We start from the raw sequence: 55,952 nt of genomic DNA on the forward strand, positions 1-55,952 counted from the left end.
GGGCGGCGGTTGCCCCGCGGGGCGGGGGTGGCGTCGGTCGGGGGGGCGCCCGACCGGACAGGGGCGCACCGCGGACCTTCGTGTGCCGGGACCCGGCGCGCGACGCCCCAGTGGTGTACGCCACTGACGCCCCGCAGGCCCGGAGCGCACCCACCGCGAAACCCGCCCCTCCCCTCGGCTGACGTCGGATTTCTCCTGTCCACGGGCACGATTGACGGATCGTCGGACCGCCGGTACCACTGACCCAGTCCGGCCCCGCACACCCCGCCGTGCCCGACCGCCCCAGGAGGCCGCTTTGCGAGGTTCCGTCACCGACGCCGGCTCCACCCCCGATCCCGGACGTCCGCGCCGCGCGGTCCGCGCCATGGCCGTGGCGGCGCTGCTCCTGCCGCCGCTGCTCGGCGCGGCCCCCTCCGACGCCCGGCCCGCGCCCGGCGACCGTCTCCAGCGGGCGTTCGCCGCGGCGGCGGCCGAGTACCACGTGCCGCAGAGCGTGCTGCTGGGCGTGGCCTACCTCCAGTCCCGCTGGGACGCGCACGGCGGCGCCCCGAGCGTGACCGGCGGCTACGGCCCGATGCACCTCACCGACGCCCGCGCCGCCCTTGCAGAAACGTCACATCACGACCAGGGCACCGAGGACCCCCGCGGCGACGACGCCCGCGCCCCGCTGCGTCCGCGGCCCGCACCCCCGGACGCCGGCGCCCTGCCGGCCCGGCTGAGGACGCTGCCGAGGGCGGCGGAGCTGACCGGACTGAGTCCCGAGGCCCTGCGGACCGACCCGGCGGCCAACGTGGCGGGCGGTGCCGCGCTGCTGGCCGCCGCCCAGCGGGAACTGGGCGAGCCGCCGAGCCGGGACCCCGCGGACTGGTACGGGGCGGTGGCCCGGTTCTCCGGCGCCGACGACACCGCGACGGCCGCGGCGTACGCCGACGACGTGTACGAGGTGATCCGCACGGGTGAGCGGCGTACGACGGACGCCGGCCAGCGGGTCGCCCTGCCGGCGCGGCCGGACGTCGAGCCCGACACCGCGCAGCTCGCGGGCGCGGGCCTGCGCGCCCCCTCCGCCGCCGGCACGGAGTGCCCGAAGACGGTGTCCTGCGAGTGGATCCCGGCGCCGTACGAGGAGTTCGGGGACGGCGACTACGGCAACCACGACCTGGCGGACCGGCCCGCCTCCCCGGCCATCCGCTCCATCGTCGTCCACGACACGGAGGGCGCCTGGGACGGGGTGCTGAACATGGTGCAGGACCCCACCTACGTCTCCTGGCACTACACGCTCCGCTCCACCGACGGGCACATCGCCCAGCACGTGAAGACGAAGGACGTGGCGTGGCACGCGGGCAACTGGTACGTCAACGCGGGGTCGATCGGCCTGGAGCACGAGGGGTTCCTGGCGGAGCCGGACGCCTGGTACACGGAGGCGATGTACCGCTCCTCGGCGCGGCTGGTGAAGTACCTGGCCAAGAAGTACGGCATCCCGCTGGACCGGCAGCACGTCCTCGGCCATGACAACGTGCCGGGCCCGACCGCCGGGTCGATCCGGGGCATGCACACCGACCCGGGCCCGTACTGGGACTGGCGGCACTACTTCCGGCTGCTGGGCCGGCCCTTCGAGCCCACCGCCGGCCGGAACGCGGACCTGGTGACGATCCGCCCCGACTACGCCCGCAACCGGCCCGGGTACACCGGCTGCGCGGTGCGGGGCGAGCCGTGTGCGGCGCACGGTTCCAGCGCGGTGCGGCTGTACGCCGACCACGATGAGAAGGCCCCTCTGATCAAGGACATCGGCCTGGGCACGGCCCCGACGACCGGGGTGAACGACCTGTCCTCGCGGGTCTCCACCGGCCAGCAGTACGCGGTCGCCGACCGGTGGGGCGACTGGACGGCGATCTGGTACCTGGGCCAGAAGGCCTGGTTCCGCAACCCGGCGAAGAACCCGGTGGCGGTGCCCGCGGCGGGCCGGACGGTGACCCCGAGGGAGGGAGTGGAGAGCGTCCCGGTCTACGGGCGCGCCTACCCGGAGAAGGCGGCCTACCCGGCGGACGTGCCCGCCCAGGCGGTGTCACCGCTGCCGTACACGCTGCCGAAGGGCCAGCGGTACGTCGTCGGGGACGAGGTGCCGGGCACGTACTACTACGCGGTCGCCTTCGACCCCGGCACGCACCGGACGGTGACCGGCGAGGACCGGTACTACCAGATCCAGTTCGGCCACCGGATCGCGTTCGTGCGCGCCGCCGACGTGCGGGTCGTGCCCTCGCAGGGGTAAGCGCTCCGGCGGGCCGGTCAGCCCTGCTGGAAAAGCTCCGCCGGGAGCGGCTTCAGCAGGGCGTACAGGTCGTCGGTGATGGGACGGTCCCAGGCGGCGATGGTCACCAGCACGTTGTCGCTGCGGTCGAACTGCACGCAGGAGATCCGGCTCTCGGAGAGCTTGAGGCGGCGCACGATCAGCAGGTTGTCGCCCTGCATCACCGGCACGTCCTCGGTGCCGACGACGGTCACCTCCTCGTCGTTCTCCAGGGCCAGCAGCAGCTGGCCCACCTCGAAGGGGACCTGGCCCTCGGGGAGGTCGCGGGCCGGGGAGCCCTCGGGCAGATTGCCGATGATCATGGCGGGGCCGCGGCCGCCGAACAGGTCGTACCGCAGGAAGACGCCCTGGCAGGTGCCGTCGGGGGCGGGCAGCAGCCCGGCGCCCAGGTTGCCGGGCCAGTCGCCCGGGTCCATGGCCAGTACGTCGAAGTCGGGCCCGGCGGGGGTGGCACTGCGGCGGCGGAGGAACGACATGCCGCCATGGTACGTGCCCGGACCCGCCCGGTGGTGTGCGGGCGGCGCCCCGTTCGGGCGTCCGCCGGGCCTTTCCCGCGTCCGCCGGGCCTCGCGGCGGCGGGGTCCTCGCCCGTCTCACTCCTCCGGGGGCGCCGGCGGCACCACCGCGACCGGGCTCGCCGCGTGCAGCAGTACGGCCTGGGCGACGGAGCCCATCATGCGGACGGGGGCCAGCAGGCGCCGCCGGTGGCGGCCGACGACGACCAGGTCGGCGTCCTTGGAGGCGGCGACGAGGTGGCCGGCGGCGTCCCCCGGCACCACGTGGACCCCGGCCCGGACGCGGGGGTGGCGTTCGCGGTGCGGGGCGAGGAAGCCCTCGGCGAGGCTGCGGGTCTCGCTCTCCACGGCGACCTGGTCGATCACCGGCGACACGAGTACGTCGGGGGCGGCGGCCCAGGTCTGCGCGGGCCACGGGTAGGCGGCGATCACCTGGAGGCGGGCGTCGCGCAGGGCGGCCTCGGCGAAGGCGAACGCGAGCGCGGCCTCGTCGGGGCTGTCCACGTGCAGGCCGACGACCACCCGCGGGCCGGGCTCCTCGGGGGCCTCGCCGTGGACCTCGCGTCCGGGGCGGGGCACCACGACGACGGGGCACTCGGCGTCGCGGGCGGCGGCGAGGCCGTTGGAGCCGAGCAGCAGGCTGGCGAAGCCGCCGCGGCCCCGGGAGCCGAGCACCAGCAGCTGGGCCTCGGCGCCGAGTCCGGGCAGCACGGCACCGGGCGCACCCTCCGTGCCGACGTACTCCGCGCCGGTCCCCTCGCCTCGTTCCCGCAGGCGGGTGCGGGCCCGGTCGAGCACCGGGTCGTCTTCGGGGTCCGGGAGGCCGGCGGCCAGGACGTCGGGCCGGGCCCAGGCGGCGTACTGCCGCACGTGCACCACCCGCAGCGGCGCCCGGCGCCTGCGGGCGGCGTCGAGGGCCCAGTCGAGGGCGCGCAGGCTGTCGTCCGACCCGTCGACCGCCGCGATGACCGGCAGGCTGCTCATGGGGTTCCTCACCTCCGGGGATACGACCTCCCCCCTCCCGGGCCAGCCTCGCTCAGGCCCCGGCCCGTCGGGGGTGCTCACGGTCGCGTGTCCGGAAAATCGGGGAGAACACCCCCGGATCGGCCGGTCGGCCGCAGGGAGGTCAGGTGAGGTCGAACTCCCCCTCCCGCGCTCCGGAGACGAACGCGCCCCACTCGGCGGGGGTGAAGATCAGGGAGGGACTTTCCGGGCGGGCGCCGTTCCGCATGGCGATGAACCCCTCGACGAAGGCGATCTGTACATCCCCCAGGCCGCGGCTGCCGGACTGCCACTGCGCGTTGCTGAGGTCCAGCTCCGGCTTGTCCCAGCCCATGAGCGGGCGCTGGTGGGTGGTGCTCTCGGCCACGTCCGTGCTCCTCCCGAGTCGTCGTCCGCGGCCAGCCTAGCGATCTGTTCCGGGCGCCGACAGGCCACGTGAGCGGTGCCTTTCGGTTCGGCGCGGGTCCTCGCACCGGTCCGTCCTCGTGGCGGCGCCGGGAAAACACCCCCTGCCCTCTTGCTCCGGGCGCGCCGGCCTGGATTACTGATCTCCGGATCTCGACCGAATGATCGGTCGCCCGTGGGGAAACGGCCGGTGAGGAGGCGCCCGATGGCGGATGCGACGGCGGAACTGCTGGACGCCGGGGAACGGCTCGACGCCGAGGCGCTGCGGGCGCTGCAGCTGGAGCGGCTGCGGTCGTCGCTGCGGCACGCCTACGAGAACGTGCCGTTCTACCGGGAGTCCTTCGACCGGGCGGGGGTGCGTCCGGAGGACTGCCGTTCGCTCTCCGATCTGGCGCGGTTCCCGTTCACGGTCAAGGGGGACCTGCGGGAGCACTACCCGTACGGGATGTTCGCGGTGCCGCGCGAGCGCGTCCGCCGGATCCACGCCTCCAGCGGCACCACCGGGCAGCCCACGGTCGTCGGTTACACCGACGGCGACCTGTCGGTGTGGGCGGACATGGTGGCCCGCTCGATCCGGGCGGCCGGCGGGAGGCCCGGGGACGTGGTGCACGTGGCGTACGGCTACGGGCTCTTCACCGGCGGCCTGGGCGCGCACTACGGCGCGGAACGGCTGGGCTGTACGGTCGTCCCGGCGTCCGGCGGGATGACGTCCCGTCAGGTGCGGCTGATCCAGGACCTGGAGCCCCGGATCATCATGGTCACCCCCTCCTACATGCTCACGCTCCTGGACGAGTTCGAACGGCAGGGCGTCGACCCGCGCGGCACCTCGCTGCGGGTGGGGGTCTTCGGGGCGGAGCCCTGGACCGAGGAGATGCGGCGGGAGATCGAGGAGCGGTGCGCGATCGACGCGGTCGACATATACGGGCTGTCGGAGGTGATCGGCCCGGGTGTCGCACAGGAGTGCGTGGAGACCAAGGACGGTCTGCACGTCTGGGAGGACCACTTCTACCCGGAGATCGTGGACCCGGTCACGGGCGAGGTGCTTCCGGAGGGCGAGGAGGGCGAGCTGGTGTTCACCTCGCTGACCAAGGAGGCGATGCCGGTGATCCGGTACCGGACGCGGGATCTGACGCGGCTGCTGCCGGGCACGGCGCGGGTGTTCCGGCGGATGGAGAAGGTCACCGGCCGCAGCGACGACATGGTGATCCTGCGCGGGGTGAACCTCTTCCCCACCCAGATCGAGGAGATCGTGCTGCGCACGCCGGGGGTCGCGCCCCACTTCCAGCTGCGGCTCACGCGGGAGGGCCGCCTGGACGCCCTCACGGTGCGGGCCGAGGCGCGCCCCGGCGCCGGTCCGCAGGTGCGGGAGGCGGCGGCGCGGTCCATCGCGGCGGCCGTGAAGGACGGCATCGGGGTGTCGGTGGACGTGGAGATCGTCGATCCGGAGTCGCTGGAGCGGTCGGTGGGCAAGATCCGGCGGATCGTGGACCTGCGGCGGCCGCGCTGACGCCGTCCTCGCCTGCTCGGCCCTGACGACGAGGACTCCGTCCTGACCGAGGAAGCCCTCGGCCGTTTCCCGGACCGGTTCCTCGCCTCCGACGTGTTCGGACCGTCCGGGACACGGCCCACCGCAGGCTCGTGCCGGACGGAGCCTTCAACGCCACGCGTGGCGGATCTTCAGCCGTCCGAATCCCATGGTCCCGGAGATGCGGATCTTCGGCCCGCCGGGGCGGGAACGCCGCAGGGCCTTGTAGCGCAGTTCCTTCCACCCGGTGTGCAGACCCTCGACGTCGACCACCGCGTCGCGAGGCACCGTGATCCTGGCCCCGCCGGTTCCGAGGTGCAGCTCGATGTCGACGACCGGATGGTCGATGATCGCCCGGGACAGATCCAGGCGCACCCTTCCGTACGCGGACCCGGCCTTGAGGACCCGAGGCACCCGCCATGCGCCCCGCCGCCGGATCCGCCCGCCGGCGGCGGCGATCGTCGACGTGGTGCCCGGGCGTTCCTTCGGGAGCGAGGCCAGGGCCGACGCGAGTTCGCCGTGCGTCTTGGCGGTGAGTACCCGGTCGAGACGTTCGTCCATCTCCTCGTGCGAGATGCGCTCATCGGCGTACGCCTCCTGCAGGCGCTGCAGGGCCGCCTCGCGGTCGTCTTCGTCGAGCAGCGGTAACGGGTCTTCCGACGGAGAGTCCACCGTCTCACCCTAGTGCCGCGCCGATGAGATGAAGGTGCCGGGGACCGAAGCGGGCAAGGCGTCCGGCGCGCAGGCCGGCGCACGTTGCCGGTCGGCGACCGAGCACTGGACGAGGACACAGCCGGCTCCAGCCGTGCTTCGGCCGGACGCCGCCGCCTGGCGCACGGTCCTGGCCCCCCTGACACCGGATCAGCGCCGGATGTTCGTGGACACCCTGCTCGCCTACGAGGCCGCCGTGAGCGGCGAGGAGCGCGGCTGAGCCCGTCCTCGGGCCCGTGCGGGGCCCGCGCACGCCCGCCCCATTGACACACCCCCTCACCGACAGGAAAGTTTCACCCCGCACGGCGTTCCACGGCACTCCACGGCTTTCTTGGAAAGACACTTTCAGCCTGGGCGGCGGGAGGCTTCCGATGACGGACGAAGCGACGAGCGGGATCACCCGGCGGCATCTGGGCGCCCGCGCCCTGGCGCTGGGCGGGGCACTGGCGATCGCGCCCTTCGCGGCCGGGCCCGCGGCGGCCGTCCCCGGCCGGGCCGAGCGGCGCCCCACCCTGCGCCACGGCAGCGCCGAACGCGCCGGACTGCTCCCGGCCCACCTGCGGCAACTCGTCACCGACGCCGAGGCGTTCCTCGGCCCCTCCCCCAAGCACCCCTGGTACGCGGGCGCCGTGCTGCTCGCCGGGCGCGGCGGCACCGTGGCGCTGCACGAGCCGATCGGCATGGCGGTGCGCTACCGGGCGTACGACGAGAAGACCGACACCGGCGTCGAGTTCCCGGCCGGGCAGCAGATCCCCATGACCCGGGACACCGTGTTCGACCTGGCATCGGTGTCGAAGCTGTTCACCTCGCTGCTCGCCGTGCAGCAGATGGAGCGGGGAAAACTGGAGCTGGAGGCGGCGGTCGCCTCGTACCTGCCGGAGTTCGGCCGGGCCGGGAAGCAGGACGTGACGATCCGTCACCTGCTCACCCACACCTCCGGTTTCCGTGCCTGGATACCGCTGTACAGCGCGCCGACGTACGAGGAGAAGGTCCGGCTGGTCTACGACGAGGCACCGATCAGCCCGCCCGGGACCGCCTACCTCTACTCCGACCTGAACCTGATCTCCCTCCAGCTGGTGCTGGAGCGGATCACCGGCCGCACCCTGGACACCCTGCTGCGCGAGGAGATCACCGGCCCGCTGGGACTGCGCCGCACCCGCTACAACCCGCCCGCCTCCTGGAGACCGGAGATCGCCGCCACGGAGGACGCCCGCAAGCCCTGGTCGGGCCTGGAACGGGGGCTGGTGTGGGGCGAGGTGCACGACGAGAACGCCCACAGCCTCGGCGGGGTCGCGGGGCACGCGGGGGTGTTCTCCTGTGCCTGGGATCTCGCGGTGCTCGCCCGGACGCTGCTCAACGGCGGCTCCTACGGCCGGGCCCGCATCCTGCGCCCGGAGTCGGTGGAGCTGATGTTCACCGACTTCAACACGGCCTTCCCCGGCGACGAGCACGGGCTCGGCTTCGAGCTGTACCAGCACTGGTACATGGGGGCGATGGCCACGCCGCGCACCGCCGGGCACACCGGCTTCACCGGGACCTCGCTGGTCCTGGACCCGACGACCGACTCGTTCCTCGTGGTGCTGGGCAACTCGGTGCATCCGGTGCGCAGCTGGCGGTCCGGTTCCGCGCCGCGGGTCGCCGCCGCGAACAACCTGGCGCGGGCCGTGCCGGTGCGCCCGGCACGGGGCCGGACCGCCTGGTTCTCCGGGATGCGCGGCGCCGCCACGGCCACCCTCGCGCTGCCCGCGCTGGACACCTCGTCCGGCGGGGCGCGGCTGACCTGCGATCTGTGGTGGGACACCGAGCCGGGGGCCGACGTCCTCGTCCTGGAGGCGACGGACGACGGCGGCTCCACCTGGCGGCCCGTCCCGTTCACGGCCGACCGCCCGGGCGAGGAGCCGCAGCAGCACCCGTCGGGCTCGGCCGGCGGCTGGTCCGGGCGCGTCTGGCACCGGGTCGCCGCCGGCCTCCCGGCCGCCCGCCGGCTCACGCTGCGCTGGCGGTACACGACCGACCGGCTGTACGTGGGCCGCGGGGCGTACGTCGACGGGCTTCGGGTCCGGGCGGCCGACGGCGTCCTCTTCGACGGGGCCCGCCCGGCGGACGCGGCGCGGATCGAGGCGGCGGGCTGGACGCCGTCGGCGGATTAGGGCCTGTCCCCTGTCCGCCTGCTCATCTGCCCGCCTTCTCGTCTGTCCGCCTTCTCGTCTGCCGCCTGCCCGCCTTCTCGCCTACTCGTTGAAGACGGCCTTCTGCACCTCGTTCGGTCCGTCGAAGCGGTCCTGCTTCAGGCCGTCGAGGCGGCTGACCACCTTCTCGTCCGCCTTGTTCTTCCGGGCACGTTCCACCAGGTGCTTCTTGTCCGTCGGGTAGTCCATGCCGCTGAGGGCCTTCTGCAGGTCGATGGGGCTGAGGTCCGCCATGACAGCCTCCTTTTAGGGATATGTCACGGGATTTCCGTTATGCCGTATGTCGCGGTACCCCTCCCCCGGCGACGCATGCGTCCGTCAGCCGGCCGGCCGGTCCGGCGCCTCCAGCACCGCCATGGCCGCGTTGTGCCCGGGCACCCCGCTCACCCCGCCGCCGCGCACCGCGCCCGCCCCGCACAGCAGCACGTTAGGGTGGCGGGTCTCCACGCCCCAGCGGCCGGTGCCCTCCTCGGTATGGGGCCAGGACAGGTCGCGGTGGAAGATGTGGCCGCCGGGCAGCCGCAGCTCCCGCTCCAGGTCGAGCGGGGACTTCGCCTCGATGCACGGCCGCCCGTCCGCGTCGTCGGCCAGGCAGCCGGCGAGCGGCTCGGCCAGGTGGGCGTCGAGCTGGGCGAGCGTCGCCTCCAGCAGTTCCTCGCGCACGGCGTCGTTGTCCCGGGCGAACAGCCGGGCCGGGGTGTGCAGGCCGAAGAGGGTGAGGGTGTGGTGGCCGCGTCCGGCCGGGCCGGGGCCGAGGATCGTGGGGTCGGTGAGCGTGTGGCAGTAGAGCTCCGCGGGCGGGACGGCGGGCGGACGGCCGGCCGCCGCCTCGGCGTGGGCGGTGGCCAGTTGCCCGTACCCCTCGGCGACGTGGAAGGTCCCGGCGAACGCCTCGCGCGGGTCGACCGCGCGGTCCCGCAGCCTCGGCAGCCGTGTGAGCAGCATGTTCACTTTGAGCTGGGCGCCTTCGGCGGGGGCGGGGGCCTCGTCGCCGGTCAGCGCCGCCAGCTCGTGCGGGGAGGCGTTCACCAGGACGTGCCGGGCGGCGGCGACGCCCTCCCCGTCGGCGGTCCGGTAGGCGACCTCGGCCGACCGGCCGTCCGTGGTGATCCGTACCGCCTCGTGCCCGGTGGCGATCTCGGCGCCCGCCGTGCGGGCGGCGGCGGCCAGCGCGCCGGTCAGGGCGCCCATCCCGCCGACGGGCACGTCCCAGGCGCCGGTGCCGCCGCCGATCACGTGGTAGAGGAAGCAGCGGTTCTGTTTCAGCGAGGGGTCGTGGGCGTCGGCGAAGGTGCCGATCAGGGCGTCGGTGAGGACCACGCCGCGCACCAGGTCGTCGGCGAAGTGCTCCTCGATCGCGACGCCGATCGGCTCCTCGAACAGGGCTCGCCAGGCGTCCTCGTCGTCGATCCGGCGGCGCAGTTCCGCCCGGGTGGGCAGCGGTTCGGTGAGGGTGGGGAAGACACGCCGGGCGACGCGTCCGGTCATGCCGTGGAAGCGCTGCCATGCCTCGTACGCGTGCTCGGAGCCGGTGACGCGGGCGAACGACTCGCGGGTCCGCCGCTCGCCGCCGCCGACGAGGAGCCCGGTGGGCCGTCCGTCCCGCTCGGCGGGTGTGTAGGAGGAGACGGCGCGGGCGCGGAGGCGGATGCTCAGGCCGAGGTCGCGCACGATCTTCCGGGGCAACAGGCTGACCAGGTAGGAGTAGCGGGACAGCCGGGCGTCGACGCCCGGGAACGGCCGTGCGGAGACGGCCGCGCCGCCGGTGTGGTCCAGCCGCTCCAGCACCAGCACCGAGCGTCCGGCCCGGGCCAGGTAGGCGGCGGCGACCAGGCCGTTGTGGCCCGCGCCGACGACGACGGCGTCGTACGTTCCCCGTGCCCGGTGTGCGGTCATGGTCCTTGCTAGCACGCGGTGATCGGACGCCGCCAGACCGTCGGCCGCCGGCGGTCCCGGCAGTCCCGGCAGTCCCGTCGGCCCCGTCGGTCAGAGGGCGCCCTGCCGCTGCCGTACCACCGCCACCCTGCGGTACAGCTCGACGGCCTCGGCGCCGCGGCCGAGCTGCTGCAGGCAGTGGGCCTCGTCGTCGCGGCTGGCCAGGGTGTCGTGGTGGCCGGGGCCGAGGATCCGCTCGCGGGCGGCGGCCACCGTGCGGTACTCGGCCAGCGCGTCGGCCCAGCGGCCCAGCCAGCCCAGGCCCACGGCGACCTCGCGGCGGCTGACCAGCGTGTCCGGGTGGTCGGGGCCGAGCACCCGCTCACGGATCGCGCACACCTCGCGGGACTCGGCGACCGCCTCCTCCCAGCGGCCGAGCCGCCCGAGGTTGACGCCGAGTCCGTGCCGGGCGCGCAGCGTCTCGGGGTGGTCGGGGCCCTGGACCCGGGCGCGGTCCCGCGCCAGTTCCCGGTAGAGCGCCAGCGCCTCGGCGCTGCGGCCGAGCCGGCCGAGGCTGATGCCGACCTCGTGGCGGGCCGCGAGGGTGTCGGGGTGGTCGGGGCCGAGCGCCCGGGCGCGGGAGTCGGCGACGTCCTGGTAGGTCCGCAGGGCCTCCTGCCAGCGGCCCAGCTGGCCGAGCGCGTAGGCCACCTCGAAACGGGTGACCAGCGTGTCGGGGTGGTCGGGGCCGAGCACGCGGGCGCGGGCGGCGGCCACCTCGCGGGCCATGCGGTGGGCGTCCTCCGGGCGGCCGAGCCGGCCCAGGTTGAAGGCGAGGTTGTGGCGGCAGCGCAGGGTGTCGGGGTGGTCGGCGCCCATGGTGCGTTCCCGGGCGGCGAGGACCGAGGCGTAGACCTGGTGGGCGTCGGTGTGGCGGCCCAGCCGGCCGAGGACGTACGCCATCTCCTGCCGGGCGGCGAGCGTGTCCGGGTGGTCGGGGCCGAGCACCCGTATCCGGGCCTCGGCCACCCGCTTGTAGGCGCGCAGCGCGTCGGCGACGCGGCCGGTGCGGCTGAGGGCGAAGGCGGCCTCGTAGCGGCTGGCGAGGGTGTCGGGGTGGTCGGGGCCGAGCAGGCGTTCCCGCTCGGCGGCCACCGCGCGGTGCACCTCCCCCGCCTCCGGCCAGCGGCCGAGGCGCCCCAGGCTCAGGCCGGCGTTGTGGCGGCGCGCGAGCGCGGCGACGGCCTCGGGCGGCGGGGCGGGCCGTTCGTCCGGGACGGGCCGTTCGCCCAGGGCGGGTGCTCTCGCCCCGCCCGCCGCGGGCCGCGGGACCCACTCGTCCGCGAGCCCGGCCGCCGGGTGCGGGGGCGCGGTCCGCGGCCCGGGGCCGGCCGCCTTGACGCCCGTGGTCATGCCGTGGGTCCAGGAGGGCAGCCGCGCCCCGCGGCCCGCCGGCTCCAGGACCCGCGTCCGGTCGGCGGCGGCGATGGCAGCGGCGGCCGGGGCGTACGCCGGTGCCGTGCGGGCCGCGGTGATCCGGCGGCCCAGCTCCCGGGCGTCGCGCGGGCGCTGCCCGGGGTGCTTGGCCAGCAGCTCCAGGATGATCTCGTCCAGGTACTCGGGCAGTTCGGGGCGGTGCTCGCGCGGCGGGCGGGGCGGGGTGTCGCGGTGGCCGACGAGGACGGCCCAGGCGTCGTCCTGGTCGAACGGCGGCACTCCGGTGGCGATCTCGTACAGGACGCAGCCCAGCGAGTACAGGTCGCTGCGCCGGTCCACCCCGGTGCCGGCGATCTGCTCCGGGGACATGTAGTGCGGGGTGCCCAGGGCGATGCCGGTGCCGGTCAGCCGGGCGGTGAAGCCGACGTCGTGGCCGAGGCGGGCGATGCCGAAGTCGCAGATCTTCACGGTGCCGTCGGCCAGCCGCACGATGTTGGCGGGTTTCAGGTCGCGGTGCACGATGCCCTGCTCGTGGGTGTAGGCGAGGGCCGCGGCGACCTGCTCGGCGATGTCGACGACGTCGGCGACCGGCAGCGGATGGCCCTTGTTGTCCTCCAGGAGCTGGCTGAGGTTGCGCCCCCGGAGCAGCTCCATGACCAGGAAGAGGACGCCGTCGTACTCGCCGAAGTCGTGGACGACGGTCACCCCGCGGTGCTGGAGCGCGGCGGCCACCCGCGCCTCACGCCGGAACCGCTCCCGCAGCACGCGGGTGAAGGACTGTTCGTGGGCCGTGCCCAGCGGCTTGAGACACTTGACGGCGACGTGGCGGCCGAGCGACTCGTCCCGTGCCCGCCACACCTCGCCCATGCCGCCGCGCCCGATCCGGTCGAGCAGCCGGTACCGGCCCTGGATCAGCCTGCTGTCCCCCATCTCCTGCGCCCGCCCCCGTCGCTGGTTGTCCCGCCCTCCCCTGGTTCGTCCAGTATGGCGAGCTGTCGCCCGAGTTTGTACGGGGCCCGGTGCGGGCCGGCTCCGTGCCGGGCGCGGGCGCGAAGGAGGGGTTTGGGCGGGTCCCGCCGGTGCGGACGTGCGGGAACGGGCCCCGGCGGGGCGCCCGTGACGGGCGGGCGCCGGGTGACGGGGGCGGGGCCGGGGGCCGGTCTGCCGTACGGCTCGCGCACGCGGGAAGCAGGGCCGGGTACGTCAGGTGTGCCATGCGGTGCCGCGGCGGCTCGCACACCGGGGCGAGGAGTGCCTGCGCCGGGGGGCGGAGCGGGACGTCGTGCACATGGCGTGCCTCGTCTCCACGGCCGTCCCGGCCCGTGGGGCGGGCATGCCTGGGGGCCTTCGCGGACACCGGTCCGCCCCGGCCCGCGGCGCGGGGCGCGGGGGCCTCCGGAGGCGGACCGCTGCCCGCGCGGTCAGGCGAGGGTGGCGAGGAAGTCCGTGCAGGCCCTGGCGCAGGCGCGGCACGCCGCCGCGGTGTCCTCGGCGCCGGGGTGCCCGTCGAAGACGTGCGCGCTCTCCAGGCACACCTGCCGGCACCACTCCACCTGGACGCGGATCGCCTCCTCGTCCACCTGGTTCTGCTCGGACAGCACACGGCAGGTCGCGTCGCACACCTCCGCGCACATGATGCCCTTGCGTCGTACGAGTTCCTGGTTCTCGGTCCCGTCCGGGTCCACGAGGCTCGCGCGCACCGCGCACGCCCGGGCGCACTCCGTGCACGCCTGCGCACAGGCGAAGCGGTCCTCCAGGAACCGGAACAGCTCCTGCTGGGATGTCGTCGATGTCACAAGGCGCGGGTAGCCCTGGCGAGGGGGCGTCAAACCCGCCCGCCGCCCAGCGTTCCCAAGGGTTTCCGGCCGTTTTCCGCACCGCCGCGCCGGGCACCCGTGGACTCTTCCGCACACCCTGACGGACGGAGGTGGGTCCCGTGCCGGGACGTGAGGAACTGCCGTCGACCCTGGAGCGGTCGCCCGAGGAAGCCCAGCGCACCTGGATCAAGGCGCACGACTCGGCCGTGGCGGAGTACGGCGAGGGCGAGCGGGCGCACCGGGTGGCGTACGGCGCGCTGAAACACACGTACGAGAAGGTCGGCGACCACTGGGAGCGCAAGGAGGGCGGCCGCAAGGGCCCCTCGGATCCGCGCTCGGCCCGGCCGCGGCGGCAGGGCGGCCGCAGCGGCGAGGGCGTCGACGAGCAGGCGTCCAAGGAGCACCTGTACGACATCGCCCGGCGGCTGGGGATCGAGGGCCGGTCGCGGATGAGCAAGGCGGAGCTGCTCGACGCGGTCCGCAAGGCGAACCGTTCGCAGACGCGAGCGGCCCGGTCGGGGTGAGCAGGTTGGCCGGGGCCGCGCGGGGTACTCGCGTGCCATGACTACCGCATGGATGGATCTGGCCGCGGGCCGTGGCGCCCTCGGTGTCGGGCTGGTCGTGGCCGCCGTCGTGGTGGTGGCCCTGCTGATCGGCGCTTTCGCGATCGGCATTCGCAGCAAGCGCCGGGAGCCGCCCCGGCCGCGCCCGGAGGAGCAGCCCCGGCTTCCCGACGGAGGCCCGGTCCGAGAGGTGAGGGAGAACCGGGAACCCGACGAGATGCCCCGGACCGACGAGCGCCTGACGCCGCACGAGCTGAGGGGGCACGGCACCATGGGCGATCGTTCCGCCCCGACGGGCGAACGGCCCCGCTGGGACGAGGGCAGCAGCGGCTCGTTCGGCAGCGGCGGACCGGGCGCGCGCTGATCAGACGCCGTTCCGACCGCTGTGTCCCCGGCCGCGCTGCGCAGGCCGCCGTACAGAGGAAGTGAGAACCATGGCCGACCCCGCCCGCAACACCCTCCCACTGCCCGATTACGACCATCTGCCGATCGGCGGGCTGGAGAGCCGGATCCGGTCGCTGGGCGTCGAGGAGGTGGAGGAGCTGCTGGCGTACGAGCGGTCGCACGCCGACCGCCTGCCGGTGACGGAGGTGCTGGCATCCCGCCTGGAGCAGTTGAAGTCCGGTGCCGAGCCGTCGCCGGGCGACCCCGGCGCGCTGCGGCCCGAGCAGAGCGCGGGCCACGCGGGCTCCCCCGTGTCGCCGGCGACCTCCCCTCAGCCCATGAGCCCGCCGCCGCACGGCACCCCCGACCAGCGGGGCAAGCCGAAGGGGAACCGCACGTAAGGCGTGCGGTCCGCGCGCCGGCGCGGAAAGGCACCGGGCCGTCGCCCCGGTGACCCGGGCGTCCCGCGCGGCGACCGGCACACGCCCACCCGGCTGCCGTGGGGCAGCCGGGTGGGCGTTCGCGCGTCAGGCGTCCGGTTCCCGCCGGGCGGGGAAGACGGCGTCCGTGTGCTCGCCCAGCCCAGGCGGCGCGAGCCGGTAGCGCGCCGGGGTGGCGCCGAAGCGGACGGGGTGGGCGACCTGGGGGGTGCCGCCGGCGTCCACCACGGCCTGGAGGCCGAGGCGTTCGGCGTACGCGAAGGCCTCGTCGAGGGCGTTGACCGGCCCGGCCGGCACTCCGGCCGCGGGCAGGACCTCGGCCCAGTGGTCGGCCGTGCGGGTGCGCAGCCGTTCCTGGAGGACGGCGCGCAGGTCCGCCCGGTGGGCGACGCGGTCGGGGTTGGTGCGGAACCGCGCGTCGTCGGCGAGTCCGGGCCGCCCCAGCAGCGCGGTCAGCGCGGCGAACTGCCGGTCGTTGCCGACCGCGAGGGCGATCGGCCGGTCGGCGGCGTGGAAGGTCTCGTACGGCGCGATGCTCGGGTGGGCGTTGCCGAGCCGCCCCGGCACCACTCCGGCGGCCACGTAGCCGGAGGCCTGGTTCGCCAGCGCCGACAGCAGCGAGCCGAGCAGGCTCACCTCGACGAGCTGGCCGCGGCCGGTGCGCTCCCGGTGGCGCAGGGCGGCCAGGATGCCGAGGCAGGCGTGCAGGCCGGTGATGACGTCGACGAGGGCGACGCCCGTCTTGACGGGTTCCCCGCCGGGCTCGCCGGTGACGCTCATCAGGCCGCCGACGGCCTGGACCAGCAGGTCGTAGCCGGGCAGGGCCGCGCCCGCGCCGGTGCCGAAGCCGGTGACGGAGCAGTAGACGAGCCGCGGGTCGGCCGCGAGGAGTTCGCCGGGGCCGAGTCCGAGCCTGTCCATGGTGCCGGGGCGGAAGTTCTCCACGACCACGTCCGAGCGGGCGATCAGCTCGCGGGCCCTCTCCCGGCCTTCGCCGGTGGTCAGGTCCAGGGCGACGGAGCGCTTGTTGCGGTTGACGCCGAGGAAGTAGGTGGAGGTGCCGGAGGCGTCGGCGGGCGGGCGCCAGGACCGGGTCTCGTCACCGCTTCCGGGGCGCTCCACCTTCACGACCTCGGCGCCCAGGTCGGCCAGGAGCATCGTCGCGTAGGGCCCGGCCAGCACGCGGGAGAAGTCCGCGATCCGTATTCCGTGCAGCGCCCCCACGGACTCGTCGTCCCCCGTATCGCGGCTCGTCGGCATCCTCGGCTCCCTCTCTCGCTCCGGCCCCGGAAGCGGCGCGTCCCGGTCCCATGAACGACTTGTACGCGCCCGGCCGCGCTCCCACACGTGAGCTGCGCCACCCCGGCGCGCGACGCGGCGGGCGGTGCCCGATGCCTGATGCCCGGTGCCCGATCGCCGCACGAGCCTCACGGGCCGCACGAGCCGCACGGCCCGGGGGGCCGCACGGTCCGGTGAGGATTCAGGTGGTGCGGCGGACGACGAGTTCCGTCGGGAGGACGACACGTCGCGGCCGTTCCTCGCCGTTCACGGCCGCGACGACCAGCCGGGCCAGCTCTCCGCCCATCTTCTCCACCGGCTGCGCCACGGTGGTCAGCGGCGGATCGATCTCGCCGCTGCTCGGATCGTCGCCGAACCCGACGACCGCCACGTCGTCGGGCACCCGCCGCCCCGCGGCGCGCAGGGCGCGCAGCACCCCGTAGGCGACGGTGTCCGAGGCGGCCACCACCGCGTCCACCGGCACCCCGCGCTCCAGCAGCCGCGCCGTGGCCCGCGCGGCGCCCTCGGTGGTGTAGTCGCTCTCGACGACCAGGGCACCGTCCGGGCGCAGGCCCACGTCGGCCAGGCCACGCCGGTACCCCTGGTGGCGGTCGTGGCTCGATCGCATCGTCCGGACGCCGGTCACCATGGCGATGTGCCGGCGTCCCCGCTCGTACAGGTGGTGGACCGCGCGGCGGGTGCCGCCGGCGTTGTCGGCGTCGAGGTAGCGTGCTCCGGACAGTCCGAAAGGGCGGCCGATGAAGACCACGGGGACGCCGGATGCCTGGAGGGTCTGTCCGAGCGGGTCCCCGCGCTGCGGCGCCAGCAGCATCACCCCGTCGATGTGCCGGCCGCGCACATACTGCTCCAGCCACTGCCGGTCGTCCGCGCAGCGGCCCACGACCAGGACGAACCGGAAGGGTGTGGCCGCCAGTCCGGCGGCCACACCCTGGATCAGCCGGGTGAAGAAGGGCTCGCCGAAGACGTGTGTCTGGTCCTCGGGGATGACGACGCCCACGGCGTCCGCGCGGTCGGTGACGAGCTGCCGGGCGGCGAAGTTCGGTACGTAGCCGAGGCGTTCGATGGCGTCCTGGACGGCGCGGGCGCGCTCGCCGCTGACGGGTACCTCACCGCGCACCACGCGGGAGACGGTGGACGGCGAGACGCCGGCCAGCGCGGCGACGGCGGACAGCGTGGGACGCCGTGCCGGGCCCTCCCGCCGCGCTCCCCTGTCGTTCGTCACGATGCCTTCCCGCCCTGCCCCGCCCCGCTCACCGCACGGCCGCGCCGAGCCGGCGGTCATCTCCATGTGCCGATCATCCGATTGTAGGCAGGGGTCCGTCCGGCCCCGTGGCCGCCGGTCACCCCCCGTCGAGCCAGTACCGGCGGGGGGCGGCGAGCGGTTCCAGTTCGTCCCACAGGTCCCGGGGCACCGGCCAGGAGGCATGACGGAGGGTCTCGTCCACCCGCTCCGGCCGGGAGAAGCCGACGACGGTCGAGGCGATCCGCGGATCGCGCAGGGAGAACTGGAGCGCCGCCGCGGCGAGCGGCACGCCGTGGCGTGCGCAGACCCGTTCCATCTCCCGGATGCGGCCGAGCACTTCGAGCGGTGCCGGCCGGTAGGCGTACGAGGTGGTCCGTGCCGTGCCGCGGGCCAGCACGCCCCCGCCGAAGACCGCCGCGTTGACGACGGCCATCCCGCGCGCGTGGGCGTCGTCGATCAGTTCGCCGGCGCTGCGGTCGACGAGGGTCCAGCGGTTGTGGGTGATCAGGACCTCGAACACGCCGGTCTCCACGTAGCGGCGCATCAGGGGCGCGGGGCCGCCGGCCACGCCGATGTGGTCCACCAGACCTTCGCGCCGCAGCTCCACCAGCGTGTCCACCGGGCCGCCGGGCGCGGTGGCGTGGCCGAAGTCCATCCGCTCCGGGTCGTGCAGGTGGAGCAGGGGGAGCCGGGACAGGCCGAGGCGTTCCAGGCTCTCCTCCAGGGAGGCCCGTACCCGGGCGCCGGAGAAGTCCCCGTCCGGGCCGGGGTCGACCTTGCTGGCGAGGACGAAGCCGTCGGGCAGGCCGCCCTGTTCGGCCAGTGCGGCGCCGATGCGCCGTTCGCTCTCTCCGGCCCCGTAGTCGTTGGAGGTGTCCAGGAAGTTGATCGGTCCCGCCAGCACGCGCCGCACCGTGTCGACCGCCCGGTCGCGCGGCACCTCGTAGCCGAACGCCTCCGGCATGCTGCCGAGTACGGCACCGCCCGCGCACACCGCGGACACGGTCAGCCCGGTGCCGCCGAGGGGGCGCAGCCAGGGGCGCGCGTCCGGCCCGGTCATCGCGCGCCGCCCGCGGTGGGCACGGGAGCGCCGGCCGCGGCGCCGGCGGCCGACGGCGGCTTGGGGACACGGGCGGGGCCGTCCAGGGGCGGCAAGGGGTGAACCGGCACTGGGTTCTCCTCTCGTACGGGCGGTGAACGCGTCGGCGGCGGGGTGAGGCGGGATGGGATGGGATGGGATGAGTAAGCGTGCCCCAAGGCCCGGGCCTTGGGGCGTCCGGGCGTCCGGGCGTCCGGGCGTTTCACTCAAAGTCGCTCGGAGCCGCTCGGAGCCGCTCGGCTCAGAGTTCCCAGCGGGCGTGTCCGCGCGCCACGAGCGTACGGGCGTTGCCGTCGAGCAGTCCGTACGGGTCGAGGTCGGTGTCGTCGATCTCGGCGACGCACCAGCGCACGCTGCCGGGCAGGTGCCGCAGGGCCGCGGCGAGGTCCACGCGGCCGGTGCCGATGGGGGTCTGCGGCTGCCAGGGCTCGGCCGGACCGTCCTTGACGTGCAGGGCCAGGGTGCGTTCCCCGAGGCCGGTGAGGACGGCGGCCGGGTCGGCGCCGGCGGCCACCACCCAGTAGACGTCGAGCTCCGCGCGCAGCGCGTCGCCGGCGCGGGACCAGAAGCGGTCCCACGCGGTGGTGCCGTCGGGCAGGCGGGCCCATTCGAACCAGTGGTTGTGGTAGCCGAGGGCGATGCCGTGGGCCGCGAGTTCCTCGGCCGCGGCGCCCATGCGGGCAGCGAAGGCGTCGAGGGCGGCGACGCCGTCGGGAGTGGTGACGCCGGTGAAGGTGTCCTCGTCGAACGGGACCGGCCCGGCGACCATGTGGGGGTGCGGGACGAACACCGTGCCGGCGCCCAGGGCCCGGCACTCCTCGACGAGTTCGCCGAGGTCGCCGGGCAGCCCCGCGTGCACGGCGGAGACCGCGAGACCCGCGGTGTCCAGCGCGGCCCGCAGGGCGCGGACCTCCGCGAGGCGTTCGGCGGCGGACCGGCCGGGGGCGCACAGGCCGAACGGCTCGACGTACCGGAAGCCGATCCGCGCCAGGCGCGCCAGCGCGGCCGCGCGGTCGGCGGCGAGCTGGTCACGGATGCTGAAGAGCTGGACGGACAGGGGGACGGGGGCGGGAGACATGTACTTCCTGACTCGGGGGGGAGGGACCGGCGGCCGGCAGGGAGGGGCCGGGACCGGCAGGGGGACCGGTGGCCGGCGTCAGTCGACGAGGAGGGGCCGCAGGGTGCGGTGGGCGATGCGCAGGCCCTGGGTGACGCGCTCGGGGTCGCCGCTCCAGACGGGGTCCTCGTGCTCGACGGAGAGCGTGCCGGTGAAGCCGTGTTCGTAGAGCCGGTCCACGACGCGCCGCCAGTCCACCTGGCCCAGTCCGGGCACGCGGTAGCGCCACCAGCCCATGTCCCAGGGGTTGCCGTCCTTGGCGGTCTTGCCGAAGAAGCCGTAGCGCTGCCGGGCTGCGGCGTCCAGTTCGACGTCCTTGGCCTGGGCGTGGGCGATGCGGTCGATGTAGGGGGCGATGGTCTCCACCGGGTCGATGCCGATCCACGTCAGGTGGGAGGGGTCCCAGTTGAGGTAGAAGCCCAGGTCGAACATCCACTCCCACAGCTCGGGCGAGTAGGCGAGGTTCCCGGGGTAGCCGTCGGGGTGCCAGCCCTCCATGACGCAGTTCTCGATGACGAGCTTCACGTCGCGTTCGCCTGCGTACTCGACGAGTTCGGGCAGGATCCGCTCGGCCTCGGCGAGGTTGTCGGCGACCGGTTTGGTCCAGTCGCGGCCGATGAAGGTGCCGACGTGGGGAACGCCGAGGGCGTGGGCGGCGTCGATGGCGTGCCGCAGGTGGGTGCGGATCTCCTCGCGGCGCCGCGGGTCGGGGTGGAGGTTGTTCTCGTAGTAGGCGAGCGCCGACAGCTCCAGGCCGTGGCGGGCGAACAGGTCGCGGGTCTCCTCCGCCTGGCGGGGGCCGAAGTCGGCGACGGGCAGGTGGCCGGCCTCGAAGTCGCGTCCGCCGGTGGCGGGCCAGACCGCCACCTCCAGTGCCTGGTAGCCCGCCTCCCGCGCCCAGGCGGCGATCTCGGCCAGGTTCCACTGGGGCAGGCAGGCGGTCAGCATGCCGAGGGTGATGGTGCTCACGGTTCCACCTTCGTCCAGGTGTCGTTTTCGGAGGAACGCAGGACCGCCTCGACCAGCCGGGCCGAGCGCAGGCCGTCGGCGAAGGTCGGCAGTCCGTCCTCCTGTTCGGGGGTGAGGTCGCCGCGGACGGCGGCGTAGGTGTCGGCGACGAACGCCTCGAAGCACTGCGCGTACCCCTGGGCGTGCCCGGCGGGCAGCGCGGACAGGCGGCGCTGCTCGGCGGAGCCGTGTTCGGGGTCGCGGACCAGGATGCGGTGGCCTTCGGCACTGCCGAGCCAGGCCGTCTCCGGGTTCTCCTGGTCGAACACCGCGCTGCCCAGGGAGCCGTCCAGTTCGAACCAGAGGCGGTTCTTGCGGCCCGCCGAGACCTGGGAGACCACGGTGGAGCCGAGCAGGCCGCCGGCGGTGCGCAGCAGGACGGCGGCGCTGTCCTCGGTCCGTACGGGGACGCGTCCCGCGGCCGGGGCGGTCGAGCGGGTGAAGCTCGGGCCGGCGGGCGCCGGCCGGGTCGGTACGGCGATGGAGGTGCGGGCCAGGACCTCGGTGAAGCGCTCGCCGGTCACCCACTCCACCAGGTCGCACCAGTGGGAGCCGATGTCGGCGAACGCCCTGGAGGGGCCGCCGAGTCCGGGGTCGACGCGCCAGCTGGAGGCATCCGGAGAGAGCATCCAGTCCTGGAGGTAGCTGCCGTGCGCCAGGTACCACTCGCCGAACTCGCCGGCCAGCCGGCGGGCGCGGATCTCGCGCACCAGCGGGTGGTAGCGGTAGACGAACGGCACGGTGGCGACCAGGCCGCGCTCCTCGGCGAGGTCCGCCAGCCGCCGCGCCTGCCCGGCGTCGGTGCCCAGCGGTTTCTCGCACACGACGTGGCGGCCGGCGCGCAGCGCCGCCTCCGCGTACGGGGCGTGCGTGGCGTTGGGCGTGCAGATGTGCACGACCTGGACCCGGTCGTCGGCGAGGACGGCGTCGATGTCGTCGTAGGCGCGTGGGATGTTCCACCGCGCGGCGGTCTCGCGGGACCGCTCGGGCGTGGAGGCCAGGACGCCGACGACGTCGGCGCCCGCCAGGAGCGCGGCACGCCGGTGCACGGCGGCGATCATGCCGGCTCCGACAAGGGCGACGCCGAGGGGCTCGCGGCGGTGCGGCGCGGGCGGGCCGCCGGGCCCTCCCGGTGCGCCGGGTCCGTTCGGATCGCTGGGTTCGGTCACCCGAGGTCCTCCCGTGGGGTGCGGTCACTGTGGGTGTCTCACGCCCAGGTTCCGTCAGCAAGGACATTAAGCAGGGCCATTTACAAACACAAGAGTCACTATTTATTTTCTTTCCAGTCATTAATCGGGTCGTTAATGAGGGAAGACGGCCGCGTCAGGAGGCGTGAACATGGTGCAACCGGTACGGCTGGCCCTCCCGCAGATCACCGGCCGCAGCGAGGGGAGCGTGGTGCGCAGCTCGCTGGCCCGCCTGATCGCCTCCGGCGCGGCCTCCTCCCGGGTGGCGCTGGTGCGGGCGACCGGGCTGTCCCGTACGGCGGTCAACACCCACCTGGAGCCGCTGCTCGCGGCCGGGGTGGTGGTCGAGGACGGGCAGGCGGCCCCCGAGGGGCGGGGCCGCCCGGCGCACCGGCTCGCGCTCGCCCCGCGCGCCGGGGTGGTGGCGGTCGCCGACGTCGGCACGCAGTCGGCGTACCTGGCCGTCGCCGACCTGGACCAGACGGAGCTGGCCCGCCGGCACATCGCCCTCGACGTCTCCCTCGGCCCGTCCGCCGGCCTCGACGCGCTGGCCCGGGGCCTGCTCGGCGCGCTGGAGGCGGCGGGCGTCGCCCCGGCCGCGGTGCGCTGCCTGGTGGTGGGGCTGCCGGGGCCGGTGGACCCGCGGCTGGGCCGGCCCGTGCGGCCGCCGATCATGCCGGGCTGGGACGGTTTCCCGGTCGGTGACGCGCTGCGCGACCGGTTCGGCTGCCCGGTGCTGGTCGACAACGACGTCAACCTCCGGGCGCTGGGCGAGGCGCGGGCCCGTCCGCCGCAGGAGTCGCCGCTGCTCTACCTCACGGTCGGCACGGGCATCGGCGGCGGCCTGGTGGACGCCGACGGCGTGCTGCACCGCGGCGCCGACGGCGCGGCCGGGGACATCGGACACGTGCGGGTGAGCGCCGCGGACGACGTGGTGTGCGTGTGCGGCAACGTCGGCTGCGTCGAGGCGGTCGCCTCCGCCGGTGCCGTACTGCGCAGGCTCCGGGCCGGGCGGGAGGACCTGGTGACCATCGAGGACCTGGCCGACCGGCTGCGTTCCGGGGACCCGGACGCCGTACGGGCGGTGCGGGAGGCCGCCGAGCCCATCGGCGAGGTCGTCGCGGCCCTCGTGCACTTCTACAACCCGCGCACCATCGTCGTGGGCGGCCTCATCAGCTCCGCCAGCGACGACGTGCTGGCCGGGGTGCGCGCCGTCGTCTACCGGCGGGCGCTGCCCCTGGCCACCCGCAATCTGCTGCTGGGGCACAGCGTCCTGGGCGACGGGGCGGGCCTCGCCGGCGGGGTGGCCGCCGGCATCGAGGCGGTGCTCGCTCCCGACCACATCGACGCCCTGCTCGGCGGCGCATCCGCGTGATCGCCGGGGCGCTGTCCGGCGCACATTCGTGACAGCGCTGTCAGAAAACCCTTGACAGCGCTGTCATCCCGCACCGATCATCAGGGGGTCTCACCCCTCACGGTTTCCGTTCACCCCGGATCGGCCGGCCGTTCACGCCGGCGCACGGCCCGGCGCGCGACGCGCCCCGCCTCCGGGACCCATGGGCCGGCCCGCCCCGAGCGGCCGCCCGAGGCACGAACGAGAGACACGACCATGGCAACGACCAAGGCCGACCCGGACACCGGCATGGCCCCCCGCGAGCTGAAGCCCGGCCAGCGCACCCGCGTCTGGGTCGCCTCCCTGGACTCCGACACCCCCGAACTGGTCCACGAGACCTCCGACATCCTGCTGGAGGCCCCCAACTGGAGCCCCGACGGCGGGAGTCTGCTGCTCAACGGCGACGGCCGGCTCTGGCGGCTGGACCTCGGCACGGAGGCGGCCCGGCCGGTGGAGATCCCCCTCGACGGCGTCCCGGCGATCAACAACGACCACGTCCTGTCCCCGGACGGCGAGTACGTCTACCTCTCCGGCATGGACGGCCACCTGTACCGCGCGCCCCGCACCGGCGGCCCCGGCGTCCGCCTGACCGGGGACGACGGGACGCTGCACTTCCTGCACGGCATCAGCCCCGACGGCACCACCCTCGCCTACGTGGAGATCCCGCGCGGCGTGGACGGCGCCCCCGGCCGGCTGGCCCTCATGCCCGCCGACGGCGGCTCCGGCCGCGTACTCGACACCGGTGACGGCCACATCGACGGCCCGGAGTACTCGCCCGACGGCCGGTGGATCGTCTTCAACAGCGAGGCGTTCACGACCGCGCCCGGCCACGCCCAGCTCGTCCGCCTGCCCGCCGAGGGCGGCCCGGTCGAGCGCCTGGTGACCTCCGGGACCGTCGACTGGTTCCCGCACCTGTCCCCCGACGGCCGCTTCGCCACCTACGTGGCCTTCCCCGCCGGCACCCTCGGCCACCCCGAGGACCTCGACGTGGCCGTCCACGTGGTCGCCACGGACGACTGGTCGACGCCCCTGCGCACCTACCCCCTCTTCGGCGGCCAGGGCACCCTGAACGTCAACAGCTGGGCCCCCGACAGCCGGCGCTTCGCGTTCGTCTCCTACCCGCTCGACGGCCGCTGACCGGCGCCCGGCCGGTCCGTCGCCCCGCCCCACCGCACCGGCCGGTCCGGACCGGTCCGGACCGGCCGCGGCACCCGGACCGCCGGAGCCTTCTCCCCTCCCGCCGGGCCACCACCCCGGGTCCGGCGCGCCTTCCCCTCCCCCACCGGACGGCCACCCCCGCCCGGCACCCCCGCCGGGGCCGTCACGCCCGGCCCCGGCACCCTCTCCCCCGCCCCGGCCGGGCGGACCCGTCGCACCGGCCCGCAGGCACCCCCGTCCCCGCCGGACCCGCCCCCGCCCGTCCGGCTCCCTCCCCGTGTTGAAGGGCGGTCCGAGATGACCGACGACAACGGCTTCCGCAGTCTTTTCGACGGCGAGACCCTCGACGGCTGGTACGCCGTGCCCCGCAGTTACGGCACCCAGTGGCCGGGCGGCCCGCACGTCCTGGACGACGACGGCTTCCCGCCGGACTACCAGGCGCACGCCGACGCCCACCCGGCCAGGTGGACCGTGGAGAACGGCGAACTGGTGGGCCGCCAGCACCCGCCCGGCAGCGGCTACGGCGGCTACCTGGTCAGCGAGGAGTCCTTCGGCGACTTCGAACTGGTCCTGGAGGCCAAGCCCGACTGGCCCGCCGACAGCGGCATCCTGATCCGCCGCCGGCCGCACTCCTGGGAGGGCCTGCAGATCCTCCTCGACCACCGCAGGTCCGGCTCGATCGGCGGCTACTACGGCAACGGCATCGGCGCCTTCCACGCCGTCCCGTTCGCGCTGGACGCCGCACGCGACGGCCAGGGCACCCCGGTGGGGCTGCGCGAGGACGACCCGGCCACCAGCCTGGAGCCGTTCACCCCGGCCAAGCGGGCCATGCTGACCAAGGCCTGCGGCATCGACGAGTTCCTCGCCGTCTGGCGCTGGAACGACTGGAACGAGTTCCGCATCCGCTGCGTCGGCGACCTGCCGCTCGTCACCACCTGGATCAACGGCCTGCTCGTCGCCGAGATCGACCTCGCGACCCTCACGGCACCGCACTACGACGCCGAGGCCGTGCACGCCCTGCTCGGCTCGCGCGGGCACATCGCGCTGGAGGTGCACGACACCGACAAGCGCATGGGCCTCGACCGGTGGGGCGCCGACGCCGCCTGCCGCTGGCGCCGCCTGCGCGTCAAGGAACTCTGACCCCGGCCCGCGCCGCCCCGGGGCCGCGCCGCCCCCACTCCTCAGCGACCGCTTGATTCTCAAGGGAGAGGATCATCAATGAACAAATCCTCCGGACTGTACGCCCGCCTCGGCGCGATGATGGTCCTCGAATTCCTCGTCTTCGGTTCGTGGTACCCGACGATCGGCCTCGTCCTCAGCGAGAACGGGCTGGGCGACCTCATCGGCCTCGTCTTCGTCTTCTCCTCACTCGCCGCCGTCATCTCCCCCCTGTTCGTCGGCGCACTGGCGGACCGTTTCTTCCAGGCCCAGAAGGTGTTCGGCGTCCTGCACCTGGCGGGCGCCGCCATCCTGTTGTTCATCCCCAGCGCGGTGGCGGCCGGGAACGACGCCCTCTTCCTGGTCCTGCTCTTCGCCTTCACCCTCTTCTTCCAGCCGACCCAGGCGATGCCCAACAACATCGCGTTCGTGCACATGAAGGACCGGCACGACCTCTTCCCCTACATCCGGTCACTGGGCACCGCCTCCTGGATCGTCGCGGGCCTGATCGTCGGCCAGACCGGCCTGTCGGCGAGCTCCACGATCTTCTACCTCGCGGCGGGCTGGTCCCTCCTGCTCGGCCTGTACTCCTTCACCCTGCCCGCGACCCCGCCGCAGCAGCGCGACGCGCGGTTCAAGCCGGGTGACGTCATCGGCAGCGGCGCCTTCGCCCTGTTCCGGCAGCGCCGGTTCGTGGTGCTGATGACCTGCATGCTGCTGATCTCCGTCCCCATCGCCGTCTACAACGCGTACGGTTCCACCTACCTGTCCGTCGCCGGGATCGAGAACGTCGCCTCGGTGATGTCCCTGGGCCAGGCCTGCGAACTGGTCTTCATCCTGGTGCTGCCCCTGCTGCTGCGCACGGTGGGCTACCGGGGCGTGCTCACCATCGGCCTGCTCTGCTGGGTCGCCCGCTGCGTGCTGTTCATGTCCATGAGCACCGGGCCCTCCTGGCTGGCGTTCGTGGTGGTCGGCATGCACGGCGCGTGCAACGACTTCTTCATGATCACGGCCTGCATCTACGTGGACCGCATGGTGACGCCGGCGCTGAAGGCGCAGGCGCAGGCGCTGGTGTTCTTCCTGAGCATCGGTGTCGGACAGGGCCTCGGCGCACTGATCGCCGGCCTGATCTACAACGGCACGATCGGCAACCACGCCACGAGCGACCTCGGCCACTGGAACGCCCTGTGGGGCATCGCCACCGCCGTCTCGCTGCTGACCTTCCTGGTGTTCGCCGTCCTCTTCCGCGGCCCCCGGGCGGAGAAGTCCGCGCCGCCGGCGGGCCCGAAGAGCCCTCAGGAGGCGGGCCCCGATCCCTCGGACGGGCCCGGCACGCCGTCGCCCGAGCTGTCCCGCACGTGACGGACCCCGCCCCCCGCGCTCCCACCGGCCCGCCTCCGCCGCGAGACCCCTGCCGCCCCATCCCTCGCCACTTTCCCCCACCCCACCCCGCACCGCACCGAAGGAGCACTTTCGTGAAGAACCCCGTACCGCTGACCGGCTTCATCCAGATCGCCCTGGTCGTCGAGGACATGGACCGCGCCCTGGACGCGTGGTGCGAACTGCTGGACGTGCCCCGTCCCGCCGTCCGTGTCACCCCCGCGGAGCCGAACCCCCAGGAGACCTACCGCGGCCGGACCGCCTGCTACGGGCTGAAGTTCGCGGTGATCGAGTGCCAGGAGCGCGGGTTCGTCATCGAGCTGCACGAGCCGGACGAGAACCCCTCCACCTTCCGGGAGTTCCTCGACCGGCACGGCAACGGCGTCCACCACATCGGTTTCCAGGTGGGCGAGGCGCGCGACGCGGTGGTCGGTGAACTCCGGGAACTCGGGTACGCAGTACGGAACCTGGGCCTGTACCCGGGCGGCAGCTGGACGGTGGTGGACGGCGAGGCGAACCTCGGGGTGAACCTCAACATCAAGCCCCGCCCCTGACCCCGGCCTCCGGGACGGAAAGCCGTTCGCCGCCGTACCGCCCGGGCGACGGGCCCGGCGGCGAACGGGCCGCCGCGCTCAGCGGCGGGGAGCGGGAGCCCCGTCCACGGCGCGCACCGCTGCCAGGACCACCAGCAGCGAGACGAGCCCGGCACCGGCCGCGCCCCAGATCCCGGCCCTGACGCCCAGGGGAAGCAGGGTGGCCGCGGCGAGGGCGGCACCCAGCTCCCGGCCGCCGGCCGTGACGCCGGAGGCCACGCCCTCCTTGCCCGCCACGGCCCGGGCCAGACCCGCCGCCGACGTGGTGGGCACCAGCAGGCCCCAGCCCATGCCGAGGAAGACCAGCAGGACGAGCAGGAGCCCGTACCGCTCGAAGACCAGCGGCATGGGGATCAGGACGGCGACGACGAGCACGGAGCCGAGGACCATCGCCCCGCGCACGCCGAGCCGGCCGATCACCCGCCCGGCCGCCAGCGCGGCCACGATGTTGCCGCCGGCCAGGGGCAGCAGGGCCACTCCCGCCGCGAAGGCGGACATGCCCAGTTCGTCCTGGAGCCCCATGCTGACGATGTACAGCGTGCCGAAGAAGGCGGCCGTACCGACCACGGTGACCACCGCGTTGGCGCTGAACGGGACGTCCCGCAGCTGGCCGAGCGGCAGCATCGGCGCGGCGGCGCGCCGCTCCACCCGGCCGAAGAGCCACACCCCCGCGGCGGTCGCCGCCACGCCCGCGCCGAGGGCCCAGGCGGGCAGCGCGCGCCAGTCGTGGGCCAGGAACGCCACCAGCCCCAGCAGGACGACCATCACGACCAGGCCCGGCAGGTCGAGCCGGGCTCCGCCGCCCCGCAGCAGCGGCAGGACGGGACGCCCGACCAGCGCGAAGACGACCGCGAGCACGGCGACGGCCAGGAACATGGCCCTCCAGGAGGACACCGACACCAGCGCACCGCACAGCACCGGGCCCAGCGCCGCCCCCAGGGCGTTCGCCCCGGCCCACATGCCGATCGCCCAGGAGAGCCGGCCGGGAACGTCCTGGTAGACGAATTGGATGAGGGTGAGCGCCGAGGGCAGCACCAGCGCGGCGCCGACACCCTGCCCGAACGTGCCGACGACCACCAGAGCCACCGTGGGGGCGGCTGCCGCGACCAGGCTGAACGCGGTGAAGACGCCCAGTCCGGCCAGGAAGACGCGGCGGGCCCCGAACCGGTCGGTCAGCGCCCCGCCCGTCAGCGACAGCATCGCGAAGGCGAGGGTGTAGCCGGACAGCACCCAGCCGATCGCGGTCCCGCCCGCGTGGAAGGTGGAGCGGATCGCCGGGGAGGCGATGTTCAGGCCGGAGGTCAGCAGGATGACCAGCAGGGTGCCCAGGCTCGCGCTCGCCAGGACGAGTCCGGGTGAGCGCCGGCGAGGCGCCACCGAGGCCCGTGTCCCGGGGTCCGTGAGCAGGGGGGAGACGTGCTCGCTATGCATGCCGCCCACGCTATAGGTAGTTCGCGAACGAATCAATTGGGTGGATCGCCCATATGCCCGCCGGATCCGGGCGGCGGTTAGCCTGGTGGCACCTCCCCTGTTTAGAGAAAGAGCGAACCATATGTCCGCCTCGGACGCTTCGGACTCCTCGGACGCCGCCGACGCCGTCGACACCGCCACACGGCAGTGGGCCGCCTCCTGCCCCCGGCTCGACGTCTCGCCGGGCGAGGTGCTCGCCCGCATCCAGCGGCTGGGACAGCTGATCGAGGAAGCGCAGAACCGGCGCCTGCGCCGGCGCCCCGGGATGCTGGTGAGCAACCTCGGCGACTTCGACGTGCTGCGCGCCCTGCGCCGGGTCGGCCCGCCCTACGCGCTCACCCCGGGCCGGCTCCGCCAGGCCATGCTCGTCTCCGGTGCCGGCCTGAGCGGCCGGCTGAAGCGGCTCGAACAGGAGGGGTGGATCACCAGGACCACCTCCCCCGAGGACGGCCGCTCCACCATCGTCCGGCTCACCCCCGAAGCGGTGTCCGACCTCGACCGCGACCTGGAGAACCACTTCGCCTTCGAATCCGACCTCCTCAGGTCGCTCAGCGCGGACGAGCGCCACCGCGTCGCCGGCGATCTGCGCACCCTCCTCCTCGACCTGGAGGCCCGGATCGGCTGACGCCGGCCGGCCTCCCGGCGGGCGGCCCGGGCACGAGGCCGCCCGGCGGGACGGCTGCCCGGCCGGGCCCGGTGCCACGGGGCGCCCGTGCCGGATGCGGACGTGTCATGAGTGATCCGGGCGTGGTCATGAGGGCCGGAGCCGTCTCGGCGTCCCGGATGCCGCCTTGCTGCCCTGCTGCCCTGCTGCCCGCCGTTCCCGCCGGGCTGTGGGATCTCCGGCGGACATCCGGGCCCCGGGCCTCGCCCGGCCGGGGAGTTCCGCGGCCCGGCATCGTGCGGGAGGCCGGGTGTGCCGGTACCGCCGCCGGTGGGCGGCACCGGCACACCGGTGGTCAGCCGTCCGTCTCCAGGAGACCGCTGATCCGGTCGTGCAGTCCCACCGGCAGCCGCAGGGCCCAGCGGTCGGCGGCCAGGGCGCCCAGTTCCCGGCTCCAGCGCCAGCTCTCACGGGCCGCCGTCCGGAGACCGGGCTCGCGCGCGGCACCGGTGGTGGCGATGTAGCGGTCGTAGTCGGAGGCGGGCAGGTCCTGCTCCAGTGCCCGGCTGGGGGTCAGCCAGTGGGTGGTGCTGCCGCGCAGGAGACGGCAGAGCTGGAGCTGCTGGGGGGCGATGACGGTGTGCAGCAGGGCGTGGGCGCGTGCCGTCTCCCCGCGGTTCAGGACGTGGGCGAGCATGAGGGTCCAGTTGGCCAGTTCGTCGGTGAGCCGCTGCGCGGTGGTGACGGGCTCGGGCGGACGGAACGTGGCCAGGCGGCGGGCGGCCCGGGTGAGCCGGCCGGTGCGGTCCAGGAGGACGGCGGCCTCGGGACGGGGCAGATGGACGCTCCCTTCCCAGGTGGGGACCTCGTCGATGCCCGGACCGGCGGCGGTGACGTGGAACTCACCGCGCATCAGGTCGTCGAAGACGACGGCGAGAACGCCGTACATGTTGGTGTACGCCAGCTCCAGTGGCGCGAGCCGCCTCAGGAACGCCGGGGCGTCGAAGGTCTCGACGTGCTCGTCCCGGACGTAGAGGTACGCCTCGATGTCGGAGTGGGCGTCGGCCTCGCCGAGCGTCCAGGAACCGTAGAGCAGAACGCCGTCGAGGTGGGGTTCGGCCCGGGCGAGATCGCGCAGCCGGGCGATCCGGTCGTCCAGTGCGGGGGAAGCGGAACGGCGGGGCATGGGAGCGGGTGCCTCCTGGGTGAGCGTGCGGGCACGCGGACGGGACGCCCGGCGGTACCGGGCGGATGACCATGGACCGTGGTGTACCGGTCTGCTCAGGAGACGCCCATGGCGGGGATTTTAGCCCTCCGGTCGCCCACGCGCCCCGGCTTGGCGGGGGCTCGGCACGGCGGCCGAGGAGACGGCGCCCTCCTCAGTCGCGGGCCGTGGCCCGTCCCGCCGCGCCGGCGGACGGCCGGCCGGCCGGGGGCGCGGGGCGTTCCAGGACGCGCTTGACGCCGTACGTCGCGACGGCGGCCACCGCCATGGCGGCGACCAGCACCCACAGGCCGGCCGCGGTGGAGCCGGTGCGGTCGACGACGACGCCGATGCCCATGGGGCCGAAGCCGCCGCCGAGGTTGCCCACCGCGTTGATCAGGGCGATGCCGGAGGCCGCCTGGACGCCGGTGAGGAAGCGGGACGGCAGTGACCACAGCACCGGCTGCCCGGCGTAGATGCCCAGCGCGGCGACGCTGAGGAGAGCCATGCGCAGGACCGGGTCCGTGACGACGGCGCTGGCGGCGAGCCCGAGGGCGCCGGTCGCCGCCATGCCGGCGATCCACGGGTAGCGGCCGCCGCTGCGGTCGGCGAGCCGCGGTACGACGTACAGGCCGAGGGCGACGAAGACGTACGGAATCGCGGTGACGAGCCCGGTCTGGGTGCCGGTGAGTCCGCCGAAGCCGTCCACGATGGTCGGCAGCCAGAAGCTCAGCCCGTAGGAGCCGAGCGGGAAGCACAGGTAGAACAGCGCCAGGAGGATCACCCGCCGGTCGCGCAGGGTGCCCAGCGGGCCGCCGTGCCCCGTGCCGTCCCGCTCCGCCTGCCGTGCCTCGGCCGCCAGTTCGGCCGCGATCCAGCCGCGCTGTGCCGCGTCCAGCCACCGCACCTCGCCGGGGCCGTCGGGCAGGACGCGCAGTGTGACGAAGGCCAGCAGCACGGCGGGGGCGCCGGTGGCGACGAAGATCCACTGCCAGCCCGCCAGGCCGAGCGTGCCGTCCAGGTCGTCGAGTGCGCCCATGACGGGGTTGCCGACGAGGAAGGCGAGGGGCTGGGACAGCATGAACCAGCCGACGACCCGGGCGCGGTAGCGGTACGGGTACCACTTGGTCAGGTAGTACAGCACCCCCGGGTAGAAGCCGGCTTCGGCCGCGCCCAGGAGGAACCGGGCCAGGTAGAACTGCCAGGGCGTGGTGACCAGCGCGGTGAGCACGGTGACCAGTCCCCAGCCGAGCATGATGCGGGTGAACCAGCGGCGGGCGCCGAAGCGCTCCAGCCAGACGTTGCTCGGGACCTCACAGCAGGCGTACGCGACGAAGAACGCGACCTGCCCGAGAGTGAACGCCGTGTGGGACAGGCCCAGTTCCTCCTGGAGCGTCAGCTTGGCGAAGCCGGCGTTCGAGCGGTCGACGTAGGCGACGAGGTACAGCAGGACGAGGAACGGCATCAGCCGCCACGTCACCGCCCGCATCGTCGTGGCCTCCATGCGGTTCTCCTTCGTACGGCACGGCGTACAGCTCGATGTACGGCACGGCGGGGTGCATCCGGTCGCGCGCAGACCGTAACGTGATTTGATATGACCATTGAAGAGGGCGGCGGGACACGAGTTGGTCAAGTCCGTCGCGGCGGCCCTCGGATCACCGATCCCGGCATCGGCCCCGGCTCCGGCCCCGGCCACGAAGGGAAGACCATGACCGGCACCACACCCCCGCCGCTGCGCAGCAGGAGCTGGTTCGGCGACGGCGGCAAGAACGGTTTCATCGCCCGGCACCACCTGCGCGCGATGGGCCGGGGCGGGCACAACTTCGACGGCCGCCCCGTCATCGGCATCTGCAACACCTTCTCCGAACTCACCCCCTGCAACGGGCACTTGCGGCTGATCGCCGAAGCCGTCAAGCGGGGCGTGCTGCAAGCCGGCGGCTTTCCGCTGGAGTTCCCCGCGATGTCGCTGGGCGAGCCGTTCCTGCGGCCGACCTCGATGCTCTACCGCAATCTCGCCGCCATGGAGATCGAGGAGCAGATCCGCGCCAACCCGCTGGACGCCGTGGTCCTGCTCACCGGCTGCGACAAGACCACGCCCGCCGCGCTGATGGGCGCGGCCAGCGCCGGGGTCCCGGCGATCGTGTTCACCGGCGGGCCGATGCTCGACGGCCGGTTCCGGGGGCGGGCCGTCGGCTCGGGGACGGACGTCTGGCGGATGACGGAGGAGCTGCGCGCGGGCACGGTGACGCAGGAGGAGTTCACCGAGTTCGAGAGCTCGCTGAACCGGTCGGCCGGCCACTGCATGACGATGGGCACCGCCTCGACCATGGCCTGCCTGGCCGAGGCCCTCGGCATGATGCTGCCCGGCGCCTCCGGGCTGCCCGCCGTCGACGCCCGGCGCGGCACGCTGGCCGAGGAGACCGGCATGCGGGCGGTGGAGCTGGCCGGCTCCGAGCTGACGCCGGCCCGGATCATGACCCGGGCCGCCTTCGAGAACGCCGTGCGCGTCAACGCTGCGATCGGCGGCTCCACCAACGCCGTGGTGCACCTGCTGGCGATCGCGGGACGGCTCGGCGTGCCGCTCACGCTGGACGACTTCGACCGGCTCGGCGCCGCACTGCCGCTCCTGGTCGACCTGATGCCGTCGGGGCGCTTCCTGATGGAGGAGTTCGCCTACGCCGGCGGCCTGCCCGCGCTGATCGACACCGTCCGGGACCACCTGGACCCGGCCCCCGTGACCGTCACCGGCCGCACGCTGCTCGACAACTGCGCCGGGGCCCAAGTGCACGACCCGGCCGTCATCCGGCCGCTCACCGACCCGGTCCTGCCGGCCGGGACCGGCACCGCCGTCGTCCGCGGCAACCTCGCGCCCGACGGTGCGGTGATCAAGCAGTCCGCGGCCGAACCCCGGCTGCTGTCCCACACCGGCCCGGCGCTGGTCTTCGACGCGCTGGAGGACTACCTGGCCGTCGCCGAGGACCCCGGCCTCGACGTCACCGCGGACACCGTGCTGATCGTGCGCAACACCGGGCCCAAGGGGTATCCCGGCATGCCGGAGGTCGGCAACCTGCCGCTGCCGAAGAAGCTGCTGGACGCCGGCGTACGGGACATGGTGCGGGTGTCGGACGCCCGGATGTCCGGCACCGCGTTCGGCGCGTGCGTGCTGCACGTGGCACCGGAGGCGGCCGTGGGCGGGCCGCTGGCGCTGGTGCGCACCGGGGACCGGGTCCGGCTGGACGTACCGGCGCGCCGGCTCGACGTGCTGCTGGACGACGCGGAGCTGGAACGGCGCCGCGCGGCCTGGCGGCCACCCGCCCCGGCCGCCGTGCGCGGCTGGACCCGGCTGTACACCGAGCACGTGACGCAGGCGGACACCGGCGCCGACCTCGACTTCCTGGTGGGGGCGACCGACTCGGCGCCGCCGCGCCGGGCGTTCTGAGCCGTGCGGGAGGGAGTTCCCCGATGAACGTCACGACAGGGCCCGGCGAGGACTTGGCCGGCGGCCCGGCGCCCGAGGTGGTGACGTGCGGCGAGGCCATGCTGCTGATGGTGGCCGAACCGGGCGTCCCCCTCGACCGCGCCGTCGCCTTCCGCCGCTCCGTCGCGGGCGCCGAGAGCAACGTCGCGGCGGGACTGGCCCGCCTGGGCCACCGCACCCGCTGGATCGGCCGGGTGGGCGACGACCCGGCGGGCCGGGCGGTGCTGTCCCAGCTCCGCGCCGACGGCATCGACGTCGCGTACGCGGACGTGGACGCCGAGGCGCCCACCGGACTGCTGCTGCGGGACAGCCACCCCGCCCGCGCGATCGACGTGCAGTACTACCGTGCCGGTTCGGCCGCCTCGCGCCTCTCCTCCGGAGCGCTGCGGCCCGAGATGGTGGACGGGGCGCGCCTGGTCCACCTCACCGGCATCACCCCGATGCTGTCGCAGGACGCGCACCTGGCCACCGTACGGCTGATGGAGCTGGCCCGGGAGGCGGGCGCCGCCGTCTCGTTCGACCCGAACATCCGGCTGCGCCTGGCGCCGCCGGACCGGTGGCGGGCCGTGGTCGCGCCCCTGCTGCGCCGGGCCGACCTGGTGCTGGCCGGGGCGGACGAGCTGGACCTGCTGAACGGCGGCGACGGCGATCCCGGCGGGGCCGTGGACCGGCTCCTCGCCTCGGGCGTCACGGGCGTCGTCGTCAAGCACCGCGACAAGTCGGCCTCGTACACGACCGCGGCGCGGACGTGGGGGCCGCAGCCCGCCCACCCCGTTCCCCTGGTCGACCCGGTGGGCGCCGGCGACGCGTTCGCCGCCGGTTTCCTGTCCGGATGGCTGCGGAACGTCCCGTACGACCGGGCGCTGGCGGAGGCCGCCGCCGTGGCGGCCCTGGCGGTCCAGTGCGTGAGCGACGTGGACGGGCTGCCCGACCGGACGGGGCTGGCACGGGCGCTGGCCGGTTTCGGCGGCGCCCGGGAGACGGTGCACCGCTGACGCCGGCCACCGGCGGTTCACCCGCCTGTGCCCGCCCTTCGAGAGTTCCCCTCAAGGGTTTCCCCCTCAAGGGTTTCCCCTTCGAGAGTTCCCCTTCGAGGGTTTCCCTTCGAGGGTTTCCCTCCGGAAGTTTCCCCTTCGAGAGTCCCCTCTTCGAGAACGGAGCGCCATGTACCGATGGGAGATCGTCCAGGCCGTCACCGCCCAGCGGGTGTTCGGCATCGTCCGCGGCGGCGGCGCGAAGGAGGCCGTCGCGGCGGCCGAGGCCGTGCTGGACGCCGGGCTGCACGCCGTGGAGGTCGCCCTCACCACCCCCGGCGCGCTCACCGCCATCGCCCGCGTGCGCGAGACCCGTACCGGCGCGCTGGTCGGCGCGGGGACGGTGCTGGACGCGGCGGCGGCGCGGGCGGCGGTCGAGGCGGGGGCACGGTTCCTGGTGTCGCCGAGTCTGCATCCCGAGGTGATCCGCACCGGCCACCGCTACGGCGTTCCGGTCTTCCCCGGCGTGGCCACCCCGACCGAGATGGTGCGGGCGATGGAGGAGGGCGCCGACGCGCTGAAGCTGTTCCCCGCGTCCGCGCTGCGGCCGTCCTGGCTCGCCGGCGTACGGTCCGCGCTCCCCCAGGCACCGGTGATCCCGACCGGGGGTGTGACAATCGAGGACGCACCGGAGTGGATCGCGGCCGGGGCCGTGGCCTGCGGCATGGGTGCGTCCCTGACCTCGCGAGGGGCCACCGCGGCCGGCGAACGGGTCGCCGCGCTGCTGGAGCGGCTGGCGGGCGCTCGCTGACCCGCCCGGTCGGGCACACACGGCCGGGGACGGCCGAGGACGGGAGAGCGGTGGAACTTCAGGGGCTGCACGGGCAGGTCGTCGACCGTATCGGCGAGGCCCTGGCCGACGACGAGCGGCGGGCCGGCCGGATACTGCGCCTGGAGGACGTCCAGGCGCAGTACGGGGTGTCCCGGACCGTCGCGCGGGAGGCCGTGCGCGTGCTGGAGTCCAAGCGGGTGGTGCACAGCCGCCCCCGGGTGGGCATCACCGTCCGTCCGCTGCCGGAGTGGAACCTGTACGACCCCCAGGTCATCCGGTGGCGCCTGGCCACCTCGCAGCGGCGCGAGCAACTGCGGGAGCTGGCGGAGCTGCGGGCGGCCGTCGAACCGTCCGCCGCGTCCCTGGCGGCCCGGCGCGGCGATCCCGCGCTGCGCGAGACGCTGCTCGCGCACGCGAGGGCCATGTCCGGCGCCGGGCGGAACGGCGACATGAAGGGGTTCATCGCCGCGGACGCCGCCTTCCACCGCACGCTGCTGGCGGCATCGGCCAACACCATGTTCGCCCAGCTCGCCGATGTGACGGAGGAGTTGCTCGTGGCGCGCGGGGAGTTGTCCCTGATGCCGGAGCGGGTGGAGGAGGCGGCGGTGCTCCGGCACGTGGAGGCGGCGCGGGCCGTCGCCGCGGGCGATGCGGCGGGTGCCGCCCAGTGCCTCCGGGTGATCCTCGACCACTCCCGAGGAGAGGTGGAACGGCTCCTGGACGGCGGGTCCGGGGACGACGGGCGGCCCGGGTCCTGCGTGTTCGGCACGTGACCCGCGCGGGGCGGGCGTCGGGGCGGCGCCGGCACCGCGTTCCGGCCCGGGAACCGCGTGCACGTCACCGCGTCCGCGTCGCGCCGTAGCCGTACGGCCGGGAGAAGCCCACAGGAGGCCCCGTACGAGGCAGGGAGGCAGCCCTCGTCCTCGTCGGAAGCCGGAAGCCGGAAGCAGGAAGCCGGAAGTGATCACCCTTGAGGGAACCTCACCGGCCTTCTGCACCTTGACGCGCATGACACACAACGACGAGGTCACCGCCGTGTCACCGCCGTGTCAGCGGCATGGAGGCGCTTGGAGGAGCGGCTGGAAGAGCGGACCCCGCTGTCACTCGCTACCTTGCGCCCGCCCGCGACCTGCGAGCAGTTGGACGCGGCCGAGCGGGCAACCGGTGTGGTCCTGCCGGCCGGTCTGAAGGCACTGTGGTCACTGCATGACGGCACCCACGAGATGCCCCCGCACCTGTCGGCGTTCGAGTTCATGGTGGGCTACCGGGAGATGCTCGCCCTTCCGCTGCCTCTCCGACTGCGGTGGCTGTGGGAGAGAGGGACGGGCAGCGAGGTGCACCCCGAGCCTCCGGACCCGGCCGCATTCGACCGGGAACCGGACTACGCGGAGATGCTCGGTCGCCGGCTGCCCGACCAGACCCTGTGGCTGTGGAAACGGGGCGGACAGCCGCTGCCCGCGCTGCTGGTCGGCGACGAAGAGGAGAACGAGGACCTGAACATCTTCCTGCTCGGGGAAGGGCTGCTGCGCGTCGACCGCGCCGTGGGCCTGCACGCGATGATGACCGAGACCGGCGGTTGGCCCCGCGCCTGGCTGCCGTTCACGGGGGACGACCCGGATGATCCGCATGCGGGGTCGTTCCTCGATACCGAGACGGGCAAGGTCGGTCACTGGAGTCTGATGACAGCGCCCTCCGCCGGACAGGAATCCCTCGCCGAACGCCTCGTGCGAGCGGCTGACGCGCTGGGCTGAACAGCGGACCGGCCCCGGCCGCCCCAGCAGCTCGGTCTGCGCGACGGTGTTGGTCTCGTAGGAGCGGCGCAGCGCGCGCAGGTACAGCTGCCGCTTGCCACCGAAGGCGTTGGACAGGCTCGACAGCCCCATGCCGGTGGACTCGGCCAGGTCACGGGTGGAGGTCGCCTCGTATCCGCGCTGCCAGAACGTGTTCATGACCGCCGTGAGGGCGCGCGTCTCGTCGAACTTCCTGGGCCTCCCCATGGGGCAATCCAACCGTTTTGGTTCGATTGCGCAAAAACAATGGCGTGAAAAGGGCGACGCGAATAAGGATGACGTGAAAGGCCGCCGCGCCGTGGGCCGCGGCGGCAGCGGACGGCGAGCGGGGGCGGACAGCTGGCGGGGGGCGGGGGCAGGAGCGGTACGGCCACTCCCCGCACGGTGCCGGTCGGTGATCCGCGCGATGAGCAGAGTGGCCAGTGTGCCGAGCGGGAGGAGCGCGCCGACCCGCATCGGGGCACGGTAGCCGGAGACGTCGATACCCACACCGGCGAGCCAGGTGCCGATGGTGACGCCCGCGCAGATCGTCGCGGTGTTCATGGTGTTGATCAGGGCGCCACTGTTGGACAGGCTCATGACGCGCGATGCCATGGCCGGGTTGAGCGGGAGTCCGATGAAGCCCAGCAGGAACAGGGCGACGAGGGAGAGCGCCTGGCTGGTCCCGGCGAGCGCGTACAGCCCCAGGAGCACGGCCAGGACCACACCGCCCAGCCACAGGACGCGCATCGTTGCGCGTCCGCCAGGCGGCCGAGAACGATGTTGCCGATGACGGTGCCCACGCCGTACAGGACGAACAGCAGCGGGACGACGCCCTCGGAGAAGCCCGCCGACTCGGTCAGCACCGGGGAGAGGCAGGCGAAGGTGGCGAACACACCGCCGATCAGCAGGGCGTTCCCGCCGAGGAGACCTACGCCCAGGTTCACCACTTCAGGTGGACCACCTCCGCACGGCCCCGCCTGACCAGGCGGGTGGCGGCCTGCTCGTCGGGCAAATGACGTCTGCTGCACCGGTCGATCGTCGGGGAGACACAGCGGTTCCTCGGCCATCGGCGGCACTCCGGTCACGCCGTCGCCGGGCCACCGTCCCGCCGGAACGGGGCGATGATCTTCCGTACGGCCTCCGCGGCCCCCCAGTCGTCGTCGTCATGGGCGATGATGCTCAGGAGTTCCCGGAGATGGAAGAGGTCCATCCGGTCCCGCCAGCCGTCGTCGATCCCGGTGATCTCCTCGTACACGGCGAAGAAGCGGTCCGAGGCGGGCGGGCGCGGGGAGCACCACAGCATGCTGAGGTCGATTTCCGGCCAGTTGTAGGACACGGCGGGGTCGATGAGCGCGGGCGCGCCCTCGGCGGTGGCGACGATGTTCTCCTGCCACAGATCGCCGTGCGTCAGGCACGGGGGCCGGTTCGGCACGAGTTCGGGCAGGGCGGCGCAGAGCCGTTCCAGGGCCTGCCGCTCCGCGGCGTCGAAGGCCGCCTCGACCAGAGGTTCCGACAGCCAGCGCAGGATGCGCCGCTCCGCGAGGAACGCGTAGCCGTCGCTGTCCCACGTGTTGTCCTGGCGCAGCCGGCCCAGCCAGCCCGGACGGTGCCAGCCGAACCGTCCGGCGGTCGTGGAGGTGTGCAGGGCGGCGACCGTGTGGGCGAGCCGCTCCCAGAAACGCTCGTCGTCGCGGCGTGGCCGCATCTTCTCCAGCACGAGCAGCCGGGGCGAGGCACACAGCACCTCCGGCGTGATCACTCCGCTGGTTTCGCGGAGTTCCGTCAGGCCGGCGGCTTCGACCCATATTTTTCCCGGACACACCAGGGACCCGTTCCGGCCACATTCACCGGTAGCCGCGGGCCTGAAGCCTGTACAGCTCCGCGCAGAGACCACCGCGCCGCGGCAGTATGGCATGGTCCCCGGCTTCCGCGGTCCGGCCGCCCTCGCCCCCTCCGCCGCGCATCGATCCGGGCGGCAGGGGAAGTTCAAGCAGGAAACTCGACTTGCAGCAGACTGCGACCACCCGGAGAGCCAGTATTGGTTCTGGCGCGAATACATGACCCATTCACACCACCTCGACTCCGCCTCCGAAAATCCCGAGAACCCCAATAATCACTTCCTGGAATGGGAGCTTCCCGGCGATCCGAATAATGCGGTTCATGTTGTGTATGCACCGAGCCGAGGCGCGATAGGTGTCACCCAGGCAGGCTTGTTGTCACTTCGCGTCGGAGCCTGGCTGCGCCAGGGGCGCGGTTCCGGCAACGCCGGTGCAGGCCCGTCACCTCGCACCGCACGATGTGCCGGGAGCTGATGGCGGACCGGACGCTGTCCCCGGGATCCAGCGCGGTGTCCTGGCGCTCACCGCCGACGGTCACAGGGCAGTGGCGGCGCGGACCAGCCCCGCGACCGCCGTTGAGCGGCTGTGCGGGGGCCAGGCGATGACCGTGGTGACGTGGGGGGCGTCGGGAACCGGTACGGCGGTGAGGTCCTCGCGCAGGCCGGTGCGGCCCGACTCCGGCACGACTGCGCAGGCGCGGTGGAGGGCGATGAGCTGGGTGAGTTGCGTGTGGTCGCGCACCTGCGGTCCGGGACCGTCCGGGAAGGTGCCGTCAGGGCGGGGCCAGCGGGGCAGGGGCAGGTCGGGAAGGTCGGTGACCTCGGCGAGCCGCACGTGGGGGCGGGCGCTGAGAGGGTGGCCCACCGGGAGGATCACGACCTGACCCTCGGAGTGCAGGTCCTCGGTGTCGAAGCCGGCCGTGTCGTCGAAGGGCCGATGCAGCAGGGCTACGTCGGCCCGGCCGTCGTGCAGCAGCCGTGTCTGCTCGCCCGGCCCGCACAGCACGACGTCCACGGCGACGGCGCCGGGCTCGGCGGCGTAGGCGTCGAGGAGTTTCGCCAGCAGTTCACCGGAGGCGCCCGCCTTCGCGGCCAGGACCACGGCGGGGCGGCCGGTCGCCGCGAGGGCGGCCCGGCGGGTGCGCCGTTCGGCGGCCTCGACGGCGTCCAGCGCCGCCCGCGCCTCCCGCAGCAGCACCGCCCCTGCCTCGGTCAGGGTGACACCCCGGCTGCCGCGCTCCAGCAGGAGGGTGCCCAGGCGCCGTTCGAGCCCGCCGATCGCCCGCGACAGCGGAGGTTGGGCGATCCCGAGCCGCTGCGCGGCCCGGCCGAAGTGCAGCTCTTCGGCGACCGCGACGAAGTACCGCAGCTCACGTGTCTCCACCCCGCCAGCCTAACCGGGACGGCCAGGAGCGATACCCAGGCGGTATCGCCGTCCACCCAGCCGGTCTTGGACGCCTTGCCCGACGGGGGAGAAGGATCGATGTCATGAGTGAGACGAACACCGTGAACCACCACAAGGTCGCGCTGGTGACCGGGGCCAACAAGGGCATCGGATACGAGATCGCCGCCGGGCTCGGCGCCCTCGGCTGGTCCGTCGGAATCGGCGCGCGGAACGAAGAGCGGCGCGAGGCCGCTGTGGACAAGCTGCGCGCGGGCGGAGCCGACGCGTTCGGCGTGCCGCTGGACGTGACCGACGACGCCGGCGTGGCAGCGGCGGCTCGGCTGCTGGAGGAGCGGGCCGGGCGGCTCGACGCGCTCGTCAACAATGCGGGGATCACCGGCGGCGAACCGCAGGAGCCCACCACGGTCGACGTGAACCGGGTACGGGCGGCCGTGGAGACCAACGTGATCGGCGTCATCCGCGTCACCAACGCCCTGCTCCCTCTGCTGCGCCGCTCGCCGTCGCCGCGGATCGTGAACGTCTCCAGCAGCGTCGGCTCCCTCACGCTCCAGACCACGCCCGGCGCCGAGACGGGCCCCATCTCCATCGCCTACGCTCCGTCGAAGACGTTCCTCAACGCCGTCACCGTGCAGTACGCCAAGGAACTGGCCGGCACCCGCATCCTGATCAACGCCGTCTGCCCTGGTTTCACGGCGACCGACCTCAACGGCTTCCGGGGAGTGCGCACTCCCCGGCAGGGCGCAGCCGCCGCGATCCGGCTGGCCACCGTATCAGCCGACGGGCCGACGGGCCGCTTCTTCGACGACGAGGGAGAGGTCCCCTGGTGACGCGCTTCCGGTTCCCGCTACCCCGGGGAGACGGCGCATGCGTGTCCTCGTGACCGGCGCCGTCACACCATGTCGGTACGGCCGTCGAGCCCGAGCCGCCGGCGGACCACGGGGTGAGGGACCGAAAAGCAGCGAGCGTCCGGGACGAGCAGCCTGCCTTCCAGGTGACGCGACCAAGCCGCTTCGGACCGGCCCTTCTGCCGGCCTTCCGGCTCCGCCGGTGACAACTGACGAGCCTCGGCGCGCCCGTTCCCCGACCCGAAGAACAAGGCCGAACGCGCGGCGAACCGCCAGGCCGACGACTACCAGCGCCAGGAAGAGGAAGCGGCCACCCTCCTGCGCCTGACCGAGGAGCTTCCGCCCGTCGCCCCGAGGTCTTCCTGGAACAGGTCCGGCTCGTCCTGGCCACCGCCAGCCTGCACATGACACCGCCCCTACCGCTCACCGACGAGGACCCCGCCGCCGACGTCCGGCCAAGCTCCATGCCGGCAAGGGCTACGACTACGATCACTTGCGAAAACGGCTTCGCGAGCGTCGCATCCGCCACCGCATCGCCCGCAAGGGCATCGAGTCCTCCACGCGGCTCGGCCGCCACCGCTGGGTCGTCGAGCGGACGGTCTCCTGGCTCGCCGGCTACCGCCGCTACGAGCGAAAGGCCGAGCACTTCCTGGCCTTCGTCGGCATCGCCGCAGCCCTCATCGGCCACCGCCGACTCACCGGCTGAAACGACCTCTGAACGGGCGGGATGGATGTCTCCCTGCCGGCGATGAGCCGACCGTCGCCGAAGACCGTCGACGCGGGTTCGACGGCACGACAGGGCACTCGCGCCGGACCACACCACCGGCACACGTGACCTTCACTGCCGCAAGGTCGATACTGCCCCTCGGTGGGTCCCGCCCACCCCGCGTCCGTTGAGCCACGAACACCTGGCAAGCCATCAGAAAAGTCGGTATCGAGTCAGCATCAGTACCGCCACAACCCGCTCCCGACCGCCAAGATCACAAACCGAAGGCGACGCCTCCGACCTGCGGAAAGGCAGGTCGGAGAGTCGCCTGGCAATCTCTTCGGAAGGTACCCATGAGGATGCTCATCAACGTGCCGGAGACCGTCGTCGCCGACGCCCTGCGAGGGCTGGCCGCCGCCCATCCCGAGCTGGCCGTGGACGTGGAGAACCGGGTGATCGTGCGGCGGGACGCGCCGGTGGCCGGGAAGGTGGCCCTGGTGTCCGGCGGCGGCTCGGGGCACGAACCGCTGCACGGCGGGTTCGTGGGGCCCGGGATGCTCTCGGCGGCCTGCCCCGGTGAGGTGTTCACCTCTCCGGTGCCGGACCAGATGGTGCGGGCCGCGGCGGCCGTGGACAGCGGCGCCGGCGTGCTGTTCGTCGTGAAGAACTACACCGGCGACGTCCTGAACTTCGACATGGCCGCGGAGCTGGCCGAGGACGAGGGCATCCAGGTCGCCAAGGTGCTCGTCGACGACGACGTGGCGGTGCGGGACAGCCTGTACACGGCCGGGCGGCGCGGCACGGGCGCGACGCTGTTCGTGGAGAAGATCGCGGGTGCGGCGGCGGAGGAGGGGCAGCCGCTGGAGCGGGTGGAGGCGATCGGCCGGCAGGTCAACGACAGTTCCCGCAGCTTCGGTGTCGCGCTCGGCGCCTGCACCACCCCGGCCAAGGGCAGCCCCACCTTCGACCTGCCGCCCGGCGAACTGGAGCTGGGCATCGGCATCCACGGCGAGCCCGGCCGGGAGCGGCGGCCGATGATGACCGCGGGCGAGATCGCCGACGCCGCCGTCGACGCGATCCTCCAGGACTTCACCCCGCGCAATCCCGTCCTGCTCCTGGTCAACGGCATGGGCGCGACTCCGCTGCTGGAGCTGTACGGCTTCCACGCCGAGGTGCAGCGGGTGCTCGGGGAACGGGGTGTCGCCGTCGCCCGCGTCCTCGTCGGCAACTACGTCACCTCCCTGGACATGGCGGGCGCCTCGGTGACCCTCTGCCAGACCGACGAGGAACTGCTGCGGCTGTGGGACGCGCCGGTGCGGACGCCGGGCCTGCGGTGGGGCATGTGACGGCGGAACGGGGAAGGGATCACGCGACACCTACCAGGCAAGGAGATCCAGTGCTCGACGCCGACTTCTTCCGCCGCTGGATGACGGCGGCCGCCGACTCGGTCGACCGCGAGGCGGAACGTCTCACCGCCCTCGACTCCCCCATCGGCGACGCCGACCACGGCAGCAACCTCCAGCGCGGGTTCCGGGCCGTGACGGCCGTACTGGAGAAGGAGGCGCCCGGCACGCCCGGCGCGGTCCTGATGCTGGCCGGACGGCAGCTGGTGTCGACGGTCGGCGGCGCCTCGGGGCCCTTGTACGGGACGCTGCTGCGGCGCGCGGGCAAGGCGCTCGGGGACGCCGGCGAGGTGAGCGGGGAGCAGCTGGCCGAGGCACTGCGGACGGGGGTGGAGGCGGTGATGACGCTGGGGGGCGCGGCGCCGGGCGACAAGACCATGATCGACGCGCTGGTGCCCGCCGTGGACGCGCTGCGCGACTCCTTCGCCGCGGCCCGCGCGGCCGCCGAGGAGGGCGCCCTCGCGACGACGCCGTTGCAGGCCCGCAAGGGCAGGGCGAGTTATCTCGGGGAGCGCAGCATCGGGCACCAGGATCCGGGAGCCACCTCGGCGGCACTGCTCGTGGGCGCGCTCGCGGAGGCCGCCGGTGAGTGACGAGAGGAAGGGCGAGAAGGTGGTAGGGGTCGTGCTGGTGTCGCACAGCGCGCGGGTCGCCGAGTCGGTGGCCGAGCTGGCGAAGGCGCTGTCGGGGGCGGGCTCCGCGGTGCCGGTCGCCCCGGCCGGCGGGACCGAGGGCGGCGGGTTCGGTACCAGTGCCGAACGGGTCGCGGCCGCCGCGGCGTCGGTCGACCGGGGGGCCGGGGTCGCCGTCCTCACCGATCTGGGCAGCGCGGTGCTCACCGTCAAGGCGCTGCTCGCCGAGGGCGACGAACTCCCGCCGGACACGCGTCTGGTGGACGCCCCCTTCGTCGAGGGGGCGGTGGCCGCGGTCGTCACGGCGGCCACCGGCGCGGACCTCGCGGCGGTGGAGGCGGCGGCTTCGGAGGCGTACGCGTACCGGAAGGTGTGAGAGGGGCGCGGAGAGGGGCACGGCCCGGCGGTGTGCGCAGGCCGCGCCCCTTCCGCGCGTCCGTCAGGTGAGCCCCTCCGTCGCGACGGCGAGGGCCGAACGCAGGGTGGCCGCCAGTTCGGCCCGGGCCGTCGCGGCGCCGGCGGCCGGGTCGGCGGTGTGCCAGGCGTGGTGTTCGACCGCGGCGCGCAGGGCCGCGTTGAACAGGGCGGCCTGGATCGCCGGCCGCAGGTCGTCGGCGGGCAGCCCGGCCCGTTCGGCGAGGGCGCGGGCGAACACCGGCTCGGCCTCGTCGTAGGTCTGGAGCCAGACCGCGCGCAGTCCCGGTTCGGTGCGGGTGAGCCGTACCAGCGCCCCGACGACGGCGGGATCGGGGCCCGGCAGCAGACGGTCGTCGCCGGTGAGGTCCCGGCCGAAGTCGAATGCCTCCTCCAGCGGCCGGCCCGGGGGCCACTGCCGCAGCCGGGCGGCGATCACGTCGATCCCGGCGGCGAGCAGGGGCCGTACGCAGCTCTCCTTGCTCGGGAAGTAGCGCCACACGGTCCGCGCGGAGACGCCGACGGCCCGCGCGATCTGTTCGCCCGTCGTCGCCGTGACGCCCTGGGAGACGAAGAGGTCCACCGCGGCACGGGCGATCTCCAGCCGGATCTCCGCCTTGCGTTCCTCGGTCAGGGGCGGTCGTCCGGTCCGTCCGCGGGCTGCGGTCATGGGTCTCCTCCGGCTCGGGTGATCGTCCTTCGGGGATTGTCCCCCACTACTTTTCGTCAGTCTGTGCCATTAAGTCGTAGGGTGGGCGGCGCAAGGGGCTCGACGCCCCGCGGAACGCATGAACAGGAGCACCAGATGGCCGGCGGACTGGACGGGCGCAGTGTGATCGTCACCGGAGCAGGATCGGGGATCGGGCGCGCCGCCGCCCTGGCCTTCGCCGCGGAGGGCGCCCGGGTCGTGGTGGCGGACCTCGACGCCGGGGGCGCGGAAGCGGTCGTCGAGGAGATCGGGCGGGCGGGCGGTGCCGCGGTGGCCGTCACCGGCGACCTGAGCGAGCAGGCGGTCGTCGACCGGGTGGCGGCGACCGCAGTGGAGCGGTTCGGCGGGGTGGACGTCCTGGTGAACAACGCCGGGATCATGGACCGGATGTCGGCGCCGGCGGACGTGAGCGACGCCGAGTGGGAGCGGGTCATCCGGGTCAACCTCACCGCGCCCTTCCTCCTGACCCGGGCGGTGCTGCCGCACATGCTGGCGGCCGGCCGGGGCGCCATCGTGAACACGGCCTCCGAGGCCGGCCTGCGCGGCAGCGCGGCGGGCGCCGCCTACACCGCCTCCAAGCACGGCGTGGTGGGGCTGACGAAGTCCCTGGCGGTGATGTACCGGAAGCAGGGCATCCGGGCCAACGCGATCTGCCCGGGCGGCACACAGACCGCCATCGCCGTGGACGCCGAGCAGGGTGCCCACGGGCCGGCGGCGCTCGCCCCGCACTTCGCCAACATGGGGCGCGTCTCACAGCCGGAGGAGCAGGCCGCGGCGATCGTGTTCCTCGCCTCGGACGCGGCGAGCAACATCAACGGCGCGATCCTGCCGGTGGACGACGGCTGGTCCGCGGTCTGACGCACCGCCTGGCGGCCCGGCCGCCAGGGCTGCCCGGCCACCAGGGCTGCCCGGCCACCAGGGCTGCCCGGCCACCGGACGGCCGAGCCGTCAGGGACGCGGCGGCCGTACGCCGGAGGTGCGGCGGTCGCCCGTCCGCGGCGCGGGGCCCGGTCCTCAGGAGTGCGGCAGGAGCGCGGCGCGGGGGCACTCCCCCGGTGAGGGCGGGCCGGGTTCCTCATCCCCCACGGGCGAACAGCCGGGCCAGCCTCTCCCCGGCCCGCGTCGCGGCGGCCCGGTCCTCGATGGGCTTGACGCGGCTGCCCCTGAAGACGATGTAGGTCACGCCGGAGGGCGTACCGCCGGTGCGCGGGTCGGGGTCGATGCCGAGGGCCTCGGCGGCGGCGTAGGACGCCTCGCCGATGATGTCGCGCGGTCCGGTGTCGCCGACGACCGCGTACCGGACCCGGTCGCCGTGGACGACGGCCGCGACCGACCCGCCGTGGACGCCGTACGCGCGGTGGTCCCAGATGCGGCCGGCGGCGGGCACGACGACGTAGGGGAGGCGTTCGGCGTCGAGCGGGCGGCCGTCGGAGCGGGTGTAGGCCGTGGCGGCGATGTAGGAGGGGTCGGTGCGGCGGTTGCAGCGGGGTCCGGGCCGGCCGTCGCAGTCGATGTCCATGTCGGCCTTCCAGAAGACGGCGTCGCGGGTGCCGCAGACCGGGATGTCCGCCGGCGTCCCGGCGTCGCTGCGGTAGCGGCCGCGCGAGACGGGCGCGCACTCGCGCACCTTGTCCAGCAGCTCGGCGGCGCGGACGGCTCCCCCGCGCGCCGCATCCGGCTCCGCGCGGTCCGGTTTCGCGCGGCTCGGGTGCGCGCGGCTGGGGTGCACGCGGTCCGGCTTCGCACGCATCGGCTGCGCGCGGTCGAGTCCCGCGCGCATCGGTCCCGTACGCACCGGTCCCGCGCGCATCGGCTCCGCGCGGACCTGGACCCGCGGTTGCTGCTGCGGGGCCGGCGGGGTCGTGGCCGCCGCCGTCGGGGCGAGCAGGGCGGCGCCGGCCGCCACCAGGGTCAACGACTGGACACGCACGATGAGGACCTCTCCCGGGAGACGAGTCGGGCATTCCGCCCAAATCTGGCGACGGAACGATCACACGTCCAGCATCCGGGGCCAGACGGCGTACGCCCCGTGCCGCTCGACAGGCGGCCGGGCGGTCCGTGCCTGTACCGGCTCCGGCCGCCCGGCCACCCGCGCAGGCGCGGCGTCGACGACGACAGCGGTCCGCGCCACCGGCCCGAACTCCCCGGCCCTCTCGGGGTCTTCGGCCGTACGGGGCTTCAGCATACGTAACTCCCGCGCGGGGTCACCAACGACGGCCCTCTTGATGTGACCGCGCCAACACCGCCATATTGGTCCGGACCATTGTCGCCGTGCCGTTCCGGGAGGGCTGCCGTGCGAGGCGTTTTCGTTGCCGGCGTTGCCGACGACCCCGATGTGCCCGTTGTCCCCGCCGTCCCCGCCGCCCCTGACGGGCCCTCCGCTTCCCCGGCTCCGGCCGCCCCCGCCTCCCGGTTCCGCCGGGCCCTGCTCTGCTCGGCGCTCGCGCTGGTCGCCTCCTGCGGCTGGGGCACGGGCGCCGGCGAACCGGACGGCCGGCTGCCGGGGGCGCCGGCGGGTGTCACCGCCGAGGCGGGCAGCGCGACCAGCGTGCACGTGATGTGGAACGCGCTCGCGGGGGCCGAGCGGTACGAGGTGTACCGCGGCACCACGAAGGTGGAGGAGGTGCCCGGCTCGAAGCGCATGGTGGACGTGACCCGGCTCCGGCCGTCGACGACGTACGTCTTCACGGTGCGGGCGCGGGACGCCGACGGGCGGCTCGGGCCGCGCAGCCGCGAGGTCCGGGTCACGACGCCCGCGGCGGTCGCGGCCGACCGTTCGGCGCCGACGCGCCCGGGGCGGGTCCGGGGCCGGGCGGCCGGCGGCCGGGCGGTCCAGCTGTCCTGGTCGGCGGCGCGGGACGACCGGGGCGTGGTGTCGTACGAGATCCACCAGGGCGGCACCAAGGTCCACGGCGTGGGCGGCGGGCAGACGGCGGCCGTCGTGACGGGGCTGCGGCCGGGCACCCGGTACTCCTTCACCGTCCGGGCCCGGGACGCGGCCGGCAACCTCTCCCCCGCCGGTACCGCCGTCCGCCTCACCACGCCCGGCACCGACGACGGACGGGCCACCGCCCCGACGGGGCTGCGCGCGAGCAGCCGCCGGGCCGATGGCGCGTACCACATCGATCTCGCCTGGACCCCGCCGCGCACGGACGGTGTGGTGACCGAGTACCAGATCCACCTCGACGGGCGGCCGGCCACGTCGCTGGTGTTCGGCGGGACCGCCCCGCGCGACCGGGCCACGTACAGCTTCTACGCCGGGCGGGAGGCCGGTGTCACCCACCGGGTGCGGCTGCGGGCCAAGCTGCCCGACGGCACGTGGGGCGGGTTCTCGGCGGAGCGGACGGTGACCACGGGCGGGACCCGGTGAGGTCCCCGTCCGCCGGCGGGCGCAACGCGTCACCTGCCCGGTCGCGCCCGGCATGCGGACCGGGCCGCGGCCCGGTTGGCTGCCTCTGAGGCAGCACGGGCGTTTCCCGATCCCGGCGGCGCAAGGGACGTACCGCCGACCGTGCCGCCGGAGGGCAGGCACTCCGCATGCGCATCTCCCCGCCACTTCCCCGCACGGGACTTCTCCGCACGGGCCCGGCCGTGGCCGCCGTCGCCGCGCTGTCCTTCGCCCTGGCCACGGGGCCGGCCGCCGCGGCTTCCGGGATCTCCGTGAGCACGAGCGGTTCGACGGTCTCGGTCACGACGAGCGCCTGCGGCCGGATCAACGGCAGCTGGGGCACCGCGTCCCTGCTCGACAGCCGCCAGACGAGCTTCGCCCAAGGGCGCCAGGTGGCGCTGTCGGGGACCAGCGCCGCCCAGACCGCCGCGTGGTCGAACCTCGGCGCGGGCACCTACACGGTCATCGTGCTGTGCTCGAACAACACCACCGCCGGCACCCAGGCGGTGATCGTCGCCCCGGCGCCCTCGCCGTCCCCCTCCCCCTCCCCCACCCGGTCGGCGGCCCCGCCGGTCTCCGCCGCGCCGTCGCGCGGGGCCCTGGGCGGGGTCGGCGGGGCGGTGCGGGACTACGGCACCGCCACGCTGATGGCGGGCAGCGCCCTGGTCGGGTCCGGGGTCATCGCCGCGGCCTGGTTCCTGCACCGCCGCCCCAGGCCGCGCCGCTTCTGAGGGGCCTTCGGGTCCGCGCCGCGGGCCTCAGAGCCCCTTCTCCTCGGGGCGCTCAGGCCGGTTCGCGGCCGGGCAGCTCGGCAAACTCGGCCAGGGCGTGGCGCAGCCACCGCGTCCAGAACGTCTCCAGGTCGATGCCCGCCCGCAGCACCAGGTGCCGCAGCCGGTCCTCGGGGCCGTCCTTCCCCGGCGGGAAGTCGCGCCGTTCGATCTCCTCGTACTCGGCCAGCTGCCGTTCGTGCAGCTCCAGGTGGCGCCGCAGGTCGGCCTCCAGGCCCGCGGTGCCGACGACGGCCGCGGCCCGCAGCCGCAGCGGCAGCGGGTCCCGCATGGGCCTCGGGTCCTGGGGGGCGGCGGTCCAGCGGGCCAGTTCGGCGCGGCCCGCGGGCAGGACCTCGTAGCTCTTCTTCTGCCCGCGGGCCGGCTGCTCGGCCGGCAGGGCGCGGATGAGGCCGTCGGCCTCCAGCCGTCCCAGCTCGCGATAGATCTGCTGGTGCGTCGCCGACCAGAAGTAGCCGATCGACTTGTCGAACCGGCGGGTCAGCTCCAGCCCCGACGACGGTTTCTCGAGCAGGGCGGTGAGGATCGCGTGCGGGAGTGACATGGGGTCATCCTAGGGACGGCCCCCGGGCGTCACAGGGCCGCCGCCAGCTCGGTGCCCTGCTGGACGGCGCGCTTGGCGTCCAGTTCGGCGGCGACGTCGGCGCCGCCGATCAGGTGCGCGGCGTGCCCGGCGGCGACCAGTTCCTCGTACAGGCCGCGGCGCGGCTCCTGACCGGTGCACAGGACGATCGTGTCGACCTCCAGCACCGTGCTCTCCCCGCCGACGGTGAGGTGCAGTCCGGCGTCGTCGATGCGGTCGTAGCGGACGCCGGGGACCATGGTGACGCCGCGGTGCCTGAGCTCGGTGCGGTGGATCCAGCCGGTGGTCCTGCCCAGGCCCGCGCCGACCTTGGTGGTCTTGCGCTGGAGCAGGTGGACGGTGCGCGGCGGGGCGGGCCGCTCGGGGGCGGCGAGGCCGCCGGGTCCCGTGTAGTCCAGGTCCACGCCCCAGTGGCGGAAGTACGTGGCGGGGTCCTCGTGCGCCTTGTCGCCGCCGTCGGTGAGGTACGCGGCGACGTCGAAGCCGATGCCGCCCGCGCCGAGGACCGCGACGCGGTCGCCGACGGGGGCGCCGTCGCGCAGGACGTCGAGGTAGCCGAGGACGCTCGGGTGGTCGACGCCGGGGATGTCGGGGACGCGGGGGGTGACGCCGGTGGCGACGACGACCTCGTCGTAGCCGTCCAGGTCGGCGGCGGTGACGGTCGTGTCCAGCCGTACGTCGACGCCCTCCTCCTCCAGCCGTGTGCGGAAGTAGCGCAGCGTCTCGTCGAACTCCTGCTTGCCGGGGACCTTGCGGGCGACGTTGAGCTGGCCGCCGATCTCGCTCGCGGCGTCGAAGAGGGTGACCGTGTGGCCGCGTTCGGCGGCGGTGACGGCGCAGGCGAGTCCGGCCGGGCCGGCGCCGACGACCGCGACGCGCTTGCGCAGCCGCGTCGGGGAGAGGACCAGCTCGGTCTCGTGGCAGGCGCGCGGGTTGACCAGGCAGGAGGTGATCCGCCCGCTGAAGGTGTGGTCGAGGCAGGCCTGGTTGCAGCCGATGCAGGTGTTGATCGCCTCGGGGCGCCCGGCGGCGGCCTTGGCGACGAAGTCGGGGTCGGCGAGCATCGGGCGGGCCATGGACACCATGTCGGCGTACCCCTCGGCGAGCAGCCGCTCGGCGAGACCGGGGGTGTTGATGCGGTTGGTGGTGACGAGCGGGACCGACACCTCGCCCATGAGGCGCTTGGTCACCCAGGTGTAGGCGCCGCGCGGCACGGAGGTGGCGATGGTGGGGATGCGGGCCTCGTGCCAGCCGATGCCGGTGTTGATGATCGTGGCCCCGGCGGCCTCGACGGCCCGGGCGAGTTCGATCACCTCGTCGAGGGTGGAGCCGTCCGGCACGAGGTCCAGCATGGACAGCCGGTAGACGACGATGAAGTCCTCGCCGACGGCCGCGCGGACCCGGCGGACGATCTCGACGGGGAAGCGCATGCGGTTCTCGTACGAGCCACCCCAGCGGTCGGTGCGGTGGTTGGTCCGCGCGGCGGTGAACTCGTTGATCAGGTAGCCCTCGGAACCCATGATCTCCACGCCGTCGTAGCCGGCCGCGCGGGCGAGGCGGGCGGTGCGGGCGTAGTCGTCGATCGTCCGCTCGACCTCGGCGCCGGTCAGCTCGCGGGGTACGTGGGGGCTGATCGGGGCCTGGAGAGGGCTCGGGGCGACCAGGTCGCGGTGGTAGGCGTAGCGGCCGAAGTGGAGGATCTGCAGGGCGATGCGCCCGCCCTCGCGGTGCACGGCCTCGGTGACGGTCCGGTGCCGTTCGGCCTCCGCCTCGGTGGTGAGCTTGGCGCCGCCCTCGTAGGGCCGGCCCTCCTCGTTGGGCGCGATGCCGCCGGTGACGATCAGGCCCACTCCCCCGCGCGCGCGGGCGGCGTAGAAGGCGGCCATGCGCTCGAAGCCGCGCTCGGCCTCCTCCAGGCCGACGTGCATGGAGCCCATGAGGACCCGGTTGGGCAGGGTGGTGAAGCCCAGGTCGAGCGGGCTCAGCAGGTGGGGGTAACGGCTCATCGGGCCCTCCGTGCGCGGTGTCGTGCCTCTGTTGTAGAGGACCCCCGCCGCTTTTTGCAACTAGTTGCATAAGAGGCGGTGCGCACGGTGCCCGGCCGGGGCGGAACGGTCTCCGCCCCGGTCACGCGGGGAAGCCCGTCACCTGCTCTCCAGCCGGACGTGCAGCTCCCGCTCCTGGTCGCCGGAGGACCCGCACAGGTCACGCACGGTGAACAGGGAGTCCAGGGTGGTGCGGAACCGTTCGATCGCCCAGTAGCCGCCCTGTACGTCTGCCTCCACCGAGGCCCGCAGCCGGGCCGGGCCGCACTCGCCCCCGTGGGCGTCGGCCACGTCGAAGGTGCCGAGCCACACGGTCGGACGCACCTCGTGGCACTCCCGGGGCACGTCGTCCGCGCACCGGTCGGACGAGAAGCACGCGCACAGGGCGTCGAACACGGTCCGGGCGTCCTCCTTGCTGCATCCGCTCAGCTCCACCGAGACGGACTCCGGGTGGGATCGCTCGCCGTCCATCGTGATCGCTCCTCTCGTGGCCACGGCACGGCCCCGCGCAGGGCCGCCCCCGTGGGCGTCACTGGACATCTCACTCATGTCACCAGAAAAGCACCACCTTCGGCGGAGCACTACCGGCACGGGCCGCGGATACCGGCCCGGGGGCACCACCGCTCCCTCCCCCGGCGCCCGGCCGCCGGTTTCGCGGGCGCCCGCAGGGCTGGTGGGGGAAGGTGGAAGGAGACCGGCCGAGCCGCGGGAAACGGTCCTGTACGCGGGAGTACGCGGTAGAACAGGGGGGGTCGGCATCGGGAAGACGTGCCGCGTGGAACGGCGAAGGCGGGCGTGGGATGAGTACAGCCGGGTCTCCCGTGGTCCGGGGCGACGAACCGCCGCGCGGGCCGGTGCGGCCGAGCGGGCTGCTCGACGTGCTGGGCGTGGCCTCGGTGGTGCTGGACGCCCAGGGGCGGATCGTGCTGTGGAGCCCGCAGGCCGAGGAGCTGTTCGGCTACTCCGCCCGGGAGGCCCTGGGGCAGTACGCCGCCCGGATCATGGTCCACGAGCAGCACCTCGACCTGGTGGTGAAACTGTTCGCCGACGTGATGGAGACCGGGCGGAGCTGGGCCGGGGCGTTCCCCGTCCGCCGCAAGGACGGCACCACACGGCTCGTGGAGTTCCGCAACATGCGGCTGATGGACGACCGGGGGGACGTCTACGCGCTGGGGCTCGCCGCCGACCAGTCCACCGTGCGGCAGCTGGAGCGGGACGTGGCGCTGTCGTCGCGGGTGATCGAGCAGTCCCCGATCGGCCTGGCCGTCCTCGACACCGGTCTGCGGTACGTCTCGGTCAACCCGGCGCTGGAGCGGATCGACGGCCGGCCGGCCGCGGAGCACATCGGCCGCCGCATCCGCGAGGTGCTGCCGCACCTGGACGCCGACGCCCTGGAGGCCGCGGCCCGCGAGGTACGGGACACCGGGCGGCCCGTCGTGGACCGGCCCGCCCTCGGCCGGACCCCCGCCGATCCGGACCACGACCACGCCTGGTCGGTGTCGCTGTACCGGCTGGAGGACGCCCACGGCACCGTGCTGGGCGTGGCCCTGTCGGTGGTGGACGTCACCGAGCAGTACCGGGCCGGCGTCGAGGCGGAGGCGGCACGGCGGCGCCTGGCCGTGGTCGCCGACGCCTCCGCGCGCATCGGCACCACCCTGGAGCTGGACCGCACCGCGCACGAACTGGCCGGTGTGGCGGTGCCCGAGCTGGCCGACGTGGCGGCCGTGGACCTGCTGGAGGCGGTGGTGAAGGGCCGGCGCAGCGCCCTGGCCCCGGCCGAGCCGGCGGTGATCCGCGCCCTGGCGGTGCAGGCGGACGACGCGCCGGAGGCCCTGCGGGCGGCCGATCCTCCCGGGCAGGTGGCCCGGTACGCGCCCGACCGTCTCGTCACCGAGTGCGTGCGCACCGGCGCCCCGGTGATGGTGGCGCACGTGCGGGACGAGGACCTGCCGCGCATCGCCCGCTCCCCCGAGGCGGCCGGGCTGCTGCGCCGGGCGGGCGTCCACTCGTACCTGGCCGTGCCGCTGATCGCGCGCGGTGAGGTGCTGGGCGCGCTGGACCTGAAGCGGACCCGCAACCCCCTGCCGTTCGGCGAGGACGACCTGCTGCTGGCCCGGGAGCTGGCGGCCCGGGCGGCGGTGCAGATCGACAACGCCCGCTGGTACCAGAGCGCCCGCGACACCGCCCTGACCCTCCAGCGCAGCCTGCTGCCGAGCGTCCCGTCGGTGACGGGCGGGCTGGAGGTGGCCTCCCGCTACCAGCCGGCGGAGGCCACCAGCGAGGTCGGCGGCGACTGGTTCGACGTGATCCCGCTGGAGGGCTGCAAGACCGCGCTGGTGGTGGGCGACGTGATGGGCAGCGGCATCACGGCGGCGGCCTCCATGGGCCGGCTGCGCACCGCGACGAACACCCTGGCCTCCCTCGACCTGGACCCGGCGCTGCTGCTGGAGCACCTCGACCGGACCGCCACCGGCCCGGACCAGTCCATCGCCACCTGCGTCTACGCCGTCCACGACCCGCATCTGCGGCAGTGCCGGATCGCCAACGCCGGGCACCTGCCGCCGGTCCGGGTCCGCGCCGGGCGGCCCCCTCGGCTGCTGGACGTGCCGACCGGGGTGCCGCTGGGGGTCGGGGGCGTCCCCTTCGCCACCACCACGGTCGGCCTGGACCCCGGCGATCTGCTGGTGTTCTACACCGACGGGCTCGTGGAGACGCGCCGGCACTCGCTCGACGAGCGGCTGGACACGCTGCTGTCCGTGCTGGACGGCCCGGACCGCCCCCTGGAGGAGGTGTGCGACCTGCTCCTGCGCGCCCTGCACGAGCCGGAGAACGCCGACGACGTGGCCCTGCTCATCGCCCGGGCCACGCCTCCGGCCTGACTCACCGCTCCCGGACGCCGGTCACGACGTGGGCGTATCCCTCCTCGGACGCGGCGAGCCGCGCCGTGAGGCCGCCGCGGGCGAAGACGTCCAGTGCCTCGGGCGCCTGGCGCTCGCTCGTCTCGACGAGCAGCAGGCCGCCGGGGGCGAGCCACCGGGGTGCTCCGGCGACGACCCG

General features: G+C 74.3%; 52 protein-coding genes and 1 pseudogene (1 of these 53 running past the window's edge). 26 read left to right on the forward strand and 27 right to left on the reverse strand.

Translation table 11 applies throughout. The features are described 5' to 3' along the window. The first annotated feature begins 364 nt into the window (after window positions 1-364). Entirely contained in the window at window positions 365-2,266 is a 1,902-nt protein-coding gene (locus ABZ340_RS26065; protein ID WP_358784309.1) for an N-acetylmuramoyl-L-alanine amidase, read from the forward strand. A gap of 17 nt (window positions 2,267-2,283) precedes the next feature. Here ABZ340_RS26065 and ABZ340_RS26070 read toward each other — a convergent pair whose 3' ends face one another. The 3 genes from ABZ340_RS26070 to ABZ340_RS26080 all read right to left on the reverse strand — a co-directional run bounded on the left by ABZ340_RS26070 (window position 2,284) and on the right by ABZ340_RS26080 (window position 4,189). Next, window positions 2,284-2,781 (reverse strand): hypothetical protein, encoded by a 498-nt coding sequence (locus tag ABZ340_RS26070; protein WP_358784251.1) that lies wholly within the window; start codon window positions 2,779-2,781, stop codon window positions 2,284-2,286. 117 nt (window positions 2,782-2,898) lie between these two features. Beyond that, window positions 2,899-3,804, reverse strand: coding sequence for a universal stress protein (locus ABZ340_RS26075; RefSeq protein WP_358784252.1), 906 nt, complete (start codon window positions 3,802-3,804; stop codon window positions 2,899-2,901). A gap of 142 nt (window positions 3,805-3,946) precedes the next feature. Beyond that, window positions 3,947-4,189, reverse strand: a complete 243-nt coding sequence (locus ABZ340_RS26080; protein WP_358784253.1) for a DUF397 domain-containing protein — start codon at window positions 4,187-4,189, stop codon at window positions 3,947-3,949. A gap of 243 nt (window positions 4,190-4,432) precedes the next feature. Between ABZ340_RS26080 and paaK the strand changes: the two genes are divergently transcribed. After that, window positions 4,433-5,734 (forward strand): phenylacetate--CoA ligase PaaK, encoded by a 1,302-nt coding sequence (gene paaK / locus ABZ340_RS26085; RefSeq protein ID WP_358784254.1) that lies wholly within the window; start codon window positions 4,433-4,435, stop codon window positions 5,732-5,734. 147 nt (window positions 5,735-5,881) lie between these two features. Here paaK and ABZ340_RS26090 read toward each other — a convergent pair whose 3' ends face one another. Next, the gene (locus ABZ340_RS26090; protein WP_358784255.1) at window positions 5,882-6,424 is read right to left on the reverse strand and encodes a DUF1707 domain-containing protein; all 543 of its coding nucleotides are present in this window, start codon (window positions 6,422-6,424) and stop codon (window positions 5,882-5,884) included. 133 nt (window positions 6,425-6,557) lie between these two features. Between ABZ340_RS26090 and ABZ340_RS26095 the strand changes: the two genes are divergently transcribed. Continuing rightward, complete coding sequence (locus ABZ340_RS26095) at window positions 6,558-6,683, forward strand: hypothetical protein (protein WP_358784256.1); 126 nt, start codon at window positions 6,558-6,560, stop codon at window positions 6,681-6,683. Between the two features lie 151 nt (window positions 6,684-6,834). Beyond that, complete coding sequence (locus tag ABZ340_RS26100) at window positions 6,835-8,613, forward strand: serine hydrolase (RefSeq protein WP_358784257.1); 1,779 nt, start codon at window positions 6,835-6,837, stop codon at window positions 8,611-8,613. Between the two features lie 81 nt (window positions 8,614-8,694). On the opposite strand, the gene ABZ340_RS26105 is transcribed toward ABZ340_RS26100, so the two are convergent. The 4 genes from ABZ340_RS26105 to ABZ340_RS26120 form a co-directional block, all read right to left on the reverse strand. Further along, the gene (locus ABZ340_RS26105) at window positions 8,695-8,886 is read right to left on the reverse strand and encodes a DUF2795 domain-containing protein (RefSeq protein WP_029387135.1); all 192 of its coding nucleotides are present in this window, start codon (window positions 8,884-8,886) and stop codon (window positions 8,695-8,697) included. Between the two features lie 84 nt (window positions 8,887-8,970). Next, complete coding sequence (locus tag ABZ340_RS26110) at window positions 8,971-10,548, reverse strand: NAD(P)/FAD-dependent oxidoreductase (protein ID WP_358784258.1); 1,578 nt, start codon at window positions 10,546-10,548, stop codon at window positions 8,971-8,973. A 90-nt stretch (window positions 10,549-10,638) separates the two neighbouring features. Next, a complete protein-coding gene (locus ABZ340_RS26115) occupies window positions 10,639-12,894 on the reverse strand; it encodes a serine/threonine-protein kinase (protein ID WP_358784259.1) in 2,256 nt (751 codons plus the stop codon). Between the two features lie 491 nt (window positions 12,895-13,385). Continuing rightward, window positions 13,386-13,760, reverse strand: coding sequence for a ferredoxin (locus ABZ340_RS26120; protein WP_358784260.1), 375 nt, complete (start codon window positions 13,758-13,760; stop codon window positions 13,386-13,388). Window positions 13,761-13,900: 140 nt separating this feature from the next. Here ABZ340_RS26120 and ABZ340_RS26125 point away from each other — a divergent pair, with 140 nt between their 5' ends. From ABZ340_RS26125 to ABZ340_RS26135, 3 genes are all read left to right on the forward strand, one after another. Continuing rightward, window positions 13,901-14,305, forward strand: a complete 405-nt coding sequence (locus ABZ340_RS26125) for a ChaB family protein (RefSeq protein WP_358784261.1) — start codon at window positions 13,901-13,903, stop codon at window positions 14,303-14,305. A gap of 37 nt (window positions 14,306-14,342) precedes the next feature. Next, the gene (locus ABZ340_RS26130) at window positions 14,343-14,708 is read left to right on the forward strand and encodes a DUF6479 family protein (RefSeq protein ID WP_358784262.1); all 366 of its coding nucleotides are present in this window, start codon (window positions 14,343-14,345) and stop codon (window positions 14,706-14,708) included. A 70-nt stretch (window positions 14,709-14,778) separates the two neighbouring features. Continuing rightward, the gene (locus ABZ340_RS26135) at window positions 14,779-15,129 is read left to right on the forward strand and encodes a hypothetical protein (protein WP_358784263.1); all 351 of its coding nucleotides are present in this window, start codon (window positions 14,779-14,781) and stop codon (window positions 15,127-15,129) included. Between the two features lie 126 nt (window positions 15,130-15,255). On the opposite strand, the gene ABZ340_RS26140 is transcribed toward ABZ340_RS26135, so the two are convergent. The 6 genes from ABZ340_RS26140 to ABZ340_RS26165 all read right to left on the reverse strand — a co-directional run bounded on the left by ABZ340_RS26140 (window position 15,256) and on the right by ABZ340_RS26165 (window position 22,103). Beyond that, on the reverse strand, window positions 15,256-16,428 hold the full coding sequence (locus ABZ340_RS26140; protein ID WP_358784264.1) for a CoA transferase: 1,173 nt from the start codon (window positions 16,426-16,428) through the stop codon (window positions 15,256-15,258). Window positions 16,429-16,648: 220 nt separating this feature from the next. Continuing rightward, window positions 16,649-17,689 carry a LacI family DNA-binding transcriptional regulator gene (locus tag ABZ340_RS26145; protein WP_358784265.1) on the reverse strand — a complete coding sequence of 347 codons (1,041 nt, stop codon included), beginning with the start codon at window positions 17,687-17,689 and terminating at the stop codon, window positions 16,649-16,651. Between the two features lie 118 nt (window positions 17,690-17,807). Beyond that, window positions 17,808-18,770: an aldo/keto reductase gene (locus ABZ340_RS26150; protein WP_358784266.1), complete on the reverse strand. Its 963-nt coding sequence runs from the start codon at window positions 18,768-18,770 to the stop codon at window positions 17,808-17,810. A gap of 280 nt (window positions 18,771-19,050) precedes the next feature. Continuing rightward, a complete protein-coding gene (locus ABZ340_RS26155; RefSeq protein ID WP_358784267.1) occupies window positions 19,051-19,887 on the reverse strand; it encodes a sugar phosphate isomerase/epimerase in 837 nt (278 codons plus the stop codon). A 78-nt stretch (window positions 19,888-19,965) separates the two neighbouring features. After that, complete coding sequence (locus ABZ340_RS26160; protein ID WP_358784268.1) at window positions 19,966-20,895, reverse strand: sugar phosphate isomerase/epimerase; 930 nt, start codon at window positions 20,893-20,895, stop codon at window positions 19,966-19,968. Beyond that, entirely contained in the window at window positions 20,892-22,103 is a 1,212-nt protein-coding gene (locus ABZ340_RS26165) for a Gfo/Idh/MocA family oxidoreductase (RefSeq protein WP_358784269.1), read from the reverse strand. Before ABZ340_RS26165 ends, ABZ340_RS26160 begins: the two co-directional genes overlap by 4 nt. A gap of 169 nt (window positions 22,104-22,272) precedes the next feature. Between ABZ340_RS26165 and ABZ340_RS26170 the strand changes: the two genes are divergently transcribed. The 5 genes from ABZ340_RS26170 to ABZ340_RS26190 all read left to right on the forward strand — a co-directional run bounded on the left by ABZ340_RS26170 (window position 22,273) and on the right by ABZ340_RS26190 (window position 27,764). Further along, window positions 22,273-23,496 (forward strand): ROK family protein, encoded by a 1,224-nt coding sequence (locus tag ABZ340_RS26170; protein ID WP_358784270.1) that lies wholly within the window; start codon window positions 22,273-22,275, stop codon window positions 23,494-23,496. A 234-nt stretch (window positions 23,497-23,730) separates the two neighbouring features. Beyond that, window positions 23,731-24,651, forward strand: a complete 921-nt coding sequence (locus tag ABZ340_RS26175; RefSeq protein WP_358784271.1) for a hypothetical protein — start codon at window positions 23,731-23,733, stop codon at window positions 24,649-24,651. Between the two features lie 318 nt (window positions 24,652-24,969). Next, on the forward strand, window positions 24,970-25,812 hold the full coding sequence (locus ABZ340_RS26180; protein WP_358784272.1) for a DUF1080 domain-containing protein: 843 nt from the start codon (window positions 24,970-24,972) through the stop codon (window positions 25,810-25,812). Between the two features lie 78 nt (window positions 25,813-25,890). Then, window positions 25,891-27,192, forward strand: a complete 1,302-nt coding sequence (locus ABZ340_RS26185; RefSeq protein WP_358784273.1) for an MFS transporter — start codon at window positions 25,891-25,893, stop codon at window positions 27,190-27,192. Window positions 27,193-27,305: 113 nt separating this feature from the next. Beyond that, on the forward strand, window positions 27,306-27,764 hold the full coding sequence (locus ABZ340_RS26190; RefSeq protein ID WP_358784274.1) for a VOC family protein: 459 nt from the start codon (window positions 27,306-27,308) through the stop codon (window positions 27,762-27,764). Between the two features lie 78 nt (window positions 27,765-27,842). On the opposite strand, the gene ABZ340_RS26195 is transcribed toward ABZ340_RS26190, so the two are convergent. Beyond that, on the reverse strand, window positions 27,843-29,234 hold the full coding sequence (locus ABZ340_RS26195) for an MFS transporter (protein ID WP_358784275.1): 1,392 nt from the start codon (window positions 29,232-29,234) through the stop codon (window positions 27,843-27,845). Between the two features lie 121 nt (window positions 29,235-29,355). Here ABZ340_RS26195 and ABZ340_RS26200 point away from each other — a divergent pair, with 121 nt between their 5' ends. Beyond that, on the forward strand, window positions 29,356-29,898 hold the full coding sequence (locus tag ABZ340_RS26200; RefSeq protein WP_358784276.1) for a MarR family transcriptional regulator: 543 nt from the start codon (window positions 29,356-29,358) through the stop codon (window positions 29,896-29,898). 334 nt (window positions 29,899-30,232) lie between these two features. Here ABZ340_RS26200 and ABZ340_RS26205 read toward each other — a convergent pair whose 3' ends face one another. Both ABZ340_RS26205 and ABZ340_RS26210 read right to left on the reverse strand, forming a co-directional pair. Further along, window positions 30,233-31,063: a nucleotidyltransferase domain-containing protein gene (locus ABZ340_RS26205; protein ID WP_358784277.1), complete on the reverse strand. Its 831-nt coding sequence runs from the start codon at window positions 31,061-31,063 to the stop codon at window positions 30,233-30,235. Window positions 31,064-31,256: 193 nt separating this feature from the next. After that, entirely contained in the window at window positions 31,257-32,585 is a 1,329-nt protein-coding gene (locus ABZ340_RS26210; RefSeq protein WP_358784278.1) for an MFS transporter, read from the reverse strand. A gap of 204 nt (window positions 32,586-32,789) precedes the next feature. On the opposite strand from ABZ340_RS26210, the gene ABZ340_RS26215 reads away from it, so the two are divergent. From ABZ340_RS26215 to ABZ340_RS26230, 4 genes are all read left to right on the forward strand, one after another. After that, window positions 32,790-34,520 (forward strand): IlvD/Edd family dehydratase, encoded by a 1,731-nt coding sequence (locus ABZ340_RS26215; RefSeq protein WP_358784279.1) that lies wholly within the window; start codon window positions 32,790-32,792, stop codon window positions 34,518-34,520. A 23-nt stretch (window positions 34,521-34,543) separates the two neighbouring features. Then, window positions 34,544-35,554 (forward strand): sugar kinase, encoded by a 1,011-nt coding sequence (locus ABZ340_RS26220; RefSeq protein WP_358784280.1) that lies wholly within the window; start codon window positions 34,544-34,546, stop codon window positions 35,552-35,554. A 169-nt stretch (window positions 35,555-35,723) separates the two neighbouring features. Next, complete coding sequence (locus ABZ340_RS26225; RefSeq protein WP_358784281.1) at window positions 35,724-36,344, forward strand: bifunctional 4-hydroxy-2-oxoglutarate aldolase/2-dehydro-3-deoxy-phosphogluconate aldolase; 621 nt, start codon at window positions 35,724-35,726, stop codon at window positions 36,342-36,344. Window positions 36,345-36,394: 50 nt separating this feature from the next. After that, the gene (locus ABZ340_RS26230; RefSeq protein ID WP_358784282.1) at window positions 36,395-37,138 is read left to right on the forward strand and encodes an FCD domain-containing protein; all 744 of its coding nucleotides are present in this window, start codon (window positions 36,395-36,397) and stop codon (window positions 37,136-37,138) included. A 426-nt stretch (window positions 37,139-37,564) separates the two neighbouring features. On the opposite strand, the gene ABZ340_RS26235 is transcribed toward ABZ340_RS26230, so the two are convergent. The 3 genes from ABZ340_RS26235 to ABZ340_RS26245 form a co-directional block, all read right to left on the reverse strand. Further along, window positions 37,565-38,884, reverse strand: a complete 1,320-nt coding sequence (locus ABZ340_RS26235; protein WP_358784283.1) for a TetR family transcriptional regulator — start codon at window positions 38,882-38,884, stop codon at window positions 37,565-37,567. A 334-nt stretch (window positions 38,885-39,218) separates the two neighbouring features. Then, window positions 39,219-40,196 carry a fructosamine kinase family protein gene (locus ABZ340_RS26240; RefSeq protein WP_358784284.1) on the reverse strand — a complete coding sequence of 326 codons (978 nt, stop codon included), beginning with the start codon at window positions 40,194-40,196 and terminating at the stop codon, window positions 39,219-39,221. A gap of 313 nt (window positions 40,197-40,509) precedes the next feature. After that, window positions 40,510-41,358: a LysR family transcriptional regulator gene (locus tag ABZ340_RS26245; RefSeq protein ID WP_358784285.1), complete on the reverse strand. Its 849-nt coding sequence runs from the start codon at window positions 41,356-41,358 to the stop codon at window positions 40,510-40,512. Window positions 41,359-41,462: 104 nt separating this feature from the next. Between ABZ340_RS26245 and ABZ340_RS26250 the strand changes: the two genes are divergently transcribed. The 5 genes and pseudogenes from ABZ340_RS26250 (at window position 41,463) to ABZ340_RS26270 (ending at window position 45,341) form a co-directional block, all read left to right on the forward strand. Next, on the forward strand, window positions 41,463-42,206 hold the full coding sequence (locus tag ABZ340_RS26250; protein ID WP_358784286.1) for an SDR family oxidoreductase: 744 nt from the start codon (window positions 41,463-41,465) through the stop codon (window positions 42,204-42,206). Between the two features lie 445 nt (window positions 42,207-42,651). Further along, window positions 42,652-42,930, forward strand: a pseudogene (locus tag ABZ340_RS26255) (IS5/IS1182 family transposase); the annotation flags it as partial. A gap of 353 nt (window positions 42,931-43,283) precedes the next feature. Then, complete coding sequence (dhaK, locus tag ABZ340_RS26260) at window positions 43,284-44,276, forward strand: dihydroxyacetone kinase subunit DhaK (protein WP_358784287.1); 993 nt, start codon at window positions 43,284-43,286, stop codon at window positions 44,274-44,276. Between the two features lie 50 nt (window positions 44,277-44,326). Next, window positions 44,327-44,926, forward strand: coding sequence for a dihydroxyacetone kinase subunit DhaL (gene dhaL / locus ABZ340_RS26265; RefSeq protein ID WP_358784288.1), 600 nt, complete (start codon window positions 44,327-44,329; stop codon window positions 44,924-44,926). After that, the gene (locus ABZ340_RS26270) at window positions 44,919-45,341 is read left to right on the forward strand and encodes a PTS fructose transporter subunit IIA (RefSeq protein ID WP_358784289.1); all 423 of its coding nucleotides are present in this window, start codon (window positions 44,919-44,921) and stop codon (window positions 45,339-45,341) included. Before dhaL ends, ABZ340_RS26270 begins: the two co-directional genes overlap by 8 nt. Window positions 45,342-45,404: 63 nt before the next feature. On the opposite strand, the gene ABZ340_RS26275 is transcribed toward ABZ340_RS26270, so the two are convergent. Beyond that, window positions 45,405-46,049 (reverse strand): TetR family transcriptional regulator, encoded by a 645-nt coding sequence (locus ABZ340_RS26275; RefSeq protein WP_358784290.1) that lies wholly within the window; start codon window positions 46,047-46,049, stop codon window positions 45,405-45,407. 135 nt (window positions 46,050-46,184) lie between these two features. On the opposite strand from ABZ340_RS26275, the gene ABZ340_RS26280 reads away from it, so the two are divergent. Then, window positions 46,185-46,946, forward strand: a complete 762-nt coding sequence (locus ABZ340_RS26280) for a glucose 1-dehydrogenase (RefSeq protein WP_358784291.1) — start codon at window positions 46,185-46,187, stop codon at window positions 46,944-46,946. A gap of 217 nt (window positions 46,947-47,163) precedes the next feature. Here ABZ340_RS26280 and ABZ340_RS26285 read toward each other — a convergent pair whose 3' ends face one another. After that, window positions 47,164-48,018 carry a glycoside hydrolase family 75 protein gene (locus tag ABZ340_RS26285; RefSeq protein ID WP_358784292.1) on the reverse strand — a complete coding sequence of 285 codons (855 nt, stop codon included), beginning with the start codon at window positions 48,016-48,018 and terminating at the stop codon, window positions 47,164-47,166. A 60-nt stretch (window positions 48,019-48,078) separates the two neighbouring features. Further along, window positions 48,079-48,273, reverse strand: a complete 195-nt coding sequence (locus ABZ340_RS26290) for a hypothetical protein (RefSeq protein ID WP_358784293.1) — start codon at window positions 48,271-48,273, stop codon at window positions 48,079-48,081. A 261-nt stretch (window positions 48,274-48,534) separates the two neighbouring features. Between ABZ340_RS26290 and ABZ340_RS26295 the strand changes: the two genes are divergently transcribed. Continuing rightward, on the forward strand, window positions 48,535-49,458 hold the full coding sequence (locus ABZ340_RS26295; protein ID WP_358784310.1) for a fibronectin type III domain-containing protein: 924 nt from the start codon (window positions 48,535-48,537) through the stop codon (window positions 49,456-49,458). 167 nt (window positions 49,459-49,625) lie between these two features. Beyond that, entirely contained in the window at window positions 49,626-50,207 is a 582-nt protein-coding gene (locus ABZ340_RS26300) for a hypothetical protein (protein ID WP_358784294.1), read from the forward strand. Window positions 50,208-50,259: 52 nt separating this feature from the next. Here the strand turns inward: ABZ340_RS26300 and ABZ340_RS26305 are convergent, their stop codons facing one another. From ABZ340_RS26305 to ABZ340_RS26315, 3 genes are all read right to left on the reverse strand, one after another. Continuing rightward, window positions 50,260-50,811: a PadR family transcriptional regulator gene (locus tag ABZ340_RS26305; RefSeq protein WP_358784295.1), complete on the reverse strand. Its 552-nt coding sequence runs from the start codon at window positions 50,809-50,811 to the stop codon at window positions 50,260-50,262. 29 nt (window positions 50,812-50,840) lie between these two features. Beyond that, complete coding sequence (locus ABZ340_RS26310) at window positions 50,841-52,856, reverse strand: NADPH-dependent 2,4-dienoyl-CoA reductase (RefSeq protein ID WP_358784296.1); 2,016 nt, start codon at window positions 52,854-52,856, stop codon at window positions 50,841-50,843. Between the two features lie 138 nt (window positions 52,857-52,994). Then, window positions 52,995-53,366, reverse strand: coding sequence for a hypothetical protein (locus ABZ340_RS26315; RefSeq protein ID WP_358784297.1), 372 nt, complete (start codon window positions 53,364-53,366; stop codon window positions 52,995-52,997). Between the two features lie 329 nt (window positions 53,367-53,695). Between ABZ340_RS26315 and ABZ340_RS26320 the strand changes: the two genes are divergently transcribed. After that, on the forward strand, window positions 53,696-55,774 hold the full coding sequence (locus tag ABZ340_RS26320; RefSeq protein ID WP_358784298.1) for a SpoIIE family protein phosphatase: 2,079 nt from the start codon (window positions 53,696-53,698) through the stop codon (window positions 55,772-55,774). 1 nt (window position 55,775) lies between these two features. Here the strand turns inward: ABZ340_RS26320 and ABZ340_RS26325 are convergent, their stop codons facing one another. Continuing rightward, window positions 55,776-55,952 carry the 3' portion of a putative protein N(5)-glutamine methyltransferase gene (locus ABZ340_RS26325; RefSeq protein WP_358784299.1) on the reverse strand. The gene runs 576 nt beyond the window's last position, so the window shows 177 of its 753 coding nt (coding positions 577-753); its start codon lies beyond the right edge, outside the window; it ends in the stop codon at window positions 55,776-55,778.

Origin of the sequence: Streptomyces sp. NPDC006134, assembly GCF_040628835.1 — a bacterium.
Classification (GTDB): domain Bacteria; phylum Actinomycetota; class Actinomycetes; order Streptomycetales; family Streptomycetaceae; genus Streptomyces.

Coding starts and splice junctions, on each gene's coding strand:
- ABZ340_RS26065 (WP_358784309.1), top strand. CDS start 365: ATGGCCGTGGCGGCGCTGCTCCTGCCGCCGCTGCTCGGCGCGGCCCCC.
- ABZ340_RS26070 (WP_358784251.1), bottom strand. CDS start 2,781: ATGTCGTTCCTCCGCCGCCGCAGTGCCACCCCCGCCGGGCCCGACTTC.
- ABZ340_RS26075 (WP_358784252.1), bottom strand. CDS start 3,804: ATGAGCAGCCTGCCGGTCATCGCGGCGGTCGACGGGTCGGACGACAGC.
- paaK (WP_358784254.1), top strand. CDS start 4,433: ATGGCGGATGCGACGGCGGAACTGCTGGACGCCGGGGAACGGCTCGAC.
- ABZ340_RS26100 (WP_358784257.1), top strand. CDS start 6,835: ATGACGGACGAAGCGACGAGCGGGATCACCCGGCGGCATCTGGGCGCC.
- ABZ340_RS26105 (WP_029387135.1), bottom strand. CDS start 8,886: ATGGCGGACCTCAGCCCCATCGACCTGCAGAAGGCCCTCAGCGGCATG.
- ABZ340_RS26110 (WP_358784258.1), bottom strand. CDS start 10,548: ATGACCGCACACCGGGCACGGGGAACGTACGACGCCGTCGTCGTCGGC.
- ABZ340_RS26115 (WP_358784259.1), bottom strand. CDS start 12,894: ATGGGGGACAGCAGGCTGATCCAGGGCCGGTACCGGCTGCTCGACCGG.
- ABZ340_RS26130 (WP_358784262.1), top strand. CDS start 14,343: ATGACTACCGCATGGATGGATCTGGCCGCGGGCCGTGGCGCCCTCGGT.
- ABZ340_RS26135 (WP_358784263.1), top strand. CDS start 14,779: ATGGCCGACCCCGCCCGCAACACCCTCCCACTGCCCGATTACGACCAT.
- ABZ340_RS26140 (WP_358784264.1), bottom strand. CDS start 16,428: ATGCCGACGAGCCGCGATACGGGGGACGACGAGTCCGTGGGGGCGCTG.
- ABZ340_RS26150 (WP_358784266.1), bottom strand. CDS start 18,770: ATGACCGGGCCGGACGCGCGCCCCTGGCTGCGCCCCCTCGGCGGCACC.
- ABZ340_RS26155 (WP_358784267.1), bottom strand. CDS start 19,887: ATGTCTCCCGCCCCCGTCCCCCTGTCCGTCCAGCTCTTCAGCATCCGT.
- ABZ340_RS26170 (WP_358784270.1), top strand. CDS start 22,273: ATGGTGCAACCGGTACGGCTGGCCCTCCCGCAGATCACCGGCCGCAGC.
- ABZ340_RS26175 (WP_358784271.1), top strand. CDS start 23,731: ATGGCAACGACCAAGGCCGACCCGGACACCGGCATGGCCCCCCGCGAG.
- ABZ340_RS26180 (WP_358784272.1), top strand. CDS start 24,970: ATGACCGACGACAACGGCTTCCGCAGTCTTTTCGACGGCGAGACCCTC.
- ABZ340_RS26185 (WP_358784273.1), top strand. CDS start 25,891: ATGAACAAATCCTCCGGACTGTACGCCCGCCTCGGCGCGATGATGGTC.
- ABZ340_RS26195 (WP_358784275.1), bottom strand. CDS start 29,234: ATGCATAGCGAGCACGTCTCCCCCCTGCTCACGGACCCCGGGACACGG.
- ABZ340_RS26200 (WP_358784276.1), top strand. CDS start 29,356: ATGTCCGCCTCGGACGCTTCGGACTCCTCGGACGCCGCCGACGCCGTC.
- ABZ340_RS26205 (WP_358784277.1), bottom strand. CDS start 31,063: ATGCCCCGCCGTTCCGCTTCCCCCGCACTGGACGACCGGATCGCCCGG.
- ABZ340_RS26210 (WP_358784278.1), bottom strand. CDS start 32,585: ATGGAGGCCACGACGATGCGGGCGGTGACGTGGCGGCTGATGCCGTTC.
- ABZ340_RS26215 (WP_358784279.1), top strand. CDS start 32,790: ATGACCGGCACCACACCCCCGCCGCTGCGCAGCAGGAGCTGGTTCGGC.
- ABZ340_RS26220 (WP_358784280.1), top strand. CDS start 34,544: ATGAACGTCACGACAGGGCCCGGCGAGGACTTGGCCGGCGGCCCGGCG.
- ABZ340_RS26225 (WP_358784281.1), top strand. CDS start 35,724: ATGTACCGATGGGAGATCGTCCAGGCCGTCACCGCCCAGCGGGTGTTC.
- ABZ340_RS26235 (WP_358784283.1), bottom strand. CDS start 38,884: ATGCGCGTCCTGTGGCTGGGCGGTGTGGTCCTGGCCGTGCTCCTGGGG.
- ABZ340_RS26240 (WP_358784284.1), bottom strand. CDS start 40,196: ATGTATTCGCGCCAGAACCAATACTGGCTCTCCGGGTGGTCGCAGTCT.
- ABZ340_RS26250 (WP_358784286.1), top strand. CDS start 41,463: ATGAGTGAGACGAACACCGTGAACCACCACAAGGTCGCGCTGGTGACC.
- dhaK (WP_358784287.1), top strand. CDS start 43,284: ATGAGGATGCTCATCAACGTGCCGGAGACCGTCGTCGCCGACGCCCTG.
- ABZ340_RS26275 (WP_358784290.1), bottom strand. CDS start 46,049: ATGACCGCAGCCCGCGGACGGACCGGACGACCGCCCCTGACCGAGGAA.
- ABZ340_RS26280 (WP_358784291.1), top strand. CDS start 46,185: ATGGCCGGCGGACTGGACGGGCGCAGTGTGATCGTCACCGGAGCAGGA.
- ABZ340_RS26290 (WP_358784293.1), bottom strand. CDS start 48,273: ATGCTGAAGCCCCGTACGGCCGAAGACCCCGAGAGGGCCGGGGAGTTC.
- ABZ340_RS26300 (WP_358784294.1), top strand. CDS start 49,626: ATGCGCATCTCCCCGCCACTTCCCCGCACGGGACTTCTCCGCACGGGC.
- ABZ340_RS26305 (WP_358784295.1), bottom strand. CDS start 50,811: ATGTCACTCCCGCACGCGATCCTCACCGCCCTGCTCGAGAAACCGTCG.
- ABZ340_RS26310 (WP_358784296.1), bottom strand. CDS start 52,856: ATGAGCCGTTACCCCCACCTGCTGAGCCCGCTCGACCTGGGCTTCACC.
- ABZ340_RS26315 (WP_358784297.1), bottom strand. CDS start 53,366: ATGGACGGCGAGCGATCCCACCCGGAGTCCGTCTCGGTGGAGCTGAGC.
- ABZ340_RS26320 (WP_358784298.1), top strand. CDS start 53,696: ATGAGTACAGCCGGGTCTCCCGTGGTCCGGGGCGACGAACCGCCGCGC.